This is a genomic window from Streptomyces halobius, from assembly GCF_023277745.1.
GTDB lineage: Bacteria > Actinomycetota > Actinomycetes > Streptomycetales > Streptomycetaceae > Streptomyces > Streptomyces halobius.
Map to the genome: position 1 here is coordinate 7,468,211 of NZ_CP086322.1, position 57,671 is coordinate 7,525,881.

The window sequence follows — 57,671 nt, forward strand, 5'->3', positions numbered from 1 at the left end:
GCCTCCATGTAGGCGGCGGAGAGGCCGCGCATGAAGCCCATGTTGAGAACGGAGAGGGCCGTTTTGACGTAGTGGTGGGCGGGGTTGGTGGTGTTGAAGAAGGTGCGGATGGATTGCTGGGCCAGGTAGGTGTCGTCGCCGGGGCCGAGGCACACCAGGCGCTGTTGGGCGACCTCGGCGGCGAAGGTGACGGAGAGCTTGTTCCACCACTGCCAGGGGTGGGCGGGGATGAGGTGGTAGTCGGCGAGGTCGAGGCCGAGGCCGGTCATGGTGGCCGCGAAGCGGTCGAGGGTGGCCTCGCCGAGTTCCTCGCGGATGAGGGTGTCGTAGTCGAGGCCGGCGCCGGCGGTGAAGGTGGAGTGGTCGCGGCGGGCGGCGAGCCAGATGAGCTGGAGGGGGCTCGCGGCTTCGGGGGCGTAGGCGTGGTACTCGTGGATGCCGAAGCCGAGGCGGCCGTTGTTGGCGACGAAGCAGGGATGGCCCTCGGTCATGCCGGTTTCGATGGCCTGGAAGCCGGACTTGGCGAGTTCGGCGGCGCTGGGCTGCCCGGCGGCGAGTTTGTAGGCGGTGCCGGAGAGGGTGGAGCTGATCTCCTCCAGGTAGACCGGGAGGATTTCCTCGCTGAGGCCCAGGCTGTCACGGAGCTCGATGAAGAACTCCAGGGCGTCCAGCGGTAGTTCGGTGTGATCGCGGTGGCGGGTGATGCTGTCGGTGTCGACCTGCCAGTGGTCGAGGGCCTGTCTGTGGGCGGTGAAGTGGTATTCGGTGCTGCCGTCGTCGCTGCGGACGGCGTAGTGGCCGTCCTTCGGCAGGCGCTTGGGGGTGAGCAGCCGTTCGTGGGCGAACTCGGCGAGCGCCTTGCGGACGAGCAGCCGGTTGGCCCTGGCCCACAGGGCAGGGGTGAGGTGGGCGACGGCGTCCTGGGCGGTCGGCTGGGTGCCGGCGGTCATCGGTGGTCTCCTTGGGCGGCCAGGAACTGGTCGCGGGTGCAGGTGCTGAGGTAGGCGTCTTTGGAGGGGAGGGAGACGGTGTCTCTCACCTCGAAGCCGACGGCTTTGTTGAGGGCGTGCACCGCGGTGTTGCGGGCGTCGGGTTCGACGACGACGCGGCGGGTGGCCGGGTCGTCGAAGAGCATCTCCATGACGGTGGTGAGGACGGCGAGGGTGAAGCCGTGCAGGGGGGTGTCGGTGGGGGCCGCCAGGAAGTGCATGCCGACGTCACCGGGTTCGGCGGCGTGAATGCCGGCCAGTTCGCGGTGGGCCGGGTCGTAGCGTTCCATGAGGAAGGCCGGGGTCCCGTTGTGCAGGCCGATGAAGGCGTCGTGGAAGGGGTCGGCGGCCATCCGTGCGAATTCCTTCTCGACGGCGGCGAGGTCATGGCCCTGCATCAGCCAGAAGACGGCTTTGGGGTGGGTGACCCAGGAGTGCAGGAGCGGGGCGTCGGCGGAGGGGACGACGGGTCGTAGGGAGAACTCGCCCAGAGCCGGGTCGGTGCGGGTGAAGAGGGGGGCGGTCATGCGGGCGTCTCCAGGGGGTGGTGCTGGCCGGCCGGAGCGGCGAACTCCTGGAAGGCGATGGCTTTCTCGACCGGGTAGTACTCGCGGCCGAGCAGCTCGCGGACGATGCAGGAGTTGCGGTACGCGGCCATGCCGAGGTCGGGGGTGACGAAGCCGTGGGTGTGCAGCTCGGCGTTCTGCACGTAGATGCCGTGGCCGGTGGTGTCGATGCTGTAGTTGCGGGCCACGTCGTAGCGGCCGGAGGCGTCCCAGGCGATGCGGTCGTGGACCGGGGTGAGGAAGTCCGGGGTGCGGTAGCGGTAGCCGGTGGCGAGGATCAGGCCCTGGGTGTCGAGGGAGAAGTCCCGGCCCTGCTCCTCCTGGCGCAGGCCGAGGGTGTAGGTGCCGGTGGACTCGTCGTAACTCGCCTGGTTCAGCGCGGTGTTGGTCAAAAGGCGGGTGGGGACCGGGCTGTTGAGGTTCTTCTGGTAGAGCAGATCGAAGATGTCGTTGATCAGCTCGGAGTTGATGCCCTTGTAGAGGTTCTTGTGCGAGGCGTTGAGCCGGTCGCGGGTGGCCGCGGGGAGCGCGTGGAAGTAGTCCACGTACTCCGGTGAGGTCATCTCCAGCGTGAGCTTGGTGTATTCGAGGGGGAAGAAGCGGGGGGAGCGGGTCGCCCAGGTCAGGTGGTAGCCGCGGGTGTCGATGTCCTGGAGGAGGTCGTAGTAGATCTCGGCCGCGCTCTGGCCGCTGCCGACGATGGTGATGCTGTCCTTGGCCTGGAGGGTGGCCTTGGCGTCCAGGTAGTCGGCGTTGTGCAGCAGGTCGCCGCCGAGGCCCTGGCATGCCTCGGGGATGTACGGCGGGGTGCCGGTGCCGAGCACCAGCTTGCGGGCGCGGTAGGTCTTCCGTTCGCCGGTGGGCAGCTGCTCGGCGTGGACGACGTACAGCTCGTCGGTCTCGTCGTAGGTGACGGTGGTGACCTGGTGGCCGAAGCGGACGCGGTCGAGCTTGCCGGCCGCCCAGCGGCAGTAGTCGTTGAACTCGGCGCGCAGCGGATAGAAGCTCTCGCGGATGTAGAACGAGTACAGCCGCCCCGATTCCTTGAGGTAGTTGAGGAACGAGAACGGGGAGGTGGGGTCGGCGAGGGTGACGAGGTCGGCCATGAACGGCACCTGGAGGGTGCTGCTGTCCAGCATCATGCCGGGGTGCCAGTCGAAGGACGTCCTGTTGTCCAGGAACAGGCCGTCGAGACCGTCGATGGGCTCGGTGAGGCAGGCCAGGCCCAGGTTGAAGGGGCCGAGGCCGATGGCGATGAAGTCGTATGGGGCGGACACGAAGGGTCTCCGATGGGGGGCTGAAAAGGGCCACGCACGGTGCGGCGCGGGGTGGCGCGAGTGCGGCGCGCGGTCAGTGCGCGCTGAGTGCCGGCTCGGGCTGCTCGGCCAGGTAGCTGCCGGCGTGCTCGGCGATCAGGTCGAGGACGGTGGCGATGTCCTCCAGCGTGGTCTCCGGGTTGAGCAGGGTGAATTTGAGGTAGTGGCGGCCGTCGACGACGGTGCCCGCGACGATCGCGTCACCGGACGCGAACAGGGCTTCCCGGGCGTGCAGGTTGACCCGGTCGCTGAGCTGCGGGTCCCGGTCGGCGCTGGGGACGTAGCGGAAGACCAGGGTGCTGAGCTGGGGTTCGACGACGGCCTCGAAGCGGGGGTCGTCGTGCAGCAGTTTCCAGGCGTCCGCGGCGCGGTCGATGACCTCGTCGAAGAGTTCGCCGACGCCCTGGGCGCCCATGGTGCGCAGCGTGAGCCAGAGTTTGAGGGCGTCGAAGCGGCGGGTGGTCTGGATCGACTTGTCGACCTGGTTGGGGATGCGCTTTTCGGCCATCCGGCGCGGGTTGAGATAGTCCGCGTGGTACGTGACGTGCCGCAGGGTGGCGTGGTCGCGGACCAGGATGGCGCTCGAACTGACCGGCTGGAAGAAGGACTTGTGATAGTCGACCGTCACCGAGTCGGCGCGTTCGATGCCGGTCAGCAACTCGCGGCGGCGGGAGACCAGCAGTCCGCAGCCGTAGGCGGCGTCGACGTGCATCCAGGCGTCGTGCCGGGCGCACAGGTCGGCGATCTCGGGCAGCGGGTCGATGCTGCCGAAGTCGGTGGTGCCGGCGGTGGCGACGACGGCCATGGGGATGAGGCCGTCGCGGCGGCAGCGCTCCAGTGCGGCGGCCAGGTCGGTGGTGCGCATCCGACGGTTCTCGTCGCAGGGGACGGAGATCACGGCCTCCGGGCCCATGCCGAGCAGGGTGGCGGATTTCCGGATGCTGAAGTGGCTGCACTCGGAGGTGAGGATGCGCAGCCGGGGCAGGATGCCGGCGCGGGATCGGGGTCTTCCCTGCGCATGGGGGTGGTGCCCCCTGCTCGGACGAAGTGGGGAGCCTGGGGAAGGGGTTGAGGGCTCGGGGAAGGCGGCGGGCGCGCCGTCGCCGGTCAGCTCCCGGCGGCAGGTCTCGTCCCGGGCGAGCAGCATGGCCTGGAGGTTGGACTGGCTGCCGCCGCTGGTGAAGATGCCGTCGGCGTGCCCGCCGAGGCCGATCCGGCGGGCCGTCCAGTCGATCAGGCGCCGCTCGATGAGGGTGCCGCCGGCGCTCTGGTCCCAGGTGTCGAGGGAGGAGTTGACGGCGGACAGCACCGCCTCGCCGACGAGGGCGGGGATCACCACGGGGCAGTTGAGGTGTGCGAGGTAGCGCGGGTGGTGGAAGTAGACGGCGTCGCGGAGGTAGACGTCCTCCAGCTCGTCGAGTGCGGCGGCCGGGTCGTGGAGGGGTGCGTCGAGGTCGATCGCGGTGATGGCCGGGGTGAGGCCGTCGACGGAGATTCCGGTGAACGGGCGGTCGGTGGCGGCGATTTTGGCGGTGATCCGCTCGACGCCGTCGGTGACCGCGGTGCGGTAGTGCTGCGCCGTGCCGTTGTTGAGGAGGTATGTCCTGCTGTCGGTCGGCTCGGAGGCAAGGCTTTCGGCCGGGTCCTCGCCGGCTGCCGCGCTGACTCTGGCGCGATGTGTCGCCCCCGGGGTACCGGTGGTCGACGGGTCCTCGGCGGAGTGCGCGAGGAGACTCATGAAGGTGCCCTCCCTGTTGCGGAGTTGGCCACGTCCTGCGCAGGGCAGAGGTGTGCGCAGGGGCAGGGAGACCCGCCCCGTTGACGTAGTGAGGTAAGCCTAACCTAAGTGCGGGGTGCGGGGTGTCCGGGGAGCGCCGGTTTGCGGGACTCCCCGGGATGACGGGGTGCGCCTTCAGTTCTCGGTGTCGTCCAGAGTGCGCAGGACGAGACCCGTGGCCGGCTTGGGGCCGAAGGAAGTGGACTTCCGTGGCATCGTCACGCCGTGCTCGGCGAGTTGACGCACCGTTTCCTCGGAGGTGGCGCGCATCAGGACGGCCGTCCCGCCGTGCCGGCCGGCCTGCTCGACGGCGGCCTCGGTGTGATGCAGATAGCTGATGTGTGACGGGTCGTCAGGGATCCGCCAGACCTCGTCCAGCAGAACGGAGTGCAGCACGGTGGCGTCCAGCCGCCGCCAGGTCTCGGGCCGGTCGGTGCGGATCGTACGGTCGAGCAGCTCCGGATCGGGACGGTCCAGGAGATGGAAGGTGTCCGGGCCCTCGGCGAGGACGAAGGCGTTGCCGGGGGTCTCCTCCAAGGCGTCCAGGGCGGCGGACAGCTCGCCCGGGAGCGGCCGGACGCGGAACGCGCCGCCCAGGCCCGCCAGCGCCTTCACCAGCGGCAGATGCGGCAGCACACGGTGGATCGCGCGGACCTGGAGCGGGTAGCGGGCGGTGTCCACCAGCAGGACCAGGCCCGACGCCCAGGGCGACGCCGGAGTGGCGCCGGGCTGCTGCTCGTACAGCCGCTGGTAGGTCGCCCAGCGGTGATGGCCGTCGGCGATCAGAGCCTGCCGGCAGGCGAGATCGTCGTCGATGGCCGCCAGATCGGCGGGGTCGGTGACCGCCCACAGACGGTGCGCGAAGCCGTCCTCCGTGGTGGTGGCGAGCAGCGGGGCGCGGTGCACCACGCGCTCGATGACGGCGGTGGCGCCGGTCGCCGTGCCCTGGCCGTGGTAGGAGAGCAGCAGCGGCTCGAAATTGGCGGCCGCCGCGCGCATCAGGGCGGCCCGGTCCTCGACGACCTCGGCGATGACGTCCTCGTGCGGCAGCACCGGACCGTCCAGGCGCAGCGCGCCGATCAGCCCGCGCTGCAGCACTTCGCCGCCGCGCTGCTCGTAGACGTACAGCGCGGGCCGCTCGTCCTGTGTCAGAACGCCCTCGCGGCGCCAGTGGCGCAGGGTGTCGGCGGCCTGGCGGTGGCGGGTGGAGGGGTCGACGGCGTGCGGGAGGATCAGCCGGACGATGTTGTACGGATCGGCGGTTTCCAGGTGGCGCACGCCTTCCGGCCGGACCACGACGTCGTACGGCGGGGAGGTGACAGCCGTGAGGCTGCTGACTCTGTCCGGGGCGTAGCGCAGTCCGCGGAACGGGAGGAGGCGGAGGCCGTCGGTACGGGTCATTGAAGAATGCTATGCCGCCTGACGGGTGAGGGATGATCGGGGGGACAGCCGGCAGGTGGCTGGAAATATCGGTAATGCGTGATGCGGAGAACGGCGAGCCGCGCGGCGCGGAGGGCGACGGACCGCGAGGCGGAGCGGACCCTTCGAACGGTGCGCGGCCATGAGGAGCGAGACGGCATGAATGAGCAGATTCGCGGGCGGGCGGGAGGGAGCGGCCGGCGTCGGCCCGACGGGTGCCCGCGCCCGCTGAGCGAGGCGTACGACACGGCGCTGCTGGATCTGGACGGGGTCGTCTACGCCGGCGGACAGGCCGTCCCGCATGCGGTGGCGTCGCTGACCGCGGCGCGGGCCGGCGGGATGCGTCTCGCCTATGTGACGAACAACGCGTCCCGGACCCCGCGGGCGATCGCCGACCAGCTCTCCGGCTTCGGGCTGCCGACCGGTCCGGAGGATGTGATCACCTCGGCGCAGGCGGTGGCCCGGCTGATCGCCGAGCAGCTGCCGCCGGGCGCGCGGGTGCTGGTCATCGGCGGTGCGGGGCTGCGGGTGGCGGTGCGCGAGCGCGGCCTGGTGCCGGTGGCGTCCGCGGACGACGATCCGGCGGCCGTGGTGCAGGGCTATGACCCGGCGCTGGACTGGGAGCGGCTGGCGGAGGCCGGGTACGCGGTGCAGCGCGGGGTGCCGTGGTTCGCGTCCAACACCGATCTGACGATCCCCAAGGAGCGCGGTATCGCCCCGGGCAACGGCGCGCTGGTGGAGGTGGTCCGGATCGCCGCGGGCGGGACGCCGCAGGTGGCGGGCAAGCCGCAGCCGCCGATGCACCGGGAGACGGTGCTGCGTACCGGGGCCGAGCGGCCGCTGGTGATCGGGGACCGGCTCGATACGGACATCGAGGGCGCGTACAACGGCGGGGTCGACTCGCTGCTGGTGCTCACCGGCGTGACGACGGCGGCCGAGCTGCTGACCGCGCCGCCGCAGCACCGGCCGACGTATGTGGACGCCGATCTGCGCGGGGTGCTGGCGCCGCAGCCGGAGGTGGTGCCGGCGGACGGTGGTTTCCGGTGCGGCGGCTGGCGGGCCGAGCTGTCCGGTGACGTGCTGGTTCTGGACGGTGACGGCATACCGCTGGACGGGCTGCGGGCGCTGTGCGCGGCGGCCTGGACGGCGGCGGGGGAGGGGCGCTGCGGGGCCGACGGGGGCAAGGCGCTGGGGCGGATCGGGATGTAGGAGGCCGCCGGGCGCACGGTGCGCAGCGCCGCACCGTGCGCCCGGCGGGCGGCGTATCAGTCCTCGTCGCCGGCCGCCGCACCCGCCGTCAGCTCCGCGAGCAGCTCCTCCTCGGAGGCGCCACGGCGCCAGTAACCGGTGAACTTGACGGCCCTGCGTTCGATTCCGCGCTCGCCGACGAGATGCCTGCGGACCGCCTTGACGGTGCCGGCCTCGCCGGCGATCCAGGCGTACGGGGTGCCGTCGGGCAGCTGGGCGGCGCGCAGCGCGTCCACCACCGGCTCGCGGGGCGCGGCGGCCGTCCCGTGGCCGTGGCCGTCCCGGACGATCCAGGTGATGTCGGCGTCGGCGAAGGTCGGCAGGGCCTGCCGGTCGTCCTCGTGCGCGACCTCGATCCAGACCTTGGCCCGGGTGCCCGGGGACAGCCAGGACAGGATGCCGCCGATGGCGGGCAGCGCCGTCTCGTCGCCGGTGAGCAGGATCCAGTCGGTGCCGGACGGCGGCCGGAAGTCGACGCCGCCGTTGTCCTCGACGGCCGGGGCGAGGACGGTCAGCGGGTCACCGGGCCGGGCCTGCGCGGCCCAGCGGGAGGCGGGGCCGCCCGCCCCGGTGGGGGCACCTCCCTGCGCATGGGGGTCCCCCCGCTCGAACGACGTGGAGAGTGGGGGAGAAGTCGGGAGCTTGGGGGAGGCCGACGGCTCCGCCCCGTGGAGCGCGAAGTCGACATCGAACTCAGCCGGGTCATGGCGCTGTTCGCGGATCGTGTACGAGCGCATCAGCGGACGCTCGGCCGGATCCTGCGCGCGCCACGCGGCGTACCAGGCCTCGCTCGTGTCGCCGAAGACCGGCCGGTCCTGGTGGGGTTGCGGGAAGAACAGTTTGAAGCGCTGGTCACGGCCGCCGGACGCCAGCTCGGCCAGGCGGTCGCCGCCGAAGGTGACCCGGATCATGGAGGTGCTGAGCCGTCGGGTGCGCACGACGTGCACATCGAAGAACCGGAACGGCGCGGTGACGGGTGCGGCGGTCGTGGTCATGTGGGGGAACCTCCGTGAAGGGGCGGCTGTTCGGTGACGGGTGTCCGGCGCGGCCGGGCCCGTCCGGTCGGTCAGGACCGGACGGGCCCGGCGTCAGTTGACCTTCTTGGCGCTCTCGATCGCCTTGGCCAGCGCCTCGACGAGCGGTGCCGCGCCCGCGTACGAGAAGCGCGGCTCGCTCGACCAGGGGGTGACCTGACCGGCCTTGACGGCGGGCAGCTTGGCCCAGGAGGGCTTGGCGGCCAGGTCCTTGGGCTGCAGGGTGGCGGTGCGGTTGTCGAGCAGCAGCACGTCGGCCTGGTACTTGTCGGCGTTCTCCCAGCTCAGGCTCTCGAAGTAGCCGGCCTTGTCCAGGTGGTCGGGGACGATCAGGTCGACGCCGAGGGACTTGTAGTACATGAGGTCGGCGTTGATGCCGGGGTTGGAGGCGTAGAAGAGGTCGGGGCTGCCGGAGCAGGCGAGCACCTTGACCGGGTGGGTCTTGGCGGCCTGGCGCAGCCTCGCGGACGCCTTCTCGAAGCGGGTCTTGGCGTCGGTGACCCGCTTGGCCTTCAGGTCGGCGCCGAGCGACGCGGCCAGCTCGGCGTACCGCTCGATGATCTTGATGAGCGACACCCGGGAGGACGTGATGGCGACGCTCTTGGCGAGCTTTGCGATCTCGTCCTTGCTGTCGTCCGGGACGAACCACAGCGCGCCCGGCTCGTACATGTTCGTGATCAGCAGATCGGGGGTCAGGCCCGCGTACTTCTCGATGTTGAACTGGTTGTAGGCGTTGCCGATGATGGTGACCTTGTCGACGTCGAGATCGCCCGCCTGCGGGTCGGCCTTGCCGTTCTTGAGCTTGGTCGGGCCGAAGACGCCGACGATCCGGTCGTCGACGCCGAAGTCGTGCAGCGCGGCCGCGGTGCCGGTGAAGGCGACGATCCGCTGGGGCGTGTGGTCGAGGGAGACCTTCTGCTTGCGGTCGTCGGTGAAGGACCACGGGCCGCTCCCGGCGCCGCTCTTGGCACTCCCTGAGCCCTTGTCACTGCCGCACGCGGCGAGCAGGGCGCCGATGCCGACCGCGCCGCCCGCGGCAAGGACGCCGCGTCGGGAAAGAGTTACGCTACGGGAGGTGCTCATGGTGGGTGCGCTTCTCTCTGGGGAGGGCTGAAGCGGGGGCGCGACGGCAGGCCCGTCGACGGAAGGGCCCCGCGCGTCGGTCACATGAGGGTAGGCTAACCTAACTTCCGTGTTGGTCGACAGTCCCCCCGAAGCACCGAAGGCCCCGGCCGCCTCCGTGGCGCCACGGAGGCGGCAGGTCACGCGCTCCGCGGGGCTGCTCGCCGCTGTGGCCGTACTGGCCGTCGTCACCGTCCTCGGCATCGCCGTCGGCGCCAAACAGGTACCCCTGGACCAGGTTTGGCACGGGATGTTCCACTACTCCGGCTCCGACACGGATGTGGTCATCCGCGATGTGCGCCTGCCGCGCACCCTGATCGGCCTGATCGTCGGCGCCGCCCTCGGACTGGCCGGCACGGTCATGCAGGCACTGACCCGAAATCCCCTCGCCGACCCGGGAGTTCTCGGCATCAACGCCGGCGCCTCGGCCGCGGTCGTCTCCGCCATCAGCTTCCTCGGCATCACCTCGCTGACCGGCTATGTGTGGTTCGCGTTCGCCGGCGCCGCGGTGGTCAACGTCGCCGTCTACGTCCTCGGCGGCACCCGCAACGCCACACCCGTACGGCTCGCACTGGCCGGCACCGCGCTGACCGCCGTCCTCGTCGGCTACATCAACGCGGTCAACCTGATGGACACCGCCGCGCTGGACAAGATGCGGTTCTGGACGGTCGGTTCGCTGGCCACCGCCACCATGCCGACGGTCACTCAGATCGCACCGTTCCTGGCGGCCGGCGGCGTCCTCGCGCTGCTGATCGCCCGCCCGCTGAACGCCATCGCGCTCGGCGACGACCAGGCGCGGGCCCTGGGCGCCCGGCTGACCAGCACCCGGGTGCTGGCGATGGTCGCCGTCACCCTGCTCTGCGGCGGGGCGACCGCCGCCTGCGGCCCGATCGTGTACGTCGGCCTGATGGTGCCGCATGCCGTACGGGCCCTCACCGGACCCGACTTGCGCTGGATCCTGCCGTACTCCGCGGTGCTCTCGCCGGTCCTGCTGCTCGGCGCGGACATCCTCGGCCGGATCGTGGCCCGGCCCGGCGAGCTCCAGGTCGGCATCGTCACGGCCGTCGTCGGCGGTCCGGTCTTCATCTATCTCGTACGGCGTCGGAGGATGGCCCAGCTGTGACATCGACCGTGAAGCCCGGGGAGGGCACCAAGGGGCGCGTTGAGGAGGGCGCCAACGAGCGCGCCAGGGGGGCGACGACGGCGCGGCGGGTGACGGGGTCCCGGCGGGTGACGGCGGTACGTACCGCCGGCGGGCTCTCGCTGCGGCTGGACGTCCGCGCCGTCCTCGTCGGACTCCTGCTGTTGGCCCTCGCACTGGCCGCGGGCATCGCACTGATCGGCTCCGGCGACTACCCGATGACGCCGGGCGAGGTGCTCGCCGCGCTGACCGGCGGCGGAAACCCCGGCCAGGAGTTCATCGTGCACGACCTGCGGCTGCCGCGGGTCCTGGTGGGACTGCTGGTCGGCGCCGCCTTCGGGATCTCCGGAGCCGTCTTCCAGACCGTCTCGCGCAATCCGCTGGGCAGCCCCGACGTCCTCGGCTTCGCCCAGGGCTCCTCGGTCGGCGCGCTGGTCGTCATCGTCTACCTCCACGGCGAGCCCTTCGCGGTCGCCGCCGGTGCGGTCGTCGGCGGGGTCGCCACCGGCGTGGCCATCTTCCTGCTCGCCTGGAAACGCGGCATCCAGGGCTACCGCTTCGTGCTCGTCGGCATCGGCGCCAACGCGATGCTCTACGCCCTCGTGCTCTACCTCCTCACCAAGGCGAACATCGTCGAGGCGACCCGGGCCACCACCTGGATGACCGGCACGCTCAACGGCCGCGACTGGGACCAGGTCGGGCCACTGACCGCCGTCTGCGCGGTACTCATCCCGCTGTTGCTGCTGTACGGCCGTCCGCTGCGCATGCTGGAGATGGGCGACGATGCCGCGTTCGCGCTGGGGGTAAGGGTCGACCGGCTCCGCGTCATCGTGCTGCTGGCGGCCGTTCTGCTCGTCGCCTCCGGCACCGCCGCGGCCGGCCCGATCTCCTTCGTCGCGCTCACCGCACCGCAACTGGCCCGTCGCCTCACCCGCTCGCCCGGCCCCAATCTGCTGCCGTCCGCGCTCATGGGCGCCGTCCTCCTGGTCGCCGCGGACTTCGCCTCGCAGCGTCTCTTCGGCGCCGACCAGCTCCCGGTGGGCGTGCTGACCGGTGTCCTTGGTGGTGGGTATCTGCTGTGGCTGCTGGCCGTGGAGCGCAAGGCGGGACGGATATGAGAGGCGGTCGGACGGACGGGTGGACGGGCATGAGCGGCGGGCGGACAGGAGCGGACGGGCATGAGCTACGGCGCGCCGCCGCCGGACGAGGTCCCGCCCTGGCCACGCGGGACGACAGCAGCGATACGACAACCCCCGGGAGCCCTGAAGTGAGCCGTCTCACGGCCGAGAACGTCACCCTCGCCTACGACCAGCGGGTCATCGCCGAGAACCTCTCCGTCGCCATCCCCGACCACTCCTTCACGGTCATCGTCGGACCCAACGCCTGCGGCAAGTCCACGCTGCTCCGCGCCCTTTCGCGGATGCTCAAGCCGAGCGCGGGATCGGTGCTGCTGGACGGTTCGGCGATCTCCTCCCTCCCGGCCAAGAAGGTCGCCAGGACGCTCGGGCTGCTGCCCCAGTCCTCGACCGCGCCGGACGGGATCACCGTGGCGGACCTCGTGGCGCGCGGCCGCTACCCGCACCAGGGCCTGCTGCGCCAGTGGTCGTCCGACGACGAGCGGATCGTCCAGGAGTCGATGGCGGCGACCGGCGTCGACGAGCTGGCCGAGCGCTATGTCGACGAGCTCTCGGGCGGGCAGCGCCAGCGCGTGTGGATCGCGATGGCGCTCGCCCAGCAGACGCCGCTGCTGCTCCTGGACGAACCGACGACATACCTGGACATCCAGCACCAGATCGAGGTCCTGGACCTGTGCGCGGAGCTGCACGAGCAGCAGGGGCGGACCCTTGTCGCGGTGCTGCACGACCTCAACCACGCCGCCCGGTACGCCACCCACCTCATCGCCATGAGGGACGGCGCGATCCTCGCCCAGGGCGCGCCGGCGGACATCGTCACCGCGGAGCTGGTGGAGCGTGTCTTCGGGCTCGGCTGCCAGGTCATCGACGATCCGGAGACCGGCACCCCGCTGGTCGTCCCGGCGGCGCGCAAGACCCGTAGGGGCGGGGGCGGCGCGGTGACGGCGGAGGGTACCGAGGGCGCGGAGGGTACGGAGAGCGCGGAGGGCGGTGCGGTCGGCGGCTCCGGGCGGGCCGCGGCCGTGACTACGGCGGCGACTACAGCAGCGTCCTGAGGCGCAGCAGGTCGCGCAGGCCCGCTTCCAGCTTGACGCGACCGCTGCCCCACGCCTTCGCGAAGTTGAGCCGGCCGTCGACCAGCGCGACCAGATCGTCCCCGGCCATGGTGAGCCGGATCTCGGCCTTGTGCGGCGGGCGGCCGGGGACGCTGGTCACATCCCGGATGGTGCCGTCGGCGAGGCGCCCCAGGAACGTGATGTCCAGGTCCGTGATGCGGCAGCTGAGCGAGCGGTCGAGCGCGGCGGCGCTGCGTACCTCGCCGTCCGCCGTGGACATGTTCTGGGCCAGCCGGTCGAGCGCGGCGCGGCACTGGTCGATCGTTGCCATCGCGGACGACGATACGCCAGGTCGCGGGCGGCTCGTTCGGCGTCGACACCCTCCGCCGAGGTAGCGTCAAGGCATGCAAGAGCCGACGTCCGGCCCGGAGCCGGAGGCACCCGCGGGATCCGAGGGGCCCGCCCTATCCGCTGAGCATGCCGTGGCTGCGGAGCACGCTGTGGCCGCTGAACGCGCTGTGGCCGGGGAGCACGCCCAGTCCGGCGAGCCCGGCGCTTCCGACGAGTCCGGCGCTTCCGACGCGTCCGCGGAGCACGCCGTGGCCGTCGGGCCCGCCGTGGCCGGGGAGCGCACTGTGGTCGCCGAGCCTGCCGAGTCCGACCAGTCTGCCGAGCCCACCGTGTCCGCCGAGCCCACCGTGTCCGCCGAGCCCACCGTGTCCGCCGAGCCCACCGCGTCCCCCGAGCCCACCGGGGCGGGCGGTTCGGCGGGGGACGCCGCGCCCGCCGGGTCCCTGGGGCCCGCCGGACCGCAGCCGCTCGGGATCGCGATCACTCCGACCGGGGACGCCATCGTGGACGCCCGGCTGCGGCGTCTCGCCGACGCCGACCACCTCCCCGCCGACGGGCACCTCGAGGTGTACGAGGATGTGCACCGTGGGCTGCGCGACGCGCTGGCCGCCCTCGACCAGCGCCCCGGGCAGCCCACCCCGTCCGCGAGGACGCGTGACACGACGACGCGTGACACAACGACGTACGACAACAGGAGCTGAACCACAGGTGGCAGGAGTGGCACGACGCCGACTCGACGCGGAGCTGGTGCGCCGCAAGCTGGCCCGCTCGCGCGAGCACGCGAGCCAGCTGATCGCCGCGGGGCGGGTGACCGTCGGCGGGGCGACCGCGTCCAAGCCGGCCACCCAGGTGGAGACCAGCGCGGCCGTGGTCGTCCGCGCGGACGAGAGCGACCCCGACTATGTCTCGCGCGGCGGCCACAAGCTCGCCGGCGCCCTCGCCGCCTTCGTCCCGCAGGGACTGCGGATCAAGGGCCGGCGGGCTCTGGACGCGGGCGCGTCGACCGGCGGCTTCACCGATGTCCTGCTGCGGGCCGGCGCCGCCCATGTCGTCGCCGTCGACGTCGGATACGGCCAGCTGGCGTGGTCCTTGCAGAGTGATGACCGGGTCACCGTGAGGGACCGCACCAACGTACGCGAGTTGACGCTCGAACAGGTCGATTCGGTGCCGGTCGACATCGTCGTCGGTGATCTCTCCTTCATCCCGCTGGGGCTGGTGCTGCCCGCGCTCGTCGGCTGCACGGCGCCCGACGCCGACCTGGTGCTGATGGTCAAGCCGCAGTTCGAGGTCGGCAAGGAGCGGCTCGGCAGCGGCGGGGTGGTGCGCAGCCCGGAACTGCGGGCCGAGGCGGTACGCGCGGTCGCCGGCCGGGCGGCCGAACTGGGGCTCGGTGTCATGGGCGTGACCGCGAGCCCGCTGCCTGGACCTTCCGGGAATGTCGAGTACTTTCTGTGGCTGCGCGCCGGGGCGCCCGCACTCGACCCGGCGGATGTCGACCGTGCGGTGGCGAAGGGGCCTCGTTGACCACTACTCAGGCAGTTGAAGACAGCGCAGCACACGAGGGGAACGGCGCGCCGCGGACCGTTTTCCTGCTCGCGCACACCGGCCGCCCGGCGGCCATCCGGAGCGCCGAGCTCGTCGTCCAGGGACTGCTGCGCTGCGGGATCGGGGTACGGGTGCTGGCGGAGGAGGCCGCGGATCTGCCGCTGCCGCCGGAGGTCGAGCGCGTCGAGTCGGAGCAGTGCGCGGCCGAGGGCTGCGAACTGCTGGTGGTGCTCGGCGGGGACGGCACGCTGTTGCGCGGCGCGGACTTCGCCCGTACCTCCGGAGTGCCGATGCTCGGCGTCAACCTCGGCCGGGTCGGCTTCCTGGCGGAGGCCGAACGCGACGACCTCGACAAGGTCGTCGACCGGGTCGTCAGCCGCTCCTACGAGGTAGAGGAGCGGATGACGCTCGACGTCCTCGTACGGAACAACGGCGGTGTCGTGCACACCGACTGGGCGCTGAACGAGGCGTCGGTGGAGAAGGCCGCACGGGAGCGGATGCTGGAGGTCGTCACCGAGGTCGACGGCCGGCCCGTGTCGCGCTTCGGCGGTGACGGGGTGGTCTGCGCGACCCCGACCGGCTCGACCGCGTATGCCTTCTCGGCCGGCGGCCCGGTGGTCTGGCCCGAGGTCGAGGCGCTGCTGATGGTCCCGATCAGTGCGCACGCCCTCTTCGCCAAGCCGCTGGTCACCTCGCCGCGTTCGGTACTGGCGGTGGAGGTCCAGCCCAAGACCCCGCACGGCGTCCTGTGGTGCGACGGCCGCCGCAGCGTCGAACTGCCCGCCGGCGCACGGGTGGAGGTTCGCCGCGGCGCCGTGCCCGTACGTCTCGCGCGACTGCATCACGCCTCCTTCACCGATCGTCTGGTCGCCAAGTTCGCCCTGCCGGTGGCGGGCTGGCGGGGGGCGCCGCACTAGGGCCTGGCCCCACCCGCCAGGCCCTTACGGCCGGGACTCGGGGGCCGGATGCCTCCCGCGCGTCCGGCGTCTGCCTTCTGGAAGTCCGATGAAGATCTTGACAACGCGGCCGATGTGCGGTGGATTGCCCCGATTGACTTTTGCGGGCAAAGCGGGGCGACTCGGGTGGCCCGTGCAAGATCTTCATCGGCCTTCCAGGGCCTGTCCGATAGGTCAGGTCGAAAAGGCCGCGGCGTTCTGGCGCACTTCACTCGCTGCGCTTGGTCTATCACTGACGCCTGCCGGTGGACGCAGCGCGCGGCACGGGCATCACACCACGTTGGCAAGTGGGGAGATGATCTCGGCGCCGGCGGGCAGGGAGCTGGAGTTGATGATCGGGACGTTGAGGTTGTACTCGTTGAGGGTGCTGAAGTTGCAGGTGAGGCCGCTGTTGCCGCAGTGGTTGCGGGGCAGCCCGACCGGCAGATGCCCGGCGTTGCCCGTCAAGGTCCCCTTGCTGGATGCCGTCGCACCGGCTGCCCGCGCGCCTCCCGCCTTGGCGCAGGTGTTGCTGAACGCGGGATTGCCGACACCGATGACCGCGTGCGCCGGTACCGCCGACAACGCCACCGCGCCCAACCCCGCACCGACCAGCACCGCCTGCCGCCGCACCGACCTGGCCCGCGTCGCCGCACCCATGCGCCACCCTCCATTCCGTTCGTCCGGCGACAGCCACGAATGGCAACTGTCCCATTTGTCCACTGCAACGACTGAATCACCGACGACGACACGGCGCGGTGAGTGGTGGCCTCCCAGCGGCTTCGCCATCGACACCACCGTCGCCACCGTGACCTGCCCGCAAGGGCACACCGTCCCCCTCTCCACGCCCGGCGGACGCCACCACCAGCGCAAAGCCGCCTTCAAGGACCTGTGCACCGGATGCCCCTTGCGTGAGCGGTGCACCACGGCCAAGGCCGGCCGCATCCTGACCATCCGTTCCCACCACGGCCTCCAGGCCGCCACCGACCCCGACTGGCAAGCCGCCTACCGGCGCTGGAGGCCACCCGTCGAACGCGCCGTCGCCTGGCTCGTCCACCGAGGCAACCGCAAACTCCGCTACCGAGGCACCATCAAGAACGACACCTGGCTCCACACCCGGGCAGCCGCCCTCAATCTCCGCCGACTGCTCAGTCTCCGACTCACCCGCACCGGCGACACCTGGCACCCTGCCCAACGGCACATGACCAGAGGGGCCGACCGGCCTGCGGCCGGACAGCCCCTCAACAAGGCCTTCATGAGTCTCCTAGCTGTCGTTTCCGTGCGCCCGTTGCGACAGATACGCGCGGGCGCGGGTGAGAGCGGAGTCTCGGTGTGCCGTGAGGTCCTCCTCCGTGAAGACGGGGGTGGGGATCGCCGGTGGTATGCCGGGGCCGTCGAAGGTGTGGCCGTCGGCGGTCAGAAACTCCTCGTTGGGGAGGCCGAAGGACCAGCCGTTGGGCAGGGCGCGGTCCAGCACGTCGGAGAAGACACCCTGGGTGTTCTCGCCGATGCGGGTGGGGGAGGGGGAGCGGCCGATGAGGGACTGGGTGAAGGTCTCACCCGCGCTGATCGTCAGCCGTCCGGTCAGGACCGCGATCGGGCCGGTGTAGACCGGGCCCCGGTGCGGTCGGACCTGCAGGGGCTGGGGCGTGGTGAACCTGCCGGGCTCATCGGGGTTGTTGCGTGCCCGCTTGCGGTAGGCGGGATAGGGGCGGTCGGTGAGCCGGGAGGCGATGCGCAGGCCGAGAGGGTCCGCGCCGCCGCCGTTGAGCCGTACGTCGACGATCAGGCCGCGCAGGGCCTTCGGGCCCTGCGTACGCGCCTTGGTGAACACGGCATCCAGCGCGCGGTCGAGCTCGGCGACATCGCCGGCGTAGTCGCCCTTCTTGGTGTAGCCGGCGAACTGGGTGACCCGGAAGTAGCCGATGCGGCCCGGGAGATCGGCATACGTGAGCTTGCCCTGGGCCCAGCGCCGTTGGGTGACGCCGGGGCCCAGGTTCGCGGCGATCGCCTCGTCGATGCGGGCGGTGGATTCCGGTGTGGGCAGGACGGTGCCGGGACGCTTGCCCGCGAACCACCGGTCGGGTCCCGCGATGACACGGGTGTGCGCGTCATACAGCGGCTCGATCATCTCGCGCAGTACCGCGAAGAGTTCGTCGTCGGTGGTCTTCGCCGTGATGCGGGGGCGGTAGCGGTCACGCACCGCCGACCAGTCGATCTTCTTCGCGCGGAAGAAGGGGTAGTTCTCGGCGAATGTCTGCCAGAACACATCGAAGACGGCCCGGGGATCGCTCGGCGGGCGCTTCCGGCAGCGGTCCGGAAGCGCGTCGACGCGGCGCAGACCGCGGTGGCCGGCGGTGTCCTCGATGGACAGCCGGGCATGGCCGGAGCCGGCGGGGACCACCGTGATCGGGGCGGAGTCGGGAACGGTGAACACGCTCCGGCCGTGCCCGTCGGACCTGCCCGCGCGGGTGCCCGTCACCGATCCGGGCAGGCAACTCATGGCTGTGGTCTCGTACGTCCGCAGGCTGCGGCCCTTGATCGTGACGAGGGTGCCGTAGCCGTCCATCTGCCAGACACCTTCCAGGGACTGGGACGAAGCGGAAGCCGAAGCGCCGGGGCTCGCGCCGGACCGATCCGCGCGGACCGGTCCTCCCGGGGCCGCACAGGCGGCGGTGGTGGTGAGGGCGGTCAGGGCGGCGAGGAACACGGCCGCGCCGCCGGTACGGCGGGGGCGTCGTGGGCCGTTCATCGGGCGTACCTCTCAGGAGTCGGGCCAGGAGCCAGGCAGAAGTCATGCCGCGGGCAGGATTTCCGTGGCGCGGCGGGCGGGCGGAAGCTGCGGCTGTCGCCGGGGCTCGCCGCGGTGACGGCGGGGGATCGTCGCCGTCGGCACACCGGCCCCGGTCGCGGCGAACAGCGTCGTCACCCCCCCCGCGAGCGCGGGACGGTGACCCCGCAGCGTCGCACGCACCAATCCACTCGGCATGAGCACACCTTCCGTTGCTGTCAGTGATCAGCGTGACGGCCGAGCGCAGTCCCGCACCATCAGGTATCCACCCGATTTCCGGTGGGGTTTTCCTCAGGGTCGCGGCCAGGAGAGAGGGGAGGCCGTCGCGGGCCGGCCCCCGGACCTCGTAAGGTCGTATCCGTGTTGGAGGAGATGCGGATCCGGTCCCTGGGCGTCATTGACGACGCCGTTGTCGAGCTGTCCCCGGGCTTCACGGCGGTGACGGGCGAGACGGGCGCGGGCAAGACCATGGTCGTCACCAGCCTCGGCCTGCTGCTCGGCGGGCGCGCGGACCCCGCCCTGGTGCGGATCGGCGCCAAGTCGGCGGTCGTGGAGGGCCGGATCACCATCGGTGCCAAGGACCCCGCGGCCGTACGGGCCGAGGAGGCCGGCGCGGAGCTGGACGACGGCGCGCTGCTGATCAGCCGCACCGTGTCCGCCGAAGGCCGCTCGCGCGCCCACGTGGGCGGCCGTTCCGTACCCGTCGGCCTGCTGGGGGAGCTGGCCGACGACCTGGTCGCCGTGCACGGCCAGACCGACCAGCAGGGCCTGCTGCGGCCGGCCCGGCAGCGGCAGGCCCTGGACCGCTACGCCGGCGACGCGGTCGCCGTCCCGCTCGCCAAGTACGCGGCCGCCCACCGCCGGCTGCGCGCCGTCGCCGCCGAGCTGGACGAACTGACGACGCGGGCCCGTGAACGCTCCCAGGAAGCCGATCTGCTGCGCTTCGGCCTCGACGAGATCGCCGCGGCCGAGCCGCAACCGGGCGAGGACACCGAACTCGCCGCCGAGGCCGAGCGGCTCGGGCACGCCGAGGCGCTGGCCTCCGCCGCCACCGCCGCGCAGGCCGCGCTGGCCGGTAACCCCGAGGATCCCGAGGGCGTCGACGCCACCACCCTGGTCGCCGGCGCCCATCGCGCGCTGGACGCCGTACGCAGCCATGACCGGGAGCTGTCCGCACTGGCCGAGCGGCTCGGTGAGATCGGCATCCTGATGGCGGACGTGGCCGGCGAGCTGGCCAGTTACGCGGACGGTCTGGACGCCGACCCGTTGCGGCTCGCCGCGGTCGAGGAGCGCCGCGCCGCCCTGACCCACCTGACCCGCAAATACGGCGAGGACATCACGGCGGTGCTGGCGTGGGCGGAGGAGAGCGCCACGCGGCTCGCCGAACTGGACGGCGATGACGGCCGGATCGGCGAGCTCACCGCGGAGCGGGACGCGCTCCGTGCCGAACTCGGCGAGCTGGCACAGGAGTTGACCGACGCCCGCACCGCGTCGGCGAAGCGTTTCGCCGACGCGGTCACCACCGAACTCGGCGAACTCGCCATGCCGCACGCCCGGGTGACCGTCGAGATCCGGCAGGCCGAGGTGCCGGAGGACGCCGACGGCATCATGGTCGGCGGCCGCAATGTCGCCTACGGCCCGGCCGGTGCCGACGAGGTCGAGCTGCTTCTGGCCCCGCACCCCGGCGCGCCGCCCCGGCCGATCGCCAAGGGGGCGTCCGGCGGTGAGCTCTCCCGGGTGATGCTCGCCGTCGAGGTCGTCTTCGCCGGCTCCGACCCCGTACCGACCTACCTTTTCGACGAGGTCGACGCGGGCGTCGGCGGCAAGGCGGCCGTCGAGGTCGGCCGGCGCCTGGCCAGGCTCGCGAAGTCGGCGCAGGTCGTGGTGGTCACGCACCTCCCGCAGGTCGCGGCGTTCGCCGATCGCCAGCTGCTGGTGGAGAAGACCAACGACGGGTCGGTCACCAGGAGCGGTGTCACGGTCCTGGAGGGCGAGGAACGGGTTCGCGAACTCTCCCGGATGCTCGCCGGCCAGGAGGACTCCGAGACGGCCCGCGCACACGCCGAGGAACTGCTGGAGACGGCGCGGACGGGGCGGTAGCACTGGTGCCGGCGGGGCACTCGCAGTAGATCGCTGGGGTGGTGCACAGGGCGGGTCTTGGCGGCTCCTCGGGCCGCCCGTCCGGAGGGAGGGCTGTGGGCGGGTGTGCCCGGGGAAGATCTCGCCCCTCTCTCGGGGAAGATCTCGGCCTCTAGGGTGGACCGGAGTCGAGCACGGCACGGTGCCGGGCAGGGGAGTGAGGGTTGCGGTGGCTGGCAGCAGGTTGCGGGGACGGATCTCGGCGCTGCTCGGGGCGACGGGAGCCGGACGGGCCGCATACGGGGCGCTGCTTGGGTCGGCAGGAGCGACACGGGCCGCATACGGGGTGCTGAAGAGCCGGCCGCCGGGCGGGGCCGTCCTGTGGGAGCGGAAGAATTACGCGGGCCGTACCGTGAACCTGCACGCCGGACTCGCCACGGCCACCGGCACCGCGCTCGCCGCCGCCACCGTGCCCGGACTGCCTGCTCGGGCCCGGAGCGCGACGGCCCTTGCGGTGCTCGCCGCCGGGGAGTGCGGCGCGTACGACGATGTCTTCGGCGCCACTGACCCCCGGCGCGGTTTCCGGGCACATCTCTCGGCACTCCGGAGTGGCGAGGTCACCAGTGGAGCGGTGAAGCTGTTCGGGATCGGTGCCGCGGGTCTCGCCGCCGGTGCCCTGCTGAAGGAGCGCCCGGTCGACAAACTGCTGGCCGGCGTGGTGGTCGCGGGGTCGGCCCATCTGGTGAACCTCCTCGACGTCCGGCCGGGCCGTGCGGCGGGTGCCGTACTGGCCATAGGTGCGCCGGGGCTGCTGCGCGGTGGAGCGGCCGGCCCGCTGTCCGCCGCGTCCATGGGTGCCATAGCCGCGGTCGTCGGGGACGATCTCGGGGAGCGCACGATGCTCGGGGACGCCGGAGCGCATGCCCTCGGCGCGGCCCTTGGGCTCGCCATCGTCACCGGCAACGGCCGCAAGGGGCTGACCGCGCACGCCGCCGCACTGATCGCCGCCGCGGCTGCGGGAGACCGCGTCAGCGGGGCCGTCGCCGCGGTCTGAGGTACGCCGGTCCGGCGTAGGCCGTGAGCCGGCATGCGCCGCGAATCGGCCTGCGGCGCGAACCGACCGAACGGCACGAACCGCCTGCGCAGCAAGCCGACCTACACCGCAATCCGGCGCGGAGGGAGGGGGCGGCCGCCTCCCCGAGCACCGGCGCCGCCCCTGCTCGTTCCCCTATGCCCCGTCCGTCCCCGGCGCCCCGGGTGAACGGCAACCACCACGGCCGATTTGTCGCCCATGTGGGTGAACCCGTGGATGCGCGGGTGAGACTTCCCACCGGAACGCCGTGCCCACGGTGCCGAATTGACCTCGCCGGGCTGGCATCCTGGGCTGAGTGCGCGGTATCGGGCGCGTTCCCCGCGTCCTGTTCGGTCGGGCGACGTCAGCTTCGGTCGGGCGTTGTCAGCGCGGTTGACGGCCGGGTGCCGCAGCGCCCGGAACACCTCCGGGCGTCCCGGCCCGGTCCCGATCGGGCCCGTCCCGGACCGCCCCTGTCGCACTTCGCAACGACCCGCCACGACCCGCAACACCCGCCAGCACGCCGCAGCGCCTTGTAGTACTCCGACCGCCCCACCGGTACGGTCCCTACCGTCCGCCGACCCAGGAGCCCGACCACGTGACCAGCACACCGCCCCTGTCGCACGGGCAGTCGCCGCTGCGCACGGTCCAGGTCCTGGGACACGGCAGCGGCGGCAGCGCCGCGCATGTCCGCTCGCTGGCCGCGGGACTGGTGGCGCGCGGCGTACGGGTGACCGTCTGTGCCCCGTCCGCCGTCGAGACGGCCTACGGCTTCACCGGAGCGGGCGCACGGTTCGCGGAGGTCGCCCCGCATACGGACCCGGCGAGCGTGGCCTCGCTGCGCTGCGCCTGCTGGGACGCCGACCTCGTCCACGCACACGGTCTGCGGGCCGGTCTGCGCGCCTCCCTGGCGCTGCGCGGACTGCGTGGCCCCAGGGGAGGGCGGGTTCCCCTCGTCATTACCTGGCACACAAAGGCGCACAGCGAGGGCGCGCGGGCCGGACTCGTGCATCTGATGGAGCGGCGGGCGGCGCGGGCCGCCGCAGTGATCCTGGGGGTCTGCTCCGATCTTGTGGACCGGGCGCGGGAACGGGGCGCGCGTGACGCACGCCTGGCGCCCGTCGCGATTCCACGCCCCCGCTCCGCCCCCGCCTCGTCCGAGCCCGAGGACCAGGACCGGACGCGCCACAAAGAGCGGGCCGAACTGGGCGCCGTGGACCGCCCGTTGCTGCTCGCGGTCGGCCGGCTCGCCCCGTCCAAGGGCCATGACATGCTGCTGGACGCGGCACATGCCTGGTGCACGCTCGACCCGCAGCCACTGCTGGCCATCGCGGGGGAGGGCGAGCAGCGGTCCGCGCTGCAGCGGCGTATCGATGCCGAACGGCTGCCCGTCCAGCTGCTCGGCCGCCGCGACGATGTGCCCGAACTCCTCGCCGCCGCCGACCTGGTGGTGCTGCCCAGCCGCTGGGAGGCCCGCTCCCTGATCGCCCAGGAGGCGCTCCGCGCCGGGGTGCCGCTGGTCGCCACCGACACCGGAGGCACCCGCGAACTGGTCGGCCGGGCCGCGGAACTGGTCCGTTACGGAGATGCCGCCGCTCTGGCCCGGTCCGTCCGCGGGCTCCTCGCGGACCCCGTGCGCCGGGACGCGCTCGCCGAAGCGGGCCGCGTCCAGGCGGCCGGCTGGCCCAGCGAGGACGAAACGGTCGCACAGGTCCTCAGCGTCTACGACGAGTTGACCCAGCCCTTCCAGCCCGTTTAGCGGGTCCAGCCCTGCCGGCCCGTTCAGCGGTCCATCCGTGCCAGCCCGTTCAGCCGGTCGGGTACTCCACGGGAACGGCCGATAGGGTCACCTGATTCGTATCCACATACGACAGGAGATCGCTGTGACGGCTGCGGTAGCGGGCTTTGCGCTGTTCGCCCTGCTGATGACCATGGCGCCTGGCCCCGACACCCTTCTGGTGCTGCGCAATTGCGTACGCGGTGGACGACGTACCGGCGCCGCCACCGCCCTCGGAGCGGCGATCGGGTCGCTCGCCTGGGCAGTGGCCGCGGCGGTCGGCCTGGCGGCGGCGCTGCAGCGCTGGGACGCGGCGTTCGCTGTCGTCCGGATCGTCGGCGCGGCCTATCTGGTGCTGCTCGGCGCGCAGGCGCTGTGGGCGCACCGGCGGTCGGGCGCGGGGCAGGCGCCCGGGGCCGTTCCTCCCGCTGAGGAAGCGGCCGGGCCGGACGGTACGCCGTGTGATGCCTCGGGCGCCGGGCGGCCCGCTCCGCACCTCGCGGTGATGCGGGCCTTTCGCCAGGGGCTGTTGAGCTGTCTGCTCAACCCTAAGGTGGGGATCTTCTTCGTGGCCGTGGTGCCGCAGTTCCTCCCCGAGGGGCACTCCGTCCTCGGTGTCACCCTGCTCCTGGGCGTTGTTGACGCGGTGATCGCCGCGGGCTGGCTACTGCTGGTCGTGGTCTGCGCGGGCCGGGTGCTGCGACGGCTGCGGCGGCCCCGGGTGCAGCGCAATCTGGAGCGCACCACGGGCGGGGTGCTGGTCGCGCTCGGCATCGGGACGGCGGCCGAGACGGCCGCGGGGTAGGGCGGCAGAGGGGGGGACGAAGAGGGGCAGGACGAAGGGGAGTAGGACGGCAGAGTTGACGGCTTGGCCCCGGCCATCCGCAACCGGGCGCCTTCGCCCATGACTGGATGCCGCCGCAGCCACGTTCCCCATGACCGCGGCCCGCAGCGGCCGCCCCCGCTACGCCCCCTCCGTATGCCGCCGGGCGCGCAAGGCCAGCCGCAGCCCCAGCACCGTCTGCGGGTCGTCCAGATCCGTGGCCAGCAGCTGGGCGATGCGCGCCAGGCGGTCGTACAGCGTCTGCCGGTTCACGTTCAGATCGCGGGCGGTCTCGGCCTTGCGGCCCGCGCTCGCCAGATACGCCTCCAGCGTCGGCAGGAGCGGCTGGCGGGCGCCGCGGTCATGAGCGAGCAGCGGACCGATGGCGCGCTCCACGAAGTCCGTGAGGACGTCCTGTTCGCCGTGTTCGCGCATGCGCCACAGCAACAGCTCGATGTCCAGCCGACGCGCGTCGTACCAGGGCTGTTCGGGCAGCCCCTGGGCCGCGGCCGCCGCCTGTGCCGCATGCCGCAGACCGGGGCCCGCCGCGGCCCAGTCGCCCGCCGTGCCGACGACGACCACCGGGCGGTGGGCGGACGGGTGGTCGAGTCCGGCGCGGACGACTCCGGCGCGCAGCGCCTCGGCGATCCGGTCGGCGAGTGCGTCACGGTGCCGGCCCGTGCGCAGCGCCACGAGCATCGGGACCCGGCCCTCCACGGGCCGTACGCCGAGCAGGACGGGCACTCCCGGGGCGGCGAGTTCCTCGCGCAGGGTCTGGGCGAGGAGGGCCCAACTGCCGGGGGAGGGGAGGCCGGCGGGCAGCCGCATGACCACCGGGAGCACGGGTCCGGCACCGGGGCGGAAGCCCAGGAGCCGGGCCTGGGCGGGGGCTTCGGCCGCGGAGATCCGGCCTTCGGCCAGGTCGGCGAGGAAGTCGCCACGGCCGCGCGCGGCGAGCTCCTCCTCCTGGCGGGACTGCAGCATGACGACGGCCAGCAGGTCGGCGGCTCGCTCGGCGGCGATCCGGTGGAGCGGCGCCACGGGGGCGTTGACGGGCAGCAGGACCAGTCGGGCGCGGACGGCGTCGGGGCCGTGGCCTCCCCCACTCTCGGCCCCGCTCGAGCGAGGGGACCCCCATCCGGGGACGTCGACGCGTACGCCGGTGTCGCGCAGGCTCTCCCAGGCCAGCAGGGGGTCGGCGTCCGCGGGCCCGCCGCTGTCGTCGCCCTCCGGGCCCGCGGCGTAGAGCGGGCTGCCGTCGGGGGCCTCCAGGCACAGCGGGTTGCCCGTGAAGACGGCCAGCAGCCGGAGCACCTCGGGCGCGCCACCGCCGCGCAGCAGAACGTCCGTACAGCGCCGCAGCATCTCGTCGGCCCGTCGGAGCAGCGTGTAGTGGCTGTTGATGATCTCGGTGTGGATCGCCTCGGTGACTGTGACGTAGGGGACCTCGCGGTGCAGCTGGATCAGGGGAAGGCCGCTGTCCCGCGCGGCTTCGACCAGTGCCGGGGGCAGTGCCGCGAAACGGGAGCCGAGCTCCACGACGAGCGCGGCGATCTCGCGGTCCGCGAGCTTACGGATGAACGCGCGCTGCTCGGACGGCCGGGCGCCCAGCCCCAGGCCGGTGGTCAGCAGCAGCTCGCCGCCCTGGAGCAGCGAGGCGATATGCGGCACCTCGCCGGCGTGCACCCAGCGCACCGGGCGGTCCAGCCGGTCTTCACCGGTCAGCACCTCCGGCAGGCCGCGCCGCAGCGCGGGCAGCTCCAGCGCCCTGCGTACCGTGATCTCGGCTTCGATCTTCGCTTCCGGCCCCATGGCGTGGAACGGTACCCGCAGCCCGGTATGCGGAGCGGCGTGGTCCGCATACCGGGGCCGGGGCGAAGGGCCGGGCACGGGCCGCCGACGGACGGCCGGTGCGAGGGACCCGTAGCTCCCGGCCTGCCAGCACCGCCGACGCCCCGACATCCCCCTTCCCCCGGCACCCCCTTCCCCCGGCACCCCTCACCCCGACTCCCGCACCACCAGCCGCGCCTCCGTGATCATCGGTGCGAGGTCGGCCGGGGCCGCGCCCCTCAGCCGCCGCAGCAGCAACCGGGCCATCAGCCGCCCCATCTCCTCCACGTCCTGCCGCACCGTGGTGAGCGGCGGATCCGCCCATGCCGCGGGTTCCAGATCGTCGTAGCCGACCACCGCCACATCGTCCGGCACCCGCCGCCCCCGGGCCCGCAGCGTACGCAGCGCACCGTTCGCCATCAGGTCGGAGCATACGAAGACGGCATCCAAGTCCGGTGCGGCATGCAGGAGTTGAGCCATGGCGCGCTCGCTGCCGGTCGCCGTGAACCTCCCGTCCACTGCTGGGGTTGGAGGCATGAATCCCGCCTTCATGTCGCATCCGACACGGCTACGACATCTCCACGCGGAGTCCGACACGGGGAACGGGATCCCACACGGCTAGTGTAGGTTCCCGTCGCTGCTGGCCACCGGCCGTGATGTGACCTGTGGGTTCCGCCGCATGTCCCAGTGGTATGTCCACGGTTCCGTTCCATGATCGTGTCCTTTTCCTCCGGACTGTCCTGCTCATTTGGTCTCCGTGAGCTGCGTGAGAGACGGTTGGAGGCGTTGCGCTAGTGGGGTCAGCGAGTAGTAGGTGCGGCCCCGGCCGCCGTTTGGCCGTTCGGCCGGGGTTTCGCGTCGGCTGGTGAGCCAGCCGGCCTCTTCGAGACGTTTGAGCTGTTTGAAGATCGTGGTCGTCGGCATCCCAGTAGTGGCGTGGATCTGCGCCATGCAGTTCTCCTGATCTCTGCGAGTGAAGAGGTGCCTCAGGAGCGGCAGCATGAGCGGAGGGATGTGGAGTCGGCCGCCATGCTGGGAGCGGGGATGAAGGTCGATCAGTGCGCCGCGTTCACCGTCGGCCGTGCTGATTGCGGAACTGATCGCTTCTTCGTCGGGGATTTTCTCGATCTTCGATCCGAGCGCTGCGTGTATGAGTTCCTGAACGTCATCGCGGTCGAGATCACGCAGGAGACGGGCTCCTCGTTTGGTCGGGCTCTGTGGCGTGTGACGGACCGAGCGGCGGAAAAGTTCGGCTCCGACAGCGCATTCCAGCTGGTCGAGCTGCATGGTGAGGGTGCCCGGCTGGAGGCCGAGGTAGTCGGCGCTGGTGGTGAGCGTGGGGAAGAATATGCTGATCTGGAAACGGCGTAGGCGGCGCCAGCCGTGAAGTGTTTCTTCCGCTGCTGCTCGGATGTCGGGCGGGATTGATGTATCGAGCTTCTTGATGAGGGCAGCACTGCAGTGGCCTGAGGCCCGGCGTGCGATGCCGAGCTGTTCGAGTCGGCGGTGGACGGCCTTGGTGTGGGTTCCGAATTCCTGGGCGATGTCAGGGCCGGTCCGTTTGTGTGTGACGTATTGCTCACGGAGCCAGTCGTCGTTGAAGGCCGGTGGGCGAGGGCCTCGGAAAATGTGGACGCCGAGGTTCTTGGCTTGGCGGATCACGTGCACGACGGGCAGTCCGAGTTCTCTGGAGATCGTGGTGAGGTTTTTTCCGCCCTCGGTGTACTCGTGCTGCAGGAACTCGGGCGTCAGGATGCGGGCACGGCGTTCGTGGAAGCGCCAGCGGCCCAGCGACGACCGTGAGTTGGTGGCGTCCGTGAATGCGGATTCCCAGGCGGAACGGCAGGCGGTGCTCATCGTCTGCAGGCCGGACGGTCGCAGGGAGCCGTCGAGCTCGGACAGCAGGCGGTCCACCTCGACGAAGACGGCGTCAGTGGAGGTGAATGGATGGAGAGTGATGCCGTTGATCTCGGTTTGGGTCTGGACGATCGGATGGCTGTGACCGAGGCTGAGTTGCGGCGCGCTGCCCAGGTCGGCGCCGCAGACGTTTCTCCCGCCGGTCCGTCGCATGCAGTGTCCCGGCGGATGCTGGTGCACTGCCCTGGGCAGGAAGTAGCGCGGTTCGCGACCACAGCTCGGGCAGACGCGGTGGAGGAGGGCGTGGTGCTTGGTGCAGGCGAAAGCCCACGGCAGCCACCAGAGCGTCGGCCAGCGGCCCTCAGCCTCGTGCAGGCACTGCGGGCAGAAGCGCCAGCCGGGGGCCCGGCGGCCGAAGATCTCGGTGGGCAGGACGGCATCGTCAAGATGACGGTCAGGCAGCGACACCTGCTGTTCCAGCTGCCGCAGTGCTCCCTCGGGCAGGGAGGTGAGCAGACGGCTCGTTCGTTCCCGGGCCGTCAGTTCGGGCAGGCCCAGGGCGTCCAGCAGTGCCGAGATCGAGGTCCAGGAGCGTCGGGCGAGTGCCTCCAGCCAGCTGTCGAGGCTTTCCCTGGGCTGTGGGAGGACGCGGATCGCTAGGGTGCGCGGTCCGCTCATGCCGCCTTCTTCCCCGGCTGGCTGACCAGCCGGCCGGAGTTGAGAGCCTGCTGGAGTTCCTGGCGAGCTTGCTCGGATGCGGCGTCGTTCTTCACTTGGTCCAGCAGCTTCTTGTCCAGGCGTTCGACACCGGTGCGTACGGCTCTCTGACAGCCGCGGTTGATCAGTGTCATGAGTGAGCCGATGTGCCCGGTGCTGCGGGCGAAGAGGTAGTCGGACAGCTCGTCCGCGATCATTCCGGGGTACTTGTCTGCGAGGACGACGCGTTCCTCGATCGCGAGGAGGGTGTCGCGCCAGTGGGTGCGTCCCTCATCCGAGGAGATGGTGAACGGGTCCATGTTGAGGCGGGTTGTGCGGCGTCCGGTCTGGGCGAGGACCGCGTCCTCGTAACTCGAGCCTTCACTGAACAGGCCCTGTTTTTCCAGGCCGACACCGATCATCAGCAAGGTGACCGGGAACTCGTTGGCGATGTACTTGAAGTGGTTGCTGACCTCGATCCCGTTCTTGTTCCGCCACTTCAGGAAGTGCAGATCGTCCACGATCAAGAGATTCGTCTCTGCTGACAAAACCGAATCGAGGGCGCGGTATCCGAACTCGGCGGCGGTTCCCCGGAAACGGCCGGGGTGCCCGTAGTACTCCAGGATGGACCGGTTGAAGTCGCGCATTCCCGTGTTGCTGGTCAGCCCGACTCGGCAGACAGGCCACCGCTCATGCCCCTCGTCTGTGTACTTCCCTTCTTCCTGGATGATGCGGCGGTGGACCTTTCTGGCGAAGGCGAGTACTGCCGTGGTCTTGCCCAATCCGGGAAAGGCGTCCAGGGCGATGCCGCCCTTGACTTTGTCGCTGTCCTGATCGTTGCTGTCGAAGATGTCCCAGAGGTCTTCGTGCAGGGCTCTCATTTGGGGGGTCCCCAGCGGGCCAAGATTCGCATGCCATTTGCGGCGGTTGCGGTTGTATTCAGCAAGAGTCTCCTCGCCCAACTTCTTCAACTGGCGGCGGGACAGGGAATCCGGACGCTGTCGGCGCGGGGCGTCTGCCAGTCGGCCAAAGCCCTCCTTGCGGGACAGCGTGAGGTGATCCAGCCGGGAGCGCAGATCGGCTTCCTCGGCCTGGGCGCGGGCCGGCTTACTCATCGTCATCGATGTCCTTCAAGGCGGTGGCGTAGTAGTCGAGTTCCTCTTCCAGCTCCTCCAGGCCGTCGGTGTCGTCATCGCCCGACTCTGGCTCCTGGTCCTGGACGGCCTCGATCGCCGGCGGCGTCGGCTGCTTGGGAAGGGACAGCACGCGTGCGACCGACGGCAGTGAACTGACATCGTCGGCTGGCTGCTCGGGAAGATCCAGGGCGACCTGTTCGCGAGAGAGCCGCAGGGCCATCCGCCGTTCGACCAGGGACGTGCCCAGGCCCAGGTTCCACCGCTTCAGCAGCAGGGCGATGGCGAGCCGGTCGTCGGGATAGGTGTATTCCTTCGCCGCAAGGCGCCGGGCGAACTGCAGCGCTTCCTCACTCAGCGGCATGGCCAGGCTGGGCGCGTGCTCCCACTGAAGGGTGTGCCAGACGCGCTCGTGGTCCCGGAAGTGGATCCGGGTGACGTCGTCAGGGTCTGCGAAGAACGGCAGCCGCCGTTTGTCCAGGTCGATGTCGGAGCCGGCCATATCCCGCAGTCCGTCGAGGCAGCCGCCGTTGTAGCGGCGGCCGTTGATCTCGACGCCGTAGTGCTGGACGGTGCGCATCGTGACGTCGAGGAACTCGTAGGCCAGGTGCGGGTCACGGGGCACCTCGATGTAGCCCGCCCGCGCGAGACCATGCTCGAACATCGCCGCAGGAGACAACTCCACCTTCGGCAAGTACGGGTCGAGCAGCCCCGCGTGTGGCCTGCGGTGATACGTCACCGCGGTCCACTCGCGGATGATCGCCTCCAACTCGTGGTGGAAAAAGAAGGCGTCCTTCTCCGGGTTCAGGCCGCGCGAGTGGATGTCGGGTCCCTTGTAGCCGGGCAGCCGCTGCAGCAGGTCTTCCCGCAGAGTGCGGAAATAGCGCTCCACCGGCCCCTTGTCCCGGCCCGTGCGCAGCCTCGCCGGCTGCACCGAGATCCCCATCCGTCGGCAGACGCTGGTCAGATGCGCTGACAGGTAGATCTTGCCGTGGTCGACGATCAATGTATCCGGAGCCACCTTCGGGCCCCAGACCCCGGTGACGGGCCCGTGGACGGCCTCGGCCTCCACCAGCACACCGCGCGGAATGCCGTGCTCGGGCCAAGCCGCTTCCCTCGGGCAGCTCTCCGGAACCGGCTGGGGACGGTAAGCCTGATAGAGAACGGCCGCCGCGTCGATCGCCTTCGTCGACACCGGAGTCACCCGCAGACCGATGATGCAGCGGGTGTACCAGTCCATCGCGACGGTCAACTCCGCCTGCATCCACCGCAGCGTCACCGGGTCGAGCGCGAACACATCCAGCCGCGTGGTGTCCATCAGCACGTACTCGCCCGGCCGCGTGGGCCGCAGCTTCCCGTAGACCCCCCTCGGGCGGTCGGCGATATCCCGGTTGCGCTTGGTACTCAGCCGGAACGTCGGATGGCGCCGCTCCAGCTCCTGCATCCACCGATACGCCGTCGTCCGAGGCGGCACGGGTACCTTGACCAGCTTGAACCTTGTCCTGACGCGGGCCTCGACCTCTTCCAGCACCAACTTCACTGAGGGCCGCGACTCCTCCTCGTACTCCCTCAGCACCTCCTCTGCGGCCTCGACCCAGCGCGGATCGGCGTTGCCCAGCCCGCCGTCCACCTGCGCGGTCTTCGGCACCAGACCGGCCTCGCCCAGCTCCCGGAAGGCCCGTGCCCACCGGCGCACCGTCCGCGAGGTGACCCCCAGTTCCGCCGCCTTGGCCTCACACCTGGCCTGCATAGGCAGGCCAGGGGCGTACTGAGGGCGCGGCTCATCCGGTCGTGGGAGGTCCTCGCTGCCCGAGCGGTAGCCCGTCAGCAACTCCCGGACATGCTCGGCCCGCTCCAGGACCTCCTTTTCCTCCTCTTTGGTCAGCCGGTTCAGCACCACGGCCGCGACATCCTCGTCATCGGCGGACGACGGGCCCGACCTGTCGTGGATCAGCTCGGCGCGGTCGGAGGTCAGCAACTCACGCAGCGACATCCGGGCCAGCCGGTCGCGTCCGTCCTTGAGGACGACCTCCATGCCCGTGGCCAGGCTGGCGAACTCCACGACCTCGACCGTCTCGCCGTCCAGCCGGAAATGCGTCCCAACCCCCAGCTTCGTCCCCGCCCCGCTCATGCGGCCCTCCGCAGCACGTGCCTCGCACTCAGCGGCCGGTCCAACGCGGTCGTCACATGCCCGGACCACAGCAGGTGCAGCACCGCCGACTTCACCAGCGGCCGGGGACACTCCGGCAGCAGCCGGAAGGCATCTCCCAGCGACATGCCGCCCAGCTCCGTGGCCCGCAGCGCAGCCACCAGGTCAGGTTCGAATAGCCAGGCGCGGCGGTAGCCGGCCAGGAACCGGATGTTTTCCAGCACGTGCGAATCTGGTTCGCTCCACACCTCGTACCGCCACCCGCGCGACGTGACCGCCTCTCGCGTCCAGGCGAAGGTGAAGGCGACTTCTGGCTTCTCAAGCCGGTGGCGCGGCTTGACGTCCACAACCACCGGACCGTCGTCCGTCAGCAGCAGATAGTCCGGGATGTGCTTACGGACCTTGCCATCGATATCGGTCTTGAGCAGGAACGGCTGGGCGACGATGTGCCGCACCTCCGGAGCGAAGTCGGCGAACAACAGCCGCCCCAGCTCCAGCCGAGACTCGTAGATCACGTGATCGCCCACGGTCGCTGACCAGTACGTGCCCGAGTAGTGCTGCTGCCCCTTGTGCCAGCGGAACGTCCGCCACGGGCGAGCCTCCCGCAGCAGCCCGAGCGGCACCGACGACCACTCCAGGTCCTCCGCCACCGCCTCGTCACCACGCCGGACACTCAGCCGTACCGGCGCGGCCACCGCTGTATCCATCGGACCACTAACCCCGCGTTTCCCGAGGCGGCCCCGTCGGCCGCCGAACGCCGGGGTCCTGCCCCAGTCACGTACGCAGACGACGACCGGGGTGGTCCTGTACACAAAGAGGGGAACTACTCGCTCACGGGGCATGAATCCCATCCCCCTGTCCTATTGGCCACGCGGTGGACACCGCCGGTGGGAAAAGGACACGGGATCTGGGATCCCACAGCTAGCCGCCCCCGTAGGCCCCGCTCGCGGTCAGCCGCAGGGCCGTGTCGATCAGCGGAACGTGGCTGAACGCCTGCGGGAAGTTCCCCACCTGCCGCTTGAGCCGGGGATCCCACTCCTCCGCCAGCAGCCCGAGGTCGTTGCGGAGCGAGAGCAGCTTCTCGAAGAGCTTGCGGGCCTCCTCCACCCGGCCGATCATCGCGAGGTCGTCGGCGAGCCAGAACGAGCAGGCCAGAAAGGCCCCTTCGTCGCCTTCGAGGCCGTCCACCCCGAGCCCTTCGCCGGACGTCGGGTAGCGCAGCACGAAACCGTCCTCGGTGCCCAGCTCCCGCTGGATCGCCTCGATGGTGCCGATGACGCGCTTGTCGTCCGGCGGCAGAAAGCCCATCTGCGGGATCAACAGCAGCGAGGCGTCCAGCTCCTGTGAGCCGTACGACTGGGTGAAGGTGTTGCGCTCCTTGTCGTACCCCTTCTCGCAGACGTCCCGGTGGATGGTCTCGCGCAGGTCCTTCCAGCGCTCCAGCGGGCCGTCGACGTCCCCGGACTCGATCAGCTTGACGGTGCGGTCGACGGCGACCCAGGTCATGACCTTGGAGTGGACGAAGTGCCGGCGCGGGCCGCGGACCTCCCAGATCCCCTCGTCCGGCTCGTCCCAGTGCTTCTCCACCCAGCGGATCAGCTTCAGCTGCAGCACGGAGGCGTAGTCGTTACGGGCCAGCCCCGTCATGTGCGCCAGGTGCAGCGCCTCGGTGACCTCGCCGTAGACGTCCAGCTGGAGCTGGCCCGCGGCGCCGTTGCCGACCCGTACGGGCTGCGAACTCTCGTACCCCGGAAGCCAGTTGAGCTCGTTCTCGCCCAGTTCCCGCTCCCCGGCGATGCCGTACATGATCTGCAGGTTCTCCGGATCGCCGGCCACCGCCCGCAGCAGCCACTCGCGCCAGGCCCGCGCCTCTTCCCGGTAGCCGGTGCGCAGCAGGGAGGACAGGGTGATCGCCGCGTCGCGGAGCCAGGTGAAGCGGTAGTCCCAGTTGCGGACGCCGCCGATGCACTCCGGCAGGGAGGTCGTCGGCGCCGCCACGATCCCGCCGGTCGGCGCGTACGTCAGCGCCTTGAGGGTGATCAGTGAGCGCACCACCGCGTCGCGGTACGGACCGTGGTACGTGCAGTGCTCGACCCAGTCGCGCCAGAAGTCCTCGGTGGCCTCCAGTGACGCCTCCGGTTCCGCCAGCGCCGGCGGCTGGTGGTGGGAGGGCTGCCAGCTGATCGTGAACGCGATCCGCTCGCCGGGCGAGACCGTGAAGTCGGAGTACGTCGTCAGATCCTTGCCGTAGGTCTCCGCGGAGGTGTCCAGCCACACCGAGTCCGGGCCCGCGACCGCGACCGTGCGGTGGTCCACCTTGTGGACCCAGGGGACGACCCAGCCGTACGAGAACCGCATCCGCAGCTCCGAGCACATCGGGACGCGCCCGCTGACGCCTTCCACGATCCGGATCACCTGAGGGGCGCCGTCACGCGGCGGCATGAAGTCGATGATCCGTACGGTGCCGCGCGGGGTGTCCCACTCGGATTCGAGGACGAGGGAATCGCCTCGGTAGCGGCGGCGGTCGGCCGGCGCCGGACGGCTCCCGGGGGCGCTCGCGGGCCCCATCCGCCAGAAGCCGTGCTCCTCGGTGCCCAGGAGGCCCGCGAAGACCGCCGGTGAGTCGAAGCGCGGCAGACACAGCCAGTCGACCGTGCCGTCCCGGCACACTAGAGCGGCGGTCTGCATATCGCCGATGAGTGCGTAGTCCTCAATGCGCCCGGCCACGTGCCTCTCCCGTCGAACTGGAGTGACGCCCCCCATGGGACGTGTTAGCTGTCCGTCCTGCCCATGAAACGTCGCCGAGCAGCGGGACCGGAAATCGGGCGGGGGTGGTGCCTTCCCGGACGGCTCGTTGCGAGTGTCCGAGCAGGATACGACGCACGCGGGTGATCCGCGCGCCGCTCGCGAGGAGTGGGGTGGTCCGATTGGGTGGGCCGGTCGCGGAGAGGCCATGCGCAAGGGCAGGGGTGTGGCCGGACGCGACCGTGCCCGGTCGCTGATAGCCTGGTACCCCGTGGACCGGTGGGACCCCCAGATGTCACGGCAGATGTCACGGCACCCCCGAACCGCAGCGAACGCACCCCCTGAAACCCAGGCCGGCGCCGCTTCGCACCTCTCCACCACGCGACCACGGGAGCCCCCTCTTGGCCATGCCGCCCACTGCCTTTCGAAATAACGCAGGCACGACGACCAAGCACCTCTTCGTCACCGGGGGCGTCGCCTCCTCGCTCGGCAAGGGGCTCACCGCCTCCAGCCTGGGTGCGCTCCTGAAGGCGCGCGGCCTGCGGGTCACGATGCAGAAGCTCGACCCGTACCTCAACGTCGACCCCGGAACGATGAACCCGTTCCAGCACGGTGAGGTCTTCGTCACCAACGACGGCGCCGAGACCGACCTGGACATCGGCCACTACGAGCGGTTCCTCGACGTCGACCTGGACGGTTCCGCCAACGTGACCACCGGCCAGGTCTACAACACCGTGATCGCCAAGGAGCGGCGCGGCGAGTACCTCGGCGACACCGTGCAGGTCATCCCGCACATCACCAACGAGATCAAGCACCGCATCCGGCGGATGGCGACCGACGACGTCGATGTCGTCATCACCGAGGTCGGCGGCACGGTCGGCGACATCGAGTCGCTGCCGTTCCTGGAGACCGTCCGCCAGGTCCGCCACGAGGTCGGCCGGGACAACGTCTTCGTCGTGCACATCTCGCTGCTCCCGTACATCGGCCCGTCCGGTGAGCTGAAGACCAAGCCGACCCAGCACTCGGTCGCGGCGCTGCGCAACATCGGTATCCAGCCGGACGCGATCGTGCTGCGCGCCGACCGCGAGGTGCCCACCGCGATCAAGCGCAAGATCTCGCTGATGTGCGACGTCGACGAGGCCGCGGTCATCGCGTGCCCGGACGCGCCGTCCATCTACGACATCCCCAAGGTCGTGCACGCCGAGGGCCTGGACGCCTATGTCGTCCGGAAGCTGGACCTGCCCTTCCGCGATGTGGACTGGACCCAGTGGGCGGACCTGCTGGACCGGGTCCACAACCCCGACCACGAGGTCAAGGTCGCGCTGGTCGGCAAGTACATCGACCTGCCGGACGCCTATCTCTCGGTCACCGAGGCGCTGCGGGCCGGCGGCTTCGCGAACAAGGCCCGGGTGAAGGTGAAGTGGGTCACCTCCGACGACTGCCGGACCCCGGCCGGGGCCGCCGAGCAGCTCGCGGACTGCGACGCCGTCTGCATCCCCGGCGGCTTCGGCGACCGCGGGGTGGACGGCAAGGTCGGCGCGATCACCTACGCCCGCGAGAACAAGCTCCCGCTGCTCGGCCTGTGCCTCGGCCTGCAGTGCGTGGTCATCGAAGGGGCCCGCAACCTGGCCGGCATCGAGGGCGCGAACTCCACCGAGTTCGACCCGGCGGCGTCCCACCCGGTCATCTCCACGATGGCCGAGCAGATGGACATCGTTGCAGGTGAGGGCGATATGGGCGGCACGATGCGGCTGGGTATGTACCCGGCCAAGCTCGCCGAGGGCTCGATCGTGCGCGAGACCTACGACGACCAGCCCTACGTGGAGGAGCGGCACCGCCACCGCTACGAGGTCAACAACGCCTACCGCGGTGAGCTGGAGAAGAAGGCCGGACTGGTCTTCTCCGGCACCTCCCCGGACAACAAGCTCGTCGAGTACGTCGAGTACCCGCGCGAGACGCACCCCTACCTGGTCGCCACCCAGGCCCACCCGGAGCTGCGGTCCCGCCCGACCCGGCCGCACCCGCTGTTCGCGGGCCTGGTGAAGGCCGCGGTCGCGCGCAAGACGGGCGCCCGTAAGTAGGACGTCACCCTCGGCGGATACGGTGGCCGGGGTACGGGCTTCGCAGTCCGTACCCCGGTTTCTCGCTTTTCGGAAGGACGCGCATGGGCATCAAGGACACCGCCGAGGAGTGGCAGGTCACCGCGAGCGAGACCCCGTTCGTGGGCAACAAGACCAGCGTGCGGACGGACCAGGTCGTGATGCCGGACGGCTCCACCGTCACGCGCGACTACCAGGTCCACCCGGGCTCGGTGGCCGTGCTCGCGCTGGACGACCAGGGCCGCGTCCTCGTCCTGCGCCAGTACCGGCACCCCGTACGCCACAAGCTCTGGGAGATCCCCGCCGGGCTGCTCGACGTCCCCGGGGAGAACCCGCTGCACGCCGCGCAGCGGGAGCTGTACGAGGAGGCACACGTCAAGGCCGAGGACTGGCGGGTGCTGACCGACGTCTACCCGACGCCCGGCGGCTGCGACGAGGCGGTACGGATCTTCCTCGCCCGGGAGCTGTCCGAGGCCGAGGGGGAGCGGTTCGAGGTCTTTGAGGAGGAGGCCGACATGGAGCTGGCGCGGGTGCCGCAGGCCGAACTGGTCCGTGGTGCGCTCGCCGGCGAGCTGCACAACAACTGCCTCGTCGTGGGAGTGCTGGCGCTCACCGCGGCCCAGGGGGGCGACGGCCTGGACGCGCTGCGGCCGGCCGACGCGCCGTGGCCGGCCCGTCCCTTCGAGTCCTGAGGCGGCCGGGCGGGCCGTACGCCCGAGATCGCGTGGTACGGCCTGGCGGTCGTGGGTTACCTCATGCGTGAACCGGTCGGATCATCCGGAGAACCGATCGGGTGACTCAACCGCCCCGCTCCGCACGGGCCGTGACGGGCCGTGAACTACGCTCGGTCACGTTCCCGTCCGCGCCCGCGGCGGGCTCGTACGCGCAGCTGGACGGGAGCGTGGCCGGTGACGGATCAGGCGGTGGGCGGGGGGCACCTCCCGCCGGAGGCGGCGGGCCCGGCCGGCCCGGCGGCGGGTGACCTGCGGGCACCGGGGCCCCGCCGGGCCACCGTCGGAACCACCGTCCCGGCACCCGCCGGCACCGCCGTCCCCGCGGCCGCCGCGCCCCCGCACCCCCGGATCGCCGGCCGCCGCCGCGAGCTCAGGGCGCTGCACGCGGACATCGAACGCGCCGGTCTCGACACCCTCTCGGGACGCAAGGGCGCCCGCAGCCGTGTGCTATTGATCGCCGGCCGCCCCGGCTCGGGCCGTACCGCGCTTGCCGAGGAACTGCTGCGCGAGCTCGCCGGTGACCACCCCGACGGGGTGCTGCGGGCCACGCTCGCCGGGCCGGGCGGCGAACCGGCCGGCACCGGCCGCGTCGCCCGCGAACTGCTCACCACGCTCGGCGTCGACGCCCCGCCCGGTGCCGCCGAGGACGAGCTGACGGAGCGTCTGCGCGATGCGCTCGCCGGGTGTCGCGCGCTGCTCTTCCTGGACGACGCCCCGGGCGCCGAACAGGTCGAACCGCTGCTTCCCGATGCCCCCGACTGCCTGGTCGTGGTGGTCTCCCAGGGCCCGCTGACCGGAATTCCGGACGTCCGGCCGTGCGCCCTCGGCGGACTGGGCAGCGCGGCCTCCGTCGAGGTCTTGAGCCGTCTCGCGGGCCCGACCAGGATCACCGTCGACCCGCGGACCGCGGAGGCGGTCGCCGAGGAGTGCCGCGGGCAGCCCGCCGCCCTGGTGCTGGCCGGCGGCTGGCTCGCGGCCCGCCCCAAGTCCTCGGTCTCCGATCTGCGCACCGCGCTGCGCGAGGTGCCGCTGCCGGACGGCCTGTCCACCGGCGCCCGCCCGCTGTACCGGGCGTTCCGTCTCGCGTACGGGTCGCTGCCGGCGCCCGCCGCCCGGATACTTCGGCTGCTCACCCTGGCCCCCGGCGGCCTGGTGGACGCGCATCTCGCGTCCGCGCTGACCGGCTGTTCGGTCGTGGTGGCCGGCACGGCACTGCGCGAGTTCGCCGCGCTGGGCCTGCTGCGGCCGGTCGACGAAGAGAACGCAGAGAGCACAGCCCTCGGCGGCGTACACGCCTCCGACTCCGCGCCGCGCCCGCAGTACCGGCTGCCCGGCTGCCTCGACCCGATGGCGCGGGCCCTGCTCCACGAGCACGAGCGGCCCGCCGATATCCAGCTCGCCCGCGCGCGCATGCTGGAGCGCACGGTACGGCTGCTCCAGTCCTGCCGGGCGATGGGCGAGCCGGCCGATTCGCCCGCGCGCCAGAAGGCCGCCGGGCTGCCGCGCTCGCTCCGCTTCGTCTCCAGGGCGGCGGCCGCGGCCTGGCTGCGCAGCCGCCGCACCGCGCTGCTGGACGCCGCCCGGATGGCCGTCGCGGACGGTGAACTGGACACCCTGGACCGGCGGTTGATGGCCGCGCTGACCCGGACACTGCTCGCGCACGAGGGCGCGGAGGCGGCCGCGCCCGACCTCTACGCGCTGCACCAACTGGTCCTGGAGGTCGCCGGCCGGCGCGGCCTGGCGTACGAGAAGGCCGCCGCGCTGCTCAACCTCGCCGACCTCGACGGCCAGGCCGGACGCACCTCGGATGCGCTCACCCGCTACCGGGGCGCGCTGGAGGCGGCCCGTTCGGTGCAGGACCCGGTGGCCACCGGCCGGGCGCTGGAGTCGCTGGGCGCCACATACACCGAACTGGGCGACTGGCAGCGGGCCGTGGACTGGTACGGCCGGGCGCTGGAACTGCGGCTCACCCGGGGCGAGGCGACCGAAGCGGCATGGCTGCACGGCCGGATCGGCGAGGTGCACGGCCGGGCGGGCCGCTGGGAGGAGGCGCTCAAGGAATGGCGGGCGGCGGCGCGGACGTACCGGCGGGCCGGCGATCCGGCGGGGCAGGCGCGGGCGACCGGCGAGCTGGCGCGGGCCCAGGAGTGCGCGGGCCGTCCGGAGGAGGGGCTGCGGACCTGTCTCGAAGCCGTCGACCTCGCCCGGAGCGCGGGCGACGGACGTCTGGAGGCGCTGTTGCACCTTCGGATCGCGGACACCTTCGAGCGGCTCGGGGACCCGGCAGCGGCGGGGCTGCACCGCTCGTCGGGAGATCGTCTTCTTGGGGATCACCCCGAGTAGCCTACGAAATCGATGGTGATCTTCGAAGAAATTGGTCCTTTACAAGGCTAGACAACTCGGCGTCCTTCAATAGACTGGGCGGGCCGCGTACGGCGCGGTCAGTTCCGTCATGCATCGCATGAGGGGATAATTCCTCCTGCAACCTCTCTTTCAAGGACCGTGATCGACGTGAAGGTCGGCATCCCCCGCGAGGTCAAGAACAACGAGTTCCGCGTGGCCATCACGCCCGCCGGTGTCAACGAACTCGTCCGCCACGGCCACCAGGTCTTCGTCGAGAAGGACGCCGGTCTCGGCTCGTCCATCACGAACGAGGAGTACGTCTCCGCCGGTGCCACCATCCTCGGCACCGCCGACGAGGTCTGGGACACCGCCGACCTCCTGCTGAAGGTCAAGGAGCCGATCGCCGAGGAGTACCACCGCCTCCGCAAGGACCAGGCCCTCTTCACGTACCTGCACCTCGCGGCCTCCCGCGAGTGCACCGACGCGCTGCTGGAGTCCGGCACCACCGCCATCGCCTACGAGACCGTCGAGACGGCCGGCCGCCAGCTGCCGCTGCTCGCCCCGATGTCCGAGGTCGCGGGCCGGATCGCCCCGCAGGTCGGCGCATACCACCTGATGCGCCAGGCCGGCGGCCGTGGGGTGCTGCCGGGAGGTGTCCCCGGTGTCGCCGCGGGCCGGGCCGTCGTCATCGGCGGCGGTGTCTCCGGCTGGAACGCCGTGCAGATCGCCGTGGGTCTCGGCTTCCACGTCACCCTGCTCGACAAGGACATCAACAAGCTCCGCGAGGCGGACAAGATCTTCGGCACCAAGGTGCAGACGATCGTCTCCAACGCCTACGAGCTGGAGAAGGCCGTCGTCGAGGCCGACCTCGTCATCGGTGCCGTCCTGATCCCCGGCGCCAAGGCCCCCAAGCTGGTCACCAACGAGCTCGTCGCCAAGATGAAGCCCGGCAGTGTCCTTGTCGACATCGCGATCGACCAGGGCGGCTGCTTCGAGGACTCCCGTCCGACCACCCACGCCGAGCCGACCTTCGAGGTCCACAACTCGGTGTTCTACTGCGTCGCCAACATGCCCGGCGCGGTCCCCAACACCTCCACCCACGCGCTCACCAACGCCACGCTGCCCTACATCGTGGAGCTGGCGAACCGTGGCTGGGCGGAGGCGCTGCGCCGTGACCCGGCGCTGGCCAAGGGCCTCAACACGCACGACGGCAAGGTGGTCTACGGCCCCGTTGCCGAGGCGCACGGCCTGGAGTCCGTCGAACTCCGTACGCTCCTCGGCTGACGTCAATCGAGCGCGTCAATGCCGCGCGACCGGCCGGGCCCTGCCGACAGGGCCCGGCCGGTCGCGCGTGCGACACGCCGCACGCCCGGCTCCGGGCGACGATCTCTCAACTCGCCGCGAACGTAACCCTTTAACCGATTCGCGCACCCCCGAAACAACGGGCCGATACCGCTCGCGCCCTTGACATCGAGGGGTTCGGTTACCGACACATCGGGCCGGGTCCGGTGGATTGTGTTGCTGCGGACGCCCGACACGCCATAGAGTCGCCAACCGTCGGCATGGTGTCACGCTGACCTATCGATAAGTTTCCTGGTCACATCCAAGGAGGTAAGACGACTTGTGAATGAGTCGACATTTTCTCCCGGAGGTGGTCAACCAGGAGCGGTTGCACGGGGCATGGGTCCCTCGGGGCGCGAGGCTGTCGGCTCCGTAGCGGTCCACACCTTCGCGGCCCACCAGAGCATGACCACGACAGCCCACCAAAGCATGGACGGCCATCACGTGAACGCCATGGCCGGCGACCGGGGCAGTGGAGAACCCGCCCGTCTCGCCGACTACGACGACCTGCCCGAGGGGCACTTCTACGATCCGGACGCCGAGTACGAGCCGGACCCCGAATACGCGGCCACGCTCGCGCCGGACGCCGCGCGCCAGCGCCGCGAACGCGTCGGCCCCACCGGGCGACCGCTCCCGTACTTCCCGATCCCGGGACCGCTGTCCGAGCACGGCCCCGCCAAGATCATCGCGATGTGCAACCAGAAGGGCGGGGTCGGCAAGACCACCTCGACCATCAACCTGGGCGCCGCACTCGCCGAATACGGACGACGGGTGCTGCTCGTCGACTTCGACCCGCAGGGCGCCCTGTCGGTCGGACTCGGCGTCAACCCGATGGAACTCGATCTGACGGTCTACAACCTGCTCATGGAGCGGGGCATGTCGGCCGACGAGGTCCTCCTCAAGACCGCGGTCCCCAACATGGACCTGCTGCCCAGCAATATCGATTTGTCAGCGGCCGAAGTGCAGCTGGTCAGCGAGGTCGCACGCGAGTCGACCCTGCAGCGCGCCCTCAAGCCGCTGCTCGCCGACTACGACTACATCGTCATCGACTGCCAGCCCTCGCTCGGCCTGCTGACCGTCAACGCCCTGACGGCGGCTCACAAGGTCATCGTCCCGCTGGAGTGCGAGTTCTTCGCGCTGCGCGGTGTGGCGCTGCTCACCGAGACCATCGAGAAGGTCCAGGAGCGGCTCAACCCCGAGCTGGAGCTGGACGGCATCCTGGCGACGATGTACGACTCCCGCACCGTGCACAGCCGCGAGGTCCTGGCGCGGGTCGTGGAAGCCTTCGACGATCACGTCTACCACACCGTCATCGGCCGTACGGTCCGCTTCCCCGAGACCACCGTCGCGGGCGAGCCGATCACCACGTACGCCTCCAACTCCGTGGGTGCGGCCGCCTATCGTCAGCTCGCCAGGGAGGTGCTCGCCCGGTGTCACGCCGAGTGAGTCTGCCCGGAGCCGACGAACTGTTCCGCACCACCGGAGGCATGGGGCTGCAGTCCTCCTCGCCCCGCCGTACCGCCAACGGATCCTCGGCCAACGGCGAGGCACCCCGGGTGCCCGGCCCGGCCGGCGAATCCGATCCGGCCGCGGACGCGCCGGAGACGCCCACCGCGGCACGGCAGCGGCGCCCGGAGAGCGACACCGTCGACGCCCCGGCCGGGGACGGCGGCCGGGAGACGGACGCGGAGGCCCCGCAGGGCCGCCGCTCCCAGGGGGGCCAGTCCGGGTCCGCCATGCAGGAGGCTGCCGCGGCGGCCGCTCAGGTCGGCCCGCAGAGCCGCCGCCGGGGCACCGGGCGCGGCGCCAACCGGCGCCCCAGCGGCCGGGAACGGCACGACGAGAAGATCACCGTCTATGTCTCCGCCGAGGAGCTCATGGACCTCGAACACGCGCGGCTGGTGCTGCGCGGTGAGCACGGTCTCGCCGTCGACCGCGGCCGGATCGTCCGCGAAGCGGTGGCCGTCGTCCTCGCCGACCTGGAGTCGCGCGGCGACGCCAGCATCCTCGTACGGCGGCTGCGGGGACGCTGACGCCTCGGTTGCGCCCTGGGCGGGGCTGGTCCGGCGCCGTTGGGCGCCGTCGTCGTGCTGTCTGCCGGGCGGCGGGGATTTTTGCGGCGGCTGCCGCGGTGCCGGAACGTCACGCCGGGCGGGCCGCGGGATAGCCTGCCCTTTTGGCGGGCCGACCCGCCCGTGACCAGCCCGTGGCCCCCGGCACGGGGACCGCAGCACCAGGACCGCGATGCCGACGACCCACGACGACGCCCCCGCTCCGCGCGCCCGCCGACCCCTCGGGCGCGGGCCGGGCGCGGGCCGGGAGGCGGCACCGGGAGCTGTGCCGGAGACCGCACCGGAGGTCGTATCGGAGGCGGGCGGGGGCGCTGTGCCGGAGGGGGGCGCGGACCCCGCCCCGGCCGCCGTGCCGGACCCCGCCCCGGATTCCACTTCCGGCGTCTCCGATGCGCCCGATGCCCCCGACGTCCCCGCGGACGAGCCGTCGGCGGCGCCGGCTGCCGAGGCACCTCCCGCCGACACTCCGCCCGCCGATGCCGCGCCCTCCGCTTCCCCTGAGCCCTCCGAAGCTCCTCCCGCAGACGACGGCAAGTTCACCATCAGGCTGGACAACTTCGAGGGCCCCTTCGATCTCCTCCTGCAGCTGATCTCCAAGCACAAGCTGGATGTCACCGAGGTCGCGCTGTCCAAGGTGACGGACGAGTTCATGGCGCACATCCGGGCCATGGGACCGGACTGGGATCTGGACCAGACCACGGAGTTCCTGGTCGTCGCGGCCACGCTGCTCGATCTGAAAGCGGCCCGGCTGCTGCCCGCCGCCGAGGTGGAGGACGAGGCGGACCTCGCGCTCCTGGAGGCCCGCGATCTGCTCTTCGCCCGGCTGCTCCAGTACCGCGCGTACAAACGCATCGCGGACATCTTCAGTGGGCGGCTGGCGGACGAGGCACGGCGCCACCCCCGTACCGTCGGGCTGGAGCCGCAGTACGCCGAGCTGCTGCCCGAGGTCGTCATCAGCATCGGGGCGGAGGGATTCGCCGAGCTCGCGGTGAAGGCGATGCAGCCCAAGGCGAAGCCGCAGGTGTATGTCGACCACATCCACGCGCCGCTGGTGAGCGTGCGCGAGCAGGCCGAGGTGATGATGGCGCGCCTGCGCGAGGCGGGCGAGGCGAGCTTCCAGGAGCTGGTGGCGGACGCGCCGGACACGCTCACCGTCGTCGCGCGCTTCCTGGCCCTGCTGGAGCTCTACCGGGAGCGGGTGGTCATCCTGGAGCAGGAGGAGGCTCTGGGGGCGCTGACGGTCCGCTGGACGGGCGCGGAGGGCGCCGAGCCGGTCGTCACGGACGAGTTCGACCAGGAACCGGGCAGGCCCGCCGCCGAGGCGGCGGGCGGGGTGCAAGAGGAGGAGCGGACGTGAACGGCACGCACGAGGCCGACGGGGCGTACGCCATGGCCGAGGCGACTGGCACTGCCGAGGCACCTGGCACTGCTGAGGCGTACGGCACCGCTGCGCCGTACGCCGAGGACGAGGCGTACGACATCACCGAGAGCCCGCTGGAGAACGCTCCCCAGGGGCGCACGGACGTTCCGGAGTCGCCCGATGCCCCCGCCGGGGCGCTCGGCGTCGCGGAGCTGGCGCTGAAGCCCGCGCTGGAGGCCGTCCTGATGGTCGTCGACGAGCCCGCGACCGAGGAGCACCTGGCCAAGGTGCTGCAGCGGCCCCGCCGGGCGGTCGCGCTGGCGCTGCGCGAGCTGTCCGACGACTACGCCCGCCAGGGGCGCGGTTTCGATCTGCGGCTGGTGGCCGGCGGCTGGCGGTTCTACTCCCGCGCCGAGTACGCGGACGCCGTGGAGAGCTTCGTCCTGGACGGCCAGCAGGCCCGGCTCACCCAGGCCGCATTGGAGACTCTGGCCGTGGTCGCGTACCGTCAGCCGGTCAGCCGTTCCCGGGTTTCCGCCGTCCGCGGCGTGAACTGCGACGGTGTGATGCGCACGCTCCTCCAGCGCGGCCTGGTGGAGGAGGCGGGAACGGAACCTGAAACAGGTGCGATCCTGTACAGGACGACGAATTACTTTCTGGAGCGGATGGGCCTGCGCGGCCTGGACGAGCTCCCGGAGCTCGCACCGTTCCTCCCGGAGGCGGACGCGGTCGAGGGCGACTCGCTGGAAGGTATCCCGTCGTTCGATGTAGACGACAGCGGCGACTCTCAGACGGATCATTGATGCGAAGCAGCGGCAGGAACAGCAGGGACGGCGGGCGCGGTGGGGGCGACTACCGCGCCGGCGCGGGTGGGGGCACTTCCCGGTCGAAGTCCCCCGGCTACCGCCGGGAGGTACCCCCAGGGGGAAAGCGGGACGAGAAGCAGCAGCGCGCCGGCCGGCCCCGTCCTGAGGAGCGCCGTTACGATGCGGGCGGATCCGCCGGCGGCGAACGCGGGGGCGGCGGAAAGAGCGGCAGCCGGGGCGCTGCGGCCCGCGGCGGCGCCAAGGGCGGTCCGCGCACCGGTGCCGTTGCCAAGGGGGCCCGCCCCGGAGGCAAGGGCGCGCCCCAGCGGGGCCGTGGGCAGGCGCCCGCGCGGCCCCGTGAGCTGGACGCCAAGATCGAGGAGCGCAACCGCGCCCGCCACGACAAGCCGCGGGTCAAGAGCCCCAAGACCTTCGGCGACCAGGAGGGCGAGCGCCTGCAGAAGGTGCTGGCCAGGGCCGGTATGGGCTCGCGGCGAGCCTGCGAGGAGCTGATCGAGCAGGCACGCGTCGAGGTCAACGGCCGGATCGTCATGGAGCAGGGCGTCCGGGTCGACCCGGAGAAGGACGAGATCAAGGTCGACGGCCTGACGGTCGCCACCCAGTCGTATCTCTTCTTCGCGCTCAACAAGCCCGCCGGCGTCGTCTCCACGATGGAGGACCCGGACGGCCGCCAGTGCCTGGGCGACTACGTCACCAACCGTGAGACGCGGCTGTTCCACGTCGGCCGGCTGGACACCGAGACCGAGGGCATCATCCTGCTCACCAACCACGGCGAGCTGGCCCACCGTCTGACGCATCCGCGGTACGGCGTGAAGAAGACCTATCTCGCCGCGATCCAGGGCCCGCTCCCGCGTGACCTGGGCAAGCGGCTCAAGGACGGCATCGAGCTGGAGGACGGCTACGCCCGCGCCGACCACTTCCGGATCGTGGAGAACACCGGCAAGAACTATCTCGTCGAGGTGACCCTCCACGAGGGCCGTAAGCACATCGTCCGCCGGATGCTCGCCGAGGCCGGCTTCCCGGTGGACAGGCTGGTCCGTACCAGCTTCGGCCCGATCGCGCTGGGCGACCAGAAGTCCGGCTGGCTGCGCCGGATGACCAACACCGAGGTCGGCATGCTGATGCGCGAGGTCGAGCTGTAACGCCTTGCGGTGCCGCGACACCACCCCTTAATGTCATCATGACGATTAAAGGGTGCTTATTTCATGGGCGCCGGTCAGGCAGGCGATCGAGTCGGAGTCACCGGAGGTGCAGGCGGCCCGGCGCAGCGCGGTGCCGAGCCAGTCCTCCCGGTAGATGGTGCGGTGGGCGTGGGCGTACACACGCAGCAGGGCGGGCAGCTCGGCCGGGCGTGCGTCGTCGGCCAGGGCCCGTACGGCGTACGCGGTCAGGTCGGCGGCGGCGAGGGCTGTGGGGTGCCCGTGGGTCAGCGCGGCCTGAAGCTGTGCGGCGCCGGCGCGCCGGCGCGGGCCCAGCCCCGGCACGAGCCCGATCGGCGCGACCCGCATATCGGCGCCGCAGCCCTTCGACCCGATCTGGCTGGCCTGCGTCCAGGACCGCTCCTGGGCGCTGAGCAGCTCGCAGGCGCGGAGGCGGACGGCACGCCCCTCCAGGCGCTCCAGACCCCGGCTCCAGGCCCTGCTCAGGTCCCGGGCCAGTCCCCGGACCAGGCCCCGGGGCCAGGTCCCCGGCTCAGTTCACCGGCTCCGGGCTCCCAGCCCAGCGCCGACCCGCGCCGGGCCCGGAACAGGAAGTCCGCCACCCGGGCCCGGTCCGGCTCGGCCGGCAGCGGTGAACGGGACACCGACGCCTCGGCCTCCTCGGACAGCCTCGCCATCCGGCGCTCCACCGTGTCCCAGGGCACCTCGCCGCGTTTGACCGCCAGCAGCTCCTCACGGGCCCGTCCGACATCCGGCGTGAGGACGCCCGTACGGAGCAGATCACGGGACGAGGCCAGCAGCCGCAGCAGATGCATGGCGTGCTTCCAACGGGGCGCGCCGCGCTGCCGCACATCCGCCCGCAGCTGCTTGAGCTGCCCGGCCGCGTAGCCCGCGAAGGTGCGGTGGACGTGCCGGGACAGGAACGCGTCGCGCAGTGCGAGCAGTTCGCGGCCCGTGGTGTCGACCCGCTCCACGAGGGGGGAGTGCAGACACTCCAGGATGTTGGGGTTCGCGCGCAGCGCCAGCTCGCAGAACCGCTCCAGCTCCCAGGACAACTCCTCCTCGCGCGGCCCGTCCACATGGGTCGGCGGCTTCTCGAAGCGCCAGAAGAGCGCGGTCGGCGCGAGATACACCCCGCGCCGGTCGGTGTCGCTGGACTCGGTGGCCAGACCGAAGGCACGCGAGCCCATCACGCACGCGTAGACGGTGTGTTCGGCGACCAGGGCGTGACCTGAGGCAGCGGCCGGGGCATGACCTGCGGCATCGGTGGACATCGGGCGATTGTCGCTGGTCGGGGCGGTGGCTGTCACGGGGATTCCGGCGGACGACGGGCACGGATGGACGACGGGCACGGATGGACGACGTGCACAGAATGTCGGTGCGGCTGGTTACGCTGATCGTGCGCGCTGACGTGGGGCGTCGGCGGCATCGGACGCAGGGAGCGGAGACGTGGCGGTACGAGCGGTCCGTGGGGCCGTCCAGCTGGAGCGGGACGACGCGGAGCATATGCAGGAGCAGGTCGCGGAGCTGCTCACCGCCATCCTGGAACGCAACAACCTCCTCGCGGACGACCTGATCAGTGTGTGGTTCACCGCCACCCCCGATCTGCACAGCGACTTCCCGGCCGCCGCCGCGCGCGCCCTGGGCATCACGGACGTCCCGCTGATCTGCGCCCAGGAGCTGGCCGTCACCGGCGCCATGGAGCGGGTGGTACGGGTGCTCGCCCATGTCGAGACCGGACTGTCCAAGGCCGGCATCGCCCATGTCTACCTCGGCGCGGCCGGGGCACTGCGAAAGGACATCGCGCAGTGAGGACCGCACTCGTCATCGGCACCGGCCTGATCGGCACCTCCGCCGCGCTCGCGCTGAACGCGCGGGGCGTGCAGGTGTTCCTGGAGGACCACGACCACGCCCAGGCCCTGACGGCCGCCGCGCTCGGCGCCGGTGCCGCGGAGGCGCCCCCCGGCCCGGTCGATCTGGCCATCGTGGCGGTACCGCCCGCCCATGTCGCGTCGGCGCTGGCGGACGCCATCCGGCGCGGCGCGGCCCGCGCGTACATCGACGTCGCCAGCGTCAAGGGCGGCCCGCGCCGCGAGCTGGAGGCGATGGGCTGCGATCTGTCCGGTTACCTCGGCACCCACCCGATGTCCGGCAAGGAGCGCTCGGGGCCGCTGGCCGCCACCGCCGACCTCTTCGAGGGCCGCCCCTGGGTGCTCACCCCGTCCCGCGACGGCGACACCGAGGTGCTCAACCTCGCCCTGGAGCTGGTCGCGCTCTGCCGGGCCGTCCCGGTGGTGATGGACGCGGACGCCCACGACCGCGCCGTCGCCCTGGTCTCGCACACCCCGCAGCTGATCTCCAGTCTCCTCGCCGCCCGTCTCAGGGGCGCCGACGAGACCGCCGTACGCCTCTGCGGCCAGGGCATCCGGGATGTGACGCGGATCGCGGCCTCCGACCCGGCGATGTGGATCGACATCCTCTCCGCCAACCCCGGCCCGGTCGCCGATGTGCTGTCCGGGATCGCCGCCGACCTGGACGCGACGGTACGGTCGCTGCGGTCCCTGGAGTCCGCCGACGAGGACAAGCGCGGCGACGGCGCCGACGGCATCGAGGACGTGCTGCGGCGCGGCAACGCCGGGCGGGAGCGGGTGCCCGGCAAGCACGGCGCCGCCCCGGCCGCGTACGAGATCGTCGCCGTCCACATCGGCGACCAGCCCGGCGAGCTGGCCCGGATCTTCGCCGACGCCGGCCGGGCCGGGGTCAACATCGAGGACGTCCGCATCGAGCACGCCACGGGTCAGCAGGCCGGCTTCATCCAGCTCATGGTGGAGCCGTCGGCGGTGCCGGTGCTCACCGCGGAGCTGCGCGAGCGGGGCTGGTCCATCCGCCAGTGACACCGTGGACGGCGCCATGCGGGTGAGCCAGTAACCTTGTGCGAGGCCCTTTGTCGCCGTGGACCCCGCCCCCCGTGTCTCAAGAAAGGTGTTCGTCACCGTGGAAACCGCCGCCCGGACCGCCCCGGCTGCAGTGATTGTCGCCATCGACGGCCCCGCTGGCACGGGCAAGTCCAGCACGTCCAAGGCCGTGGCCGCCACGCTGGGCCTCGGCTACCTCGACACGGGTGCCCAGTACCGCGCGATCACGTGGTGGATGCTGACCAACGGGATCGACGTCCAGGACGCGACCGCGGTCGCCGACGCCGCCGCCAAGCCCGTGATCGTCTCCGGCACCGACCCGGCCGCACCGACCATCTCGGTCGACGGTGTGGACGCCGCGGGCCCGATCCGCAGCCAGGAGGTCACCGCCGCGGTGAGCGCCGTCAGTGCGGTCCCCGAGGTGCGCGCGCGGATCACCGAGCTGCAGCGCACCATCGCCTCCGAGGCGCCGCGCGGCATCGTCGTGGAGGGCCGGGACATCGGCATCACGGTCCTGCCCGACGCCGACCTCAAGGTCTTCCTCACCGCCTCGGCCGAGGCGCGCGCGGCCCGCCGCAACGGCGAGCTCAAGGGCAAGGAGGCCGGCAACCTGGCCGCCACCCGCGAGGCGCTGATGAAGCGGGACGCCGCGGACTCCTCCCGTCAGACCTCCCCGCTGGCCAAGGCGGACGACGCGGTCGAGGTGGACACCACCGACCTGACGCTGGAGCAGGTCATCGAATGCGTGGTCACCCTCATCGAGGGGGCCGTCGCCGAAAAGGCGGGGCGGGTCGCTCGGTGACGGAGGACGGCAGGGCGCCGAGTCCGGCGGGCGCCTGGGTCCGCCGGCGATTCGGCTTCCCGAGCGCTACGGGCGTCGGAGCTCGCCGCCGGTCAGGGGTCCCGAGCGCCAAGGGTGCGGCCGTCGGCCGGCGGATCGGGATCGGCCTGATGCACGGGCTGTGGCGGCCGCGGGTGCTGGGCGCCTGGCGGGTTCCGTCCGCCGGGCCGGTGATCCTCGCCGTGAACCACGCGCACGGTATCGACGGCCCGATGCTGATGGGCACCGCGCCCCGGCCGGTGCACTTCCTGATCAAGAAGGAAGCGTTCGTCGGCCCGCTGGACCCGTTTCTGCAGGGCATCGGACAGCTGAAGGTGGACCGCGACAGCACCGACCGCAAGGCGATCACCGACGCGCTCGGTGTGCTGGACGGCGGCGGGGTGCTGGGGATCTTCCCCGAAGGCACCCGCGGCGAGGGCGACTTCGCCTCGCTGCGAGCGGGCCTCGCGTACTTCGCGGTGCGCTCCGGCGCCCCCGTCGTGCCGGTCGCGGTCCTCGGCAGCACCGACCGCCACAGCAGACTGACCCACGCCGTACCGCCGCTGCGCGCCCGTGTCGACATCGTCTTCGGCGACGCTTTCCGAGCGGGCGACCGCAGCGGGCGCCGCACCCGCAAGGCGCTGGACGAGGCGACCGGGCGGCTCCAGGAGCGGCTGACCGCCCACCTGGCGGAGGCCAGGCGCCTGACCGGGCGCTGACCCACACTTGAGTAGTGGACCGCGGACGAGCGGTTCACCGACCGACTTGAACGAGGAACGGACTTCATGAACGACCAGACCCACACCGGCGACGAGCACGGTGCGCTTGGCGACGCCGAGTACGCGGAGTTCATGGAGCTCGCCGCGGAGGAGGGCTTCGACCTTGCGGAGGTCGAGGGCGACATCGCCGCGGCCGGCCACGGCCCGCTGCCCGTACTCGCCGTCATCGGCCGTCCCAATGTCGGCAAGTCGACCCTGGTGAACCGCATCATCGGCCGCCGCGAGGCGGTCGTCGAGGACAAGCCGGGCGTCACCCGCGACCGGGTCACCTACGAGGCGGACTGGAACGGCCGCCGTTTCAAGGTCGTCGACACCGGCGGCTGGGAGCAGGACGTCCTGGGCATCGACGCGTCCGTCGCGATGCAGGCGGAGTTCGCCATCGAGGCGGCGGACGCGGTCGTCTTCGTCGTGGACTCCAAGGTCGGCGCGACCGACACCGACGAGGCCGTGGTCAAGCTGCTGCGCCGGTCCGGCAAGCCGGTCGTGCTGGTCGCCAACAAGGTCGACGGCGCGTCCGGCGAGGCCGACGCCGCCATGCTGTGGTCGCTGGGCCTCGGTGAGCCGTACCCGGTCTCCGCGCTGCACGGCCGCGGCACCGGCGACCTGCTCGACGCCGCCCTTGAGGCGCTGCCCGAGGCGCCCGCGCAGACCTTCGGCGCCGCGCTCGGCGGCCCCCGTCGGGTCGCACTGATCGGCCGTCCCAACGTCGGCAAGTCGTCGCTGCTGAACAAGGTCGCGGGCGAGGAGCGGGTGGTGGTCAACGAGATGGCCGGCACCACCCGTGACCCGGTCGACGAGCTGATCGAACTCGGCGGCAAGACCTGGAAGTTCGTGGACACCGCCGGTATCCGCCGCCGTGTGCACCTCCAGGAGGGCGCCGACTACTACGCCTCGCTGCGTACCGCGGCGGCAGTGGAGAAGGCCGAGGTGGCGGTCGTCCTGATCGACGCTTCCGAGTCCATCAGCGTCCAGGACCAGCGGATCCTCACGATGGCCGTGGAGGCCGGGCGTGCCCTGGTCATCGCCTACAACAAGTGGGACACCCTCGACGAGGAGCGCCGCTTCTACCTGGAGCGGGAGATCGAGCGGGACCTCGTCCAGGTCCCGTGGGCGATGCGGGTGAACGTCTCCGCCCGCACCGGCCGCCACATGGAGAAGCTCGTCCCGGCGATCGAGACCGCGCTGGCCGGCTGGGAGACCCGTATCCCCACCGGGCGGCTGAACGCCTTCCTCGGCGAGATCGTGGCCTCGCACCCGCACCCCATCCGCGGCGGCAAGCAGCCCCGCATCCTCTTCGGCACCCAGGCCGGCACCAAGCCGCCCCGCTTCGTCCTCTTCGCCTCCGGCTTCCTGGAGGCCGGCTACCGTCGCTTCATCGAGCGTCGGCTGCGTGAGGAGTTCGGCTTCGAGGGGACGCCGATCCAGATCTCGGTGCGGGTGCGGGAGAAGCGGAGCAAGAAGAAGTAGTGGTGCTCCCTGACCGGGTGGCCCTTCGCGGTCGTGGCCGGGCTGCCCGGCCGGCTCAGCGGCCGTGTGACCGGGAGTCCCGCTGGCCCGGTGGGAGGGCCGCCGGGGCATGGCCCCGCGGATAGTGCGGCTGGCGGCCGACGACCTCCCAGTGGCCCGTCGACGCCGTCGTACGACCCCAGTTCCCGGTGCCGCGCAGCGATTCCGGGAGCTCCGCCTCGTCCGTACGGTCCCCGGGCAGCGCCCGGAAGGAGCGGCGGTACTCGGCGTACAGCGCGTCATAGATCGGTGTGCCCGAACCGCGGTCGGTGGTGTGCGTGGACCGGGGTTCGTGCGACGGGCGCATTCCGGGGATCGGATGGGGGTACTGGGCGCGGGAGGAGGGGTCGTATGCGTGCACGTATCTGCCAACGACCTCGATGCCCGGGGGATGCGGCTTTCTCGTGGAAATGGCTGATCGCGGGGGCAATCCCGCCCATCAGGCGGTGCCGCCCCCGCGATCGGAGTACCGGTCGGGTCAGGTACCCGCCAGCGGCATGGCCGCGGCGACCAGCGCGCCCTTGGCGGCGGCCTGTTCCAGTGCCTGCCGCATCAGGTCTTCGCGCGGCTGGTGCCCGATGGTGCCCGCGGGCGCGGCGTACATCAGCACGGTCTGCGACTTGTTCGCCGCGGTACGCCAGCCGTCGGAGACGGCCAGCGGCTGATGCGCCTGCCACCAGGCGGCCGGGCTGCCGCCGTTGACGCCCGGCTGCAGAACGGCGTGCAGCTTGCCCATGGCGAGCAGCGTGGACCAGCCCGGGTTGTCGACGGGCCTCAGGTTCATGTCCGTGACCGGCTGGAAGCCCTGCTCCCTGAGCAGCGTCAGGAATTCGTCCTCGGTGCTCGTCGAGCCGGGGCGGGCGATCGGGCCGTCGGGCTCGACGACGAGCGCCGGGTGCAGTTCGGAGCCGACCAACACCAGACCGCAGGTAATCCCGAGGGTCGCCTGGCGCTCACCGGTGGGGACGGCGGGCGCGTTCGGCGCGGGGTCCGATCCTGGGCTACGAGTCGCGGCGGCGGCGTCCTCACCGGTGATGGAGCGCACGGCTCCCTGGAGCTGCTCCTCCGATACCGGGACGACCTGCGAGGGGATGCAGGTGGCGTGCGCGAACGCGAGCACCGCGGTCTCCTCGCCCACGAACAGGACGGTGCTGGTGCGCTCCTGTTCGCTGTCGCCCGGGGTGCGACAGGAGGTGCAGTCGTAGCTGCCGGGGGCGTCGCCACCAGCCAGCAAGCGGTCGGCTTCTTCGTCGCCGATCTCGGCGCGAACGTCGTCGCTGACGTCGAGCATGCGCGGCACGGGTGGCTCCTCGATCTTCGAACGGCTGCCGGGCGGTCTCCCGGCTCGTACAGGAACAACGGGAGACCTGTGGCAGGGGTCACGCGCGGCCGGTACGGAATCGAACCGATCGACGCACGGCGGGAAACCGGGAAAGGCGGCCCGGAACGGTCATCCACCGTCGGCTCCCGCGCAGAACCTGCCAGGTCAGCGTTCTACGGAGGGCCGGGCCCGAGGGCCGGTGGAGGCCGGAGCGGCGGCCGCGCGGATTCCCGGACCGCCTGATCATCGGCAGGGGCGGGCCGCTTCCGTAGCCCCTGTCCGGTGGAATCCCGGCGGTGGCGGGCCGGAATCGCGGTCGCCCGGGGCGGTGACGGCGGGGGCCTCCGCTTCCGGGCTGCTGGGCGTGCCCACCGGGGCCGATGGCTGACGGCGGATGAGTTTCGCGTCCGCGAGGTTCCATGACGTCGCTACCGATCTCCTAACTTTTGCGGAACAACTTGGCGAAAGCCCCAACCTGGAACCCCTCTTCGCGGTCCTACCCTTCGGCAGCTGGCCGCATGAAGCCGTCGGGAGGGGCGCGACGTGGTCTGCGGGGAGACCAGGAACGAACGGGAGACCAGGGGACGCAGGGGCGGATGCACATCTCATTCCTGATTCACAACGCGTACGGCATCGGGGGGACGATCCGCACCACGTTCAACCTGGCCCGTACGCTCGCCGAGCGGCATGACGTGGAGATCGTGTCCGTGCTGCGCCACCGTGACGCCCCGGTCTTCGACCTCGGCCCCCGGGTCGCCCTCCGGCATCTCGTGGACATACGGGAGGGGAGCCCGACCTTCGAGGGCGCGGACCCGGCGCATGCCCGTCCCGCCAAGGTGTTTCCCGCCGCCGAGGGCCGCTTCGCGCAGTACAGCGAGCTCACCGACCGTCGTATCGCCGGGCATCTGCGGCGGATCGAGGCGGATGTGGTGGTCGGCACCCGGCCCGGTCTCAATGTGCACATCGCCAGGCAGGCGCGCCGCGGCCCGGTCCGGATCGGGCAGGAGCATCTCACCCTCGACACCCACAGCGGGGCGCTCAAGCGGGCGCTGCGCGGTGCCTATCCGCGGCTGGACGCGGTCACCACCGTCACCGAGGCGGACGCCGACGCCTACCGCCGTACGCTGCGGCTGCCCGGCGTCCGCGTCGAGGCGGTGCCCAACAGCGTGCCGGCGCCCGGTCTGCAGCCCGCCGACGGCAGCGGCAAGTGGGTCGTCGCGGCCGGCCGGCTGGCGTCGGTCAAGCGCTATGACGTCCTTGTCCGGGCCTTCGCCAAGGTGGTGGCCGAGCGGCCCGACTGGCGGCTGCGGATCTATGGCGACGGCTCGGAGAAGGCCGCGCTGCGCGCGCTGATCGATGAACTCGGCCTCTACAACCATGCGTTCCTGATGGGCCCGGCCAACCCTCTGGAGCCCGAGTGGGCGAAGGGTTCCCTCGCCGCCGTCTCCTCCAGCCTCGAATCCTTCGGGATGACGATCGTGGAGGCCATGCGCTGTGGCCTGCCCGTCGTCGCCACCGACTGCCCGCACGGCCCCGGCGAGATCATCGACGACGGGACGGACGGCAGGCTGGTGCCCGTCGGCGACGAGGAAGCGCTGGCCGGCGCGCTGCTGACGCTGATCAACGACGACGACGCCCGGAAGCGGATGGGCCGCGCCGCGCTCGCCGCCTCCGCCCGCTTCGATCCCGCCATGGTCGCCGGACGCTATGAAGCGCTGTTCGGCGAACTGCTCGCGCGGAGCCGGGGCAGCAGGCTGCGCGGCACCCTGCACCGCACCCGGGGAGCACTGCTGAGCGGCGCATACGCCACCAAGGACGCCGCCCGCGCGGTGAGGGCCACAGTGAGAGGGGTGCGGACGGCGTGAACGCCTCCACGCAGCTGCCCGCGACCGGACCGGAAGTGAAGGAGTCCCAGGCCATCGATCAGGAACCGAAGGTTCCGGCGCCCGCGCGCGGTGACGGCGGCGGGTCGGGGACGCCGGGGAGCGAAGCTGCCGGGACGGCGGCGGCCCACCGGGACGGCGAGGCGGCGCCGGCCGAGCTCACGGCCGACTGCATCGCGGACTCCGCGGGCGGCCTCACCTTCGACCTGACCGCCCCTCAGGACGCCCACACCGCCTGGAGCGCGGCGCTGGTGCTGCGGCTGCGCGGCGGTGACGGCCCTGACGACGAGGTACGGCTGCCGCTCGGGCCGAACGGCGCGGGGCGGCTGCGCGCCGTGCTGCCCAGCACCGTCGCGCTCGCCGAGGGCCGCTGGAACGCCTATGCCGACTTCGGCGACGGCCGGGACCCGCGGCGTCTGCTGCCCGGCGTCAATGATCTGCGGTCGCTGGTGGACCGCCGGCCGCTGGCGGGCATCGGCCGGCTCGGCGTCCGCATCCCGTACGCGACCAAGTTCGGGAATCTGGCGCTGCGCAGCTGGCTGCGCGGCCCGCACGCGGAGGCCGGCGACATCCTGGTGGCGCCCGACGGTCTGACCGTCTCCGGCCGGCTCTACGGGGCCGTCCCGGCGGCCGGCGCGCAGGCCGAGGCCCGCGCCCGGCGCACCCCGGCCGGCGACGGTGCGCCCCCGCTCTCGGCTTCTCCCCCAGTCTCGGCGCCCGTCGTCACCGTCCCGCTGACCGTCGACGGCCCGGACTTCACCTTCACGCTGCCGTACGCGGAGCTGGCCGACCGCTGGCGGCGCGGCAATGAGCAGTGGGACCTGTGGCTGCGGCCTGCCGAGGGCGCCCGGCCGGTCCGGATCGCCCGGCTCCTGGACGATGTCCCGGACAAGAAGCAGGTGTTCAGCTATCCGGCGCTGCCGGTGCCGACCGCGGCGGGCGAGGTGCGGGTCGGCCCGTATTACACGCTCGACAACGACCTGGCCATAAGGGTCGCGGGGCCGGGCGGGCAGGACGGCGCGGACGGGGCCTGAGGGCGCACGGGAGAGGGCGGTCGTCCGCACCGCGGACCGCCGTTGTCCGCAAGTGCTGTGAGACTTCGAGCATGTTGGACACCTCGGCACGTCTGCTCCGCCTGCTCTCCCTGCTGCAGGCCCACCGTGACTGGTCGGGCGCGGAGCTCGCCGACCGGCTCGGTGTCACCCCGCGCACCGTCCGCCGGGACATCGACCGGCTGCGGGAGCTCGGCTACCCCGTCCACTCCACCCCCGGAACGGCCGGCGGCTACCAACTGGGCGCCGGCGCCGAACTTCCGCCGCTGCTGCTGGACGACGAGGAAGCGGTGGCCGTCGCGGTCGGGCTCCGTACCGCCGCGGCCGCCGGTGTCGAAGGCATCGAGGAGACCTCGGTACGCGCGCTGGCGAAGCTGGAACAGGTACTGCCGCACCGGCTGCAGCGCCGGGTCGGCGCGCTGAACGCGTTCACCGTTCCGATGCCGGGCCAAGGCGGCCCGCGGGTGGACGCCGATACCCTCGCCGAACTCGCGCACGCCTGCCGGGACTGCCGTCAGCTGCGCTTCGCGTACGCCGCCCACGACGGCACGGTCTCCCGCCGCACCGTCGAACCGCACCGCCTGGTCTCCGCACAACGCCGCTGGTACCTCGTCGCCTGGGACGTGGACCGCGCGGACTGGCGCACCTTCCGCGCCGACCGCATCACCCCCGCCCCGCCGCACGGTCCGCGCTGCGCTCCCCGCACCCCGCCCGCCGAGGACCTCGCGGCGTATGTCTCGCAGGGCGTCTCCATCCAGGTGTACGCGGAGCGGGCGACGGTGCTGCTGCGGGTGCCGGTGGCGGAGGCCGCGGCCGCCATCAGCCCGTCCGCCGGGGTGCTGGAGGAGGTCGACGAGCACAGCTGTCTGCTGCGCA

48 protein-coding genes and 3 pseudogenes (2 of these 51 running past the window's edge) are annotated in these 57,671 nt (G+C 71.7%); 29 read left to right on the forward strand and 22 right to left on the reverse strand.

Annotated elements, in window-relative coordinates; translation table 11 throughout:
• The 5 genes from K9S39_RS33860 to K9S39_RS33880 all read right to left on the reverse strand — a co-directional run.
• Positions 1-950, reverse strand: the 5' portion of a protein-coding gene (locus K9S39_RS33860; protein WP_248867129.1) for an IucA/IucC family protein. The gene continues 856 nt to the left of window position 1, outside the view; only the first 950 of its 1,806 coding nucleotides appear in the window; its start codon is at positions 948-950; its stop codon lies beyond the left edge, outside the window.
• Positions 947-1,516, reverse strand: coding sequence for a GNAT family N-acetyltransferase (locus K9S39_RS33865; RefSeq protein ID WP_248867130.1), 570 nt, complete (start codon positions 1,514-1,516; stop codon positions 947-949). Before K9S39_RS33865 ends, K9S39_RS33860 begins: the two co-directional genes overlap by 4 nt.
• Positions 1,513-2,832, reverse strand: a complete 1,320-nt coding sequence (locus K9S39_RS33870) for a lysine N(6)-hydroxylase/L-ornithine N(5)-oxygenase family protein (RefSeq protein WP_248867131.1) — start codon at positions 2,830-2,832, stop codon at positions 1,513-1,515. Before K9S39_RS33870 ends, K9S39_RS33865 begins: the two co-directional genes overlap by 4 nt.
• 73 nt (positions 2,833-2,905) lie before the next feature.
• Positions 2,906-4,609, reverse strand: coding sequence for a pyridoxal phosphate-dependent decarboxylase family protein (locus K9S39_RS33875; RefSeq protein WP_248867132.1), 1,704 nt, complete (start codon positions 4,607-4,609; stop codon positions 2,906-2,908).
• A 174-nt stretch (positions 4,610-4,783) separates the two neighbouring features.
• The gene (locus K9S39_RS33880; protein WP_248867133.1) at positions 4,784-6,049 is read right to left on the reverse strand and encodes a DUF1015 family protein; all 1,266 of its coding nucleotides are present in this window, start codon (positions 6,047-6,049) and stop codon (positions 4,784-4,786) included.
• A gap of 177 nt (positions 6,050-6,226) precedes the next feature.
• On the opposite strand from K9S39_RS33880, the gene K9S39_RS33885 reads away from it, so the two are divergent.
• A complete protein-coding gene (locus tag K9S39_RS33885; protein ID WP_248867134.1) occupies positions 6,227-7,276 on the forward strand; it encodes an HAD-IIA family hydrolase in 1,050 nt (349 codons plus the stop codon).
• Between the two features lie 56 nt (positions 7,277-7,332).
• Here K9S39_RS33885 and K9S39_RS33890 read toward each other — a convergent pair whose 3' ends face one another.
• Positions 7,333-8,310, reverse strand: coding sequence for a siderophore-interacting protein (locus K9S39_RS33890; RefSeq protein WP_248867135.1), 978 nt, complete (start codon positions 8,308-8,310; stop codon positions 7,333-7,335).
• A 93-nt stretch (positions 8,311-8,403) separates the two neighbouring features.
• On the reverse strand, positions 8,404-9,432 hold the full coding sequence (locus tag K9S39_RS33895) for an ABC transporter substrate-binding protein (RefSeq protein ID WP_248867136.1): 1,029 nt from the start codon (positions 9,430-9,432) through the stop codon (positions 8,404-8,406).
• 109 nt (positions 9,433-9,541) lie between these two features.
• Between K9S39_RS33895 and K9S39_RS33900 the strand changes: the two genes are divergently transcribed.
• The 3 genes from K9S39_RS33900 to K9S39_RS33910 all read left to right on the forward strand — a co-directional run bounded on the left by K9S39_RS33900 (position 9,542) and on the right by K9S39_RS33910 (position 12,800).
• Positions 9,542-10,594, forward strand: coding sequence for a FecCD family ABC transporter permease (locus K9S39_RS33900; RefSeq protein ID WP_248867137.1), 1,053 nt, complete (start codon positions 9,542-9,544; stop codon positions 10,592-10,594).
• The gene (locus K9S39_RS33905) at positions 10,591-11,730 is read left to right on the forward strand and encodes a FecCD family ABC transporter permease (protein ID WP_406708062.1); all 1,140 of its coding nucleotides are present in this window, start codon (positions 10,591-10,593) and stop codon (positions 11,728-11,730) included. The genes K9S39_RS33900 and K9S39_RS33905 overlap by 4 nt, the downstream gene beginning before the upstream one ends.
• 149 nt (positions 11,731-11,879) lie before the next feature.
• A complete protein-coding gene (locus K9S39_RS33910; protein WP_248867138.1) occupies positions 11,880-12,800 on the forward strand; it encodes an ABC transporter ATP-binding protein in 921 nt (306 codons plus the stop codon).
• On the opposite strand, the gene K9S39_RS33915 is transcribed toward K9S39_RS33910, so the two are convergent.
• Entirely contained in the window at positions 12,784-13,131 is a 348-nt protein-coding gene (locus tag K9S39_RS33915) for an SCP2 sterol-binding domain-containing protein (RefSeq protein WP_248867139.1), read from the reverse strand. The two genes, K9S39_RS33910 and K9S39_RS33915, sit on opposite strands and share 17 nt — an antisense overlap.
• A 169-nt stretch (positions 13,132-13,300) precedes the next feature.
• Between K9S39_RS33915 and K9S39_RS43155 the strand changes: the two genes are divergently transcribed.
• The 3 genes from K9S39_RS43155 to K9S39_RS33935 are packed head-to-tail and all read left to right on the forward strand — an operon-like array spanning position 13,301 to position 15,613.
• Positions 13,301-13,852 carry a hypothetical protein gene (locus tag K9S39_RS43155; RefSeq protein ID WP_406708063.1) on the forward strand — a complete coding sequence of 184 codons (552 nt, stop codon included), beginning with the start codon at positions 13,301-13,303 and terminating at the stop codon, positions 13,850-13,852.
• A 7-nt stretch (positions 13,853-13,859) separates the two neighbouring features.
• Complete coding sequence (locus K9S39_RS33930; protein WP_248869082.1) at positions 13,860-14,675, forward strand: TlyA family RNA methyltransferase; 816 nt, start codon at positions 13,860-13,862, stop codon at positions 14,673-14,675.
• Positions 14,672-15,613: an NAD kinase gene (locus tag K9S39_RS33935; protein WP_248867140.1), complete on the forward strand. Its 942-nt coding sequence runs from the start codon at positions 14,672-14,674 to the stop codon at positions 15,611-15,613. The genes K9S39_RS33930 and K9S39_RS33935 overlap by 4 nt, the downstream gene beginning before the upstream one ends.
• Positions 15,614-15,922: 309 nt before the next feature.
• Here the strand turns inward: K9S39_RS33935 and K9S39_RS33940 are convergent, their stop codons facing one another.
• Positions 15,923-16,291 carry a chaplin family protein gene (locus K9S39_RS33940; RefSeq protein WP_248867141.1) on the reverse strand — a complete coding sequence of 123 codons (369 nt, stop codon included), beginning with the start codon at positions 16,289-16,291 and terminating at the stop codon, positions 15,923-15,925.
• Between K9S39_RS33940 and K9S39_RS33945 the strand changes: the two are divergent.
• Positions 16,290-16,769, forward strand: a pseudogene (locus K9S39_RS33945) (transposase); the annotation flags it as partial. The gene K9S39_RS33940 and the pseudogene K9S39_RS33945 overlap by 2 nt on opposite strands.
• 126 nt (positions 16,770-16,895) lie before the next feature.
• Here K9S39_RS33945 and K9S39_RS33950 read toward each other — a convergent pair.
• Together K9S39_RS33950 and K9S39_RS33955 are read right to left on the reverse strand one after the other, a co-directional pair.
• On the reverse strand, positions 16,896-18,383 hold the full coding sequence (locus K9S39_RS33950) for a S41 family peptidase (protein WP_248867142.1): 1,488 nt from the start codon (positions 18,381-18,383) through the stop codon (positions 16,896-16,898).
• Positions 18,384-18,425: 42 nt separating this feature from the next.
• The gene (locus K9S39_RS33955; RefSeq protein WP_248867143.1) at positions 18,426-18,620 is read right to left on the reverse strand and encodes a hypothetical protein; all 195 of its coding nucleotides are present in this window, start codon (positions 18,618-18,620) and stop codon (positions 18,426-18,428) included.
• Between the two features lie 174 nt (positions 18,621-18,794).
• Here K9S39_RS33955 and recN point away from each other — a divergent pair, with 174 nt between their 5' ends.
• The 4 genes from recN (at position 18,795) to K9S39_RS33975 (ending at position 24,155) form a co-directional block, all read left to right on the forward strand.
• On the forward strand, positions 18,795-20,522 hold the full coding sequence (gene recN, locus K9S39_RS33960; protein WP_248869083.1) for a DNA repair protein RecN: 1,728 nt from the start codon (positions 18,795-18,797) through the stop codon (positions 20,520-20,522).
• Between the two features lie 244 nt (positions 20,523-20,766).
• On the forward strand, positions 20,767-21,555 hold the full coding sequence (locus K9S39_RS33965) for a hypothetical protein (RefSeq protein WP_248869084.1): 789 nt from the start codon (positions 20,767-20,769) through the stop codon (positions 21,553-21,555).
• A 616-nt stretch (positions 21,556-22,171) separates the two neighbouring features.
• Complete coding sequence (locus K9S39_RS33970) at positions 22,172-23,332, forward strand: glycosyltransferase family 4 protein (protein ID WP_248867144.1); 1,161 nt, start codon at positions 22,172-22,174, stop codon at positions 23,330-23,332.
• Positions 23,333-23,456: 124 nt separating this feature from the next.
• Positions 23,457-24,155 (forward strand): LysE family translocator, encoded by a 699-nt coding sequence (locus tag K9S39_RS33975; RefSeq protein WP_248867145.1) that lies wholly within the window; start codon positions 23,457-23,459, stop codon positions 24,153-24,155.
• 159 nt (positions 24,156-24,314) lie between these two features.
• On the opposite strand, the gene K9S39_RS33980 is transcribed toward K9S39_RS33975, so the two are convergent.
• The 7 genes and pseudogenes from K9S39_RS33980 to K9S39_RS34010 form a co-directional block, all read right to left on the reverse strand.
• Complete coding sequence (locus tag K9S39_RS33980) at positions 24,315-25,985, reverse strand: PucR family transcriptional regulator (protein ID WP_248867146.1); 1,671 nt, start codon at positions 25,983-25,985, stop codon at positions 24,315-24,317.
• A 186-nt stretch (positions 25,986-26,171) separates the two neighbouring features.
• Positions 26,172-26,519 (reverse strand): annotated as a pseudogene (locus K9S39_RS33985) (substrate-binding domain-containing protein); the annotation flags it as partial.
• 228 nt (positions 26,520-26,747) lie between these two features.
• Complete coding sequence (locus K9S39_RS33990) at positions 26,748-28,538, reverse strand: TniQ family protein (protein WP_248867147.1); 1,791 nt, start codon at positions 28,536-28,538, stop codon at positions 26,748-26,750.
• A complete protein-coding gene (locus K9S39_RS33995) occupies positions 28,535-29,671 on the reverse strand; it encodes an ATP-binding protein (RefSeq protein WP_248867148.1) in 1,137 nt (378 codons plus the stop codon). The genes K9S39_RS33990 and K9S39_RS33995 overlap by 4 nt, the downstream gene beginning before the upstream one ends.
• Complete coding sequence (locus K9S39_RS34000; RefSeq protein WP_248867149.1) at positions 29,664-31,820, reverse strand: helix-turn-helix domain-containing protein; 2,157 nt, start codon at positions 31,818-31,820, stop codon at positions 29,664-29,666. The genes K9S39_RS33995 and K9S39_RS34000 overlap by 8 nt, the downstream gene beginning before the upstream one ends.
• Entirely contained in the window at positions 31,817-32,545 is a 729-nt protein-coding gene (locus K9S39_RS34005) for a TnsA-like heteromeric transposase endonuclease subunit (protein WP_248867150.1), read from the reverse strand. Before K9S39_RS34005 ends, K9S39_RS34000 begins: the two co-directional genes overlap by 4 nt.
• A gap of 214 nt (positions 32,546-32,759) precedes the next feature.
• A complete protein-coding gene (locus tag K9S39_RS34010) occupies positions 32,760-34,601 on the reverse strand; it encodes a glycoside hydrolase family 15 protein (protein ID WP_248867151.1) in 1,842 nt (613 codons plus the stop codon).
• A 389-nt stretch (positions 34,602-34,990) separates the two neighbouring features.
• Between K9S39_RS34010 and K9S39_RS34015 the strand changes: the two genes are divergently transcribed.
• From K9S39_RS34015 to K9S39_RS34055, 9 genes are all read left to right on the forward strand, one after another.
• Complete coding sequence (locus K9S39_RS34015; protein ID WP_248867152.1) at positions 34,991-36,664, forward strand: CTP synthase; 1,674 nt, start codon at positions 34,991-34,993, stop codon at positions 36,662-36,664.
• Between the two features lie 83 nt (positions 36,665-36,747).
• Positions 36,748-37,374: an NUDIX domain-containing protein gene (locus tag K9S39_RS34020; RefSeq protein WP_248867153.1), complete on the forward strand. Its 627-nt coding sequence runs from the start codon at positions 36,748-36,750 to the stop codon at positions 37,372-37,374.
• Positions 37,375-37,590: 216 nt separating this feature from the next.
• Complete coding sequence (locus K9S39_RS34025; RefSeq protein WP_248867154.1) at positions 37,591-39,759, forward strand: tetratricopeptide repeat protein; 2,169 nt, start codon at positions 37,591-37,593, stop codon at positions 39,757-39,759.
• Positions 39,760-39,927: 168 nt separating this feature from the next.
• Positions 39,928-41,043, forward strand: a complete 1,116-nt coding sequence (ald, locus tag K9S39_RS34030) for an alanine dehydrogenase (protein ID WP_248869085.1) — start codon at positions 39,928-39,930, stop codon at positions 41,041-41,043.
• 486 nt (positions 41,044-41,529) lie between these two features.
• Positions 41,530-42,546, forward strand: a complete 1,017-nt coding sequence (locus tag K9S39_RS34035; RefSeq protein WP_393494890.1) for a ParA family protein — start codon at positions 41,530-41,532, stop codon at positions 42,544-42,546.
• Positions 42,543-43,133, forward strand: a complete 591-nt coding sequence (locus K9S39_RS34040) for a hypothetical protein (RefSeq protein ID WP_248869086.1) — start codon at positions 42,543-42,545, stop codon at positions 43,131-43,133. The genes K9S39_RS34035 and K9S39_RS34040 overlap by 4 nt, the downstream gene beginning before the upstream one ends.
• Before the next feature lie 211 nt (positions 43,134-43,344).
• On the forward strand, positions 43,345-44,529 hold the full coding sequence (locus tag K9S39_RS34045) for a segregation and condensation protein A (RefSeq protein WP_248867156.1): 1,185 nt from the start codon (positions 43,345-43,347) through the stop codon (positions 44,527-44,529).
• On the forward strand, positions 44,526-45,335 hold the full coding sequence (gene scpB / locus K9S39_RS34050) for an SMC-Scp complex subunit ScpB (protein WP_406708064.1): 810 nt from the start codon (positions 44,526-44,528) through the stop codon (positions 45,333-45,335). Before K9S39_RS34045 ends, scpB begins: the two co-directional genes overlap by 4 nt.
• The gene (locus K9S39_RS34055) at positions 45,335-46,501 is read left to right on the forward strand and encodes a pseudouridine synthase (protein ID WP_248867157.1); all 1,167 of its coding nucleotides are present in this window, start codon (positions 45,335-45,337) and stop codon (positions 46,499-46,501) included. The genes scpB and K9S39_RS34055 overlap by 1 nt, the downstream gene beginning before the upstream one ends.
• 66 nt (positions 46,502-46,567) lie before the next feature.
• Here K9S39_RS34055 and K9S39_RS34060 read toward each other — a convergent pair.
• Positions 46,568-46,951, reverse strand: a pseudogene (locus K9S39_RS34060) (ADP-ribosylglycohydrolase family protein); the annotation flags it as partial.
• A gap of 50 nt (positions 46,952-47,001) precedes the next feature.
• Complete coding sequence (locus K9S39_RS34065; protein ID WP_248867158.1) at positions 47,002-47,793, reverse strand: nucleotidyltransferase domain-containing protein; 792 nt, start codon at positions 47,791-47,793, stop codon at positions 47,002-47,004.
• 175 nt (positions 47,794-47,968) lie between these two features.
• On the opposite strand from K9S39_RS34065, the gene aroH reads away from it, so the two are divergent.
• The 5 genes from aroH (at position 47,969) to der (ending at position 52,500) form a co-directional block, all read left to right on the forward strand.
• Positions 47,969-48,331: a chorismate mutase gene (aroH, locus tag K9S39_RS34070; protein ID WP_248867159.1), complete on the forward strand. Its 363-nt coding sequence runs from the start codon at positions 47,969-47,971 to the stop codon at positions 48,329-48,331.
• A complete protein-coding gene (locus K9S39_RS34075) occupies positions 48,328-49,413 on the forward strand; it encodes a prephenate dehydrogenase (RefSeq protein WP_248867160.1) in 1,086 nt (361 codons plus the stop codon). The genes aroH and K9S39_RS34075 overlap by 4 nt, the downstream gene beginning before the upstream one ends.
• Before the next feature lie 88 nt (positions 49,414-49,501).
• Positions 49,502-50,236 carry a (d)CMP kinase gene (gene cmk / locus K9S39_RS34080; protein ID WP_248867161.1) on the forward strand — a complete coding sequence of 245 codons (735 nt, stop codon included), beginning with the start codon at positions 49,502-49,504 and terminating at the stop codon, positions 50,234-50,236.
• Between the two features lie 149 nt (positions 50,237-50,385).
• Positions 50,386-50,973: a lysophospholipid acyltransferase family protein gene (locus K9S39_RS34085; RefSeq protein WP_248867162.1), complete on the forward strand. Its 588-nt coding sequence runs from the start codon at positions 50,386-50,388 to the stop codon at positions 50,971-50,973.
• Between the two features lie 66 nt (positions 50,974-51,039).
• Positions 51,040-52,500 (forward strand): ribosome biogenesis GTPase Der, encoded by a 1,461-nt coding sequence (der, locus tag K9S39_RS34090; protein WP_248867163.1) that lies wholly within the window; start codon positions 51,040-51,042, stop codon positions 52,498-52,500.
• Between the two features lie 55 nt (positions 52,501-52,555).
• Here der and K9S39_RS34095 read toward each other — a convergent pair whose 3' ends face one another.
• Positions 52,556-52,846: a hypothetical protein gene (locus K9S39_RS34095; protein ID WP_248867164.1), complete on the reverse strand. Its 291-nt coding sequence runs from the start codon at positions 52,844-52,846 to the stop codon at positions 52,556-52,558.
• 171 nt (positions 52,847-53,017) lie between these two features.
• On the reverse strand, positions 53,018-53,839 hold the full coding sequence (locus K9S39_RS34100; RefSeq protein WP_248867165.1) for a hypothetical protein: 822 nt from the start codon (positions 53,837-53,839) through the stop codon (positions 53,018-53,020).
• Between the two features lie 617 nt (positions 53,840-54,456).
• Here K9S39_RS34100 and K9S39_RS34105 point away from each other — a divergent pair.
• The 3 genes from K9S39_RS34105 to K9S39_RS34115 all read left to right on the forward strand — a co-directional run.
• Positions 54,457-55,725 (forward strand): glycosyltransferase family 4 protein, encoded by a 1,269-nt coding sequence (locus tag K9S39_RS34105; RefSeq protein WP_248867166.1) that lies wholly within the window; start codon positions 54,457-54,459, stop codon positions 55,723-55,725.
• Positions 55,722-56,777 carry a hypothetical protein gene (locus K9S39_RS34110; protein ID WP_248867167.1) on the forward strand — a complete coding sequence of 352 codons (1,056 nt, stop codon included), beginning with the start codon at positions 55,722-55,724 and terminating at the stop codon, positions 56,775-56,777. Before K9S39_RS34105 ends, K9S39_RS34110 begins: the two co-directional genes overlap by 4 nt.
• A 71-nt stretch (positions 56,778-56,848) precedes the next feature.
• Positions 56,849-57,671, forward strand: the 5' portion of a protein-coding gene (locus K9S39_RS34115; protein ID WP_248867168.1) for a helix-turn-helix transcriptional regulator. It continues 134 nt past the right edge of the window; only the first 823 of its 957 coding nucleotides appear in the window; its start codon is at positions 56,849-56,851; the stop codon falls past the right edge of the window.

Coding starts and splice junctions, on each gene's coding strand:
- K9S39_RS33865 (WP_248867130.1), bottom strand. CDS start 1,516: ATGACCGCCCCCCTCTTCACCCGCACCGACCCGGCTCTGGGCGAGTTC.
- K9S39_RS33875 (WP_248867132.1), bottom strand. CDS start 4,609: ATGAGTCTCCTCGCGCACTCCGCCGAGGACCCGTCGACCACCGGTACC.
- K9S39_RS33880 (WP_248867133.1), bottom strand. CDS start 6,049: ATGACCCGTACCGACGGCCTCCGCCTCCTCCCGTTCCGCGGACTGCGC.
- K9S39_RS33885 (WP_248867134.1), top strand. CDS start 6,227: ATGAATGAGCAGATTCGCGGGCGGGCGGGAGGGAGCGGCCGGCGTCGG.
- K9S39_RS33890 (WP_248867135.1), bottom strand. CDS start 8,310: ATGACCACGACCGCCGCACCCGTCACCGCGCCGTTCCGGTTCTTCGAT.
- K9S39_RS33895 (WP_248867136.1), bottom strand. CDS start 9,432: ATGAGCACCTCCCGTAGCGTAACTCTTTCCCGACGCGGCGTCCTTGCC.
- K9S39_RS33915 (WP_248867139.1), bottom strand. CDS start 13,131: ATGGCAACGATCGACCAGTGCCGCGCCGCGCTCGACCGGCTGGCCCAG.
- K9S39_RS33940 (WP_248867141.1), bottom strand. CDS start 16,291: ATGGGTGCGGCGACGCGGGCCAGGTCGGTGCGGCGGCAGGCGGTGCTG.
- K9S39_RS33950 (WP_248867142.1), bottom strand. CDS start 18,383: ATGAACGGCCCACGACGCCCCCGCCGTACCGGCGGCGCGGCCGTGTTC.
- K9S39_RS33955 (WP_248867143.1), bottom strand. CDS start 18,620: ATGCCGAGTGGATTGGTGCGTGCGACGCTGCGGGGTCACCGTCCCGCG.
- recN (WP_248869083.1), top strand. CDS start 18,795: ATGCGGATCCGGTCCCTGGGCGTCATTGACGACGCCGTTGTCGAGCTG.
- K9S39_RS33980 (WP_248867146.1), bottom strand. CDS start 25,985: ATGGGGCCGGAAGCGAAGATCGAAGCCGAGATCACGGTACGCAGGGCG.
- K9S39_RS33990 (WP_248867147.1), bottom strand. CDS start 28,538: ATGAGCGGACCGCGCACCCTAGCGATCCGCGTCCTCCCACAGCCCAGG.
- K9S39_RS33995 (WP_248867148.1), bottom strand. CDS start 29,671: ATGAGTAAGCCGGCCCGCGCCCAGGCCGAGGAAGCCGATCTGCGCTCC.
- K9S39_RS34000 (WP_248867149.1), bottom strand. CDS start 31,820: ATGAGCGGGGCGGGGACGAAGCTGGGGGTTGGGACGCATTTCCGGCTG.
- K9S39_RS34005 (WP_248867150.1), bottom strand. CDS start 32,545: ATGGATACAGCGGTGGCCGCGCCGGTACGGCTGAGTGTCCGGCGTGGT.
- K9S39_RS34010 (WP_248867151.1), bottom strand. CDS start 34,601: ATGGGGGGCGTCACTCCAGTTCGACGGGAGAGGCACGTGGCCGGGCGC.
- K9S39_RS34015 (WP_248867152.1), top strand. CDS start 34,991: ATGCCGCCCACTGCCTTTCGAAATAACGCAGGCACGACGACCAAGCAC.
- K9S39_RS34020 (WP_248867153.1), top strand. CDS start 36,748: ATGGGCATCAAGGACACCGCCGAGGAGTGGCAGGTCACCGCGAGCGAG.
- K9S39_RS34035 (WP_393494890.1), top strand. CDS start 41,530: ATGGACGGCCATCACGTGAACGCCATGGCCGGCGACCGGGGCAGTGGA.
- K9S39_RS34045 (WP_248867156.1), top strand. CDS start 43,345: ATGCCGACGACCCACGACGACGCCCCCGCTCCGCGCGCCCGCCGACCC.
- K9S39_RS34055 (WP_248867157.1), top strand. CDS start 45,335: ATGCGAAGCAGCGGCAGGAACAGCAGGGACGGCGGGCGCGGTGGGGGC.
- K9S39_RS34065 (WP_248867158.1), bottom strand. CDS start 47,793: ATGTCCACCGATGCCGCAGGTCATGCCCCGGCCGCTGCCTCAGGTCAC.
- K9S39_RS34085 (WP_248867162.1), top strand. CDS start 50,386: ATGCACGGGCTGTGGCGGCCGCGGGTGCTGGGCGCCTGGCGGGTTCCG.
- der (WP_248867163.1), top strand. CDS start 51,040: ATGAACGACCAGACCCACACCGGCGACGAGCACGGTGCGCTTGGCGAC.
- K9S39_RS34095 (WP_248867164.1), bottom strand. CDS start 52,846: ATGCGCCCGTCGCACGAACCCCGGTCCACGCACACCACCGACCGCGGT.
- K9S39_RS34105 (WP_248867166.1), top strand. CDS start 54,457: ATGCACATCTCATTCCTGATTCACAACGCGTACGGCATCGGGGGGACG.